Origin of the sequence: Streptomyces sp. NRRL S-340 (genome assembly GCF_000720185.1) — a bacterium.
Taxonomy (GTDB): Bacteria; Actinomycetota; Actinomycetes; order Streptomycetales; family Streptomycetaceae; genus Streptomyces.
This window is the reverse complement of the sequence record NZ_JOIY01000020.1, coordinates 1-56,909: the sequence shown is the minus strand read 5'-3', so window position 1 is coordinate 56,909 and position 56,909 is coordinate 1. Positions and strand designations below refer to the sequence as shown.

General features: G+C 74.1%; 48 protein-coding genes and 1 riboswitch (1 of these 49 running past the window's edge). Of the genes, 26 read left to right on the top strand and 22 right to left on the bottom strand.

Translation table 11 applies throughout. From position 1 onward, the window contains the following. Window positions 1-787: the 3' portion of a trehalose-phosphatase gene (gene otsB / locus IG64_RS17255; protein WP_037857008.1), read on the top strand. 83 nt of this gene lie to the left of the window's left edge; only the last 787 of its 870 coding nucleotides appear in the window; its start codon lies beyond the left edge, outside the window; the stop codon is at window positions 785-787. Window positions 788-830: 43 nt separating this feature from the next. On the opposite strand, the gene IG64_RS17250 is transcribed toward otsB, so the two are convergent. Further along, a complete protein-coding gene (locus IG64_RS17250; RefSeq protein WP_037857002.1) occupies window positions 831-2,264 on the bottom strand; it encodes an alpha,alpha-trehalose-phosphate synthase (UDP-forming) in 1,434 nt (477 codons plus the stop codon). Window positions 2,265-2,657: 393 nt separating this feature from the next. After that, window positions 2,658-3,602, bottom strand: a complete 945-nt coding sequence (locus IG64_RS17245) for a glucosyl-3-phosphoglycerate synthase (protein WP_037856998.1) — start codon at window positions 3,600-3,602, stop codon at window positions 2,658-2,660. Between the two features lie 217 nt (window positions 3,603-3,819). After that, window positions 3,820-3,993, top strand: a riboswitch (SAM riboswitch). Window positions 3,994-4,010: 17 nt separating this feature from the next. On the opposite strand from IG64_RS17245, the gene thrC reads away from it, so the two are divergent. The 6 genes from thrC (at window position 4,011) to IG64_RS17215 (ending at window position 11,144) form a co-directional block, all read left to right on the top strand. Further along, a complete protein-coding gene (thrC, locus tag IG64_RS17240) occupies window positions 4,011-5,303 on the top strand; it encodes a threonine synthase (protein ID WP_037856995.1) in 1,293 nt (430 codons plus the stop codon). Continuing rightward, window positions 5,300-5,575, top strand: coding sequence for a MoaD/ThiS family protein (locus tag IG64_RS17235; RefSeq protein WP_037856994.1), 276 nt, complete (start codon window positions 5,300-5,302; stop codon window positions 5,573-5,575). The genes thrC and IG64_RS17235 overlap by 4 nt, the downstream gene beginning before the upstream one ends. A 431-nt stretch (window positions 5,576-6,006) precedes the next feature. Next, the gene (locus IG64_RS17230) at window positions 6,007-6,210 is read left to right on the top strand and encodes a cold-shock protein (protein WP_004986573.1); all 204 of its coding nucleotides are present in this window, start codon (window positions 6,007-6,009) and stop codon (window positions 6,208-6,210) included. Window positions 6,211-6,531: 321 nt separating this feature from the next. Then, window positions 6,532-8,154, top strand: coding sequence for a chaperonin GroEL (groL, locus tag IG64_RS17225; RefSeq protein ID WP_037856993.1), 1,623 nt, complete (start codon window positions 6,532-6,534; stop codon window positions 8,152-8,154). A 192-nt stretch (window positions 8,155-8,346) separates the two neighbouring features. Further along, on the top strand, window positions 8,347-9,498 hold the full coding sequence (locus IG64_RS17220; protein ID WP_037856991.1) for an NADH:flavin oxidoreductase: 1,152 nt from the start codon (window positions 8,347-8,349) through the stop codon (window positions 9,496-9,498). A 173-nt stretch (window positions 9,499-9,671) separates the two neighbouring features. Continuing rightward, window positions 9,672-11,144 (top strand): MFS transporter, encoded by a 1,473-nt coding sequence (locus IG64_RS17215; protein WP_037856984.1) that lies wholly within the window; start codon window positions 9,672-9,674, stop codon window positions 11,142-11,144. 133 nt (window positions 11,145-11,277) lie between these two features. Here IG64_RS17215 and IG64_RS17210 read toward each other — a convergent pair whose 3' ends face one another. The 4 genes from IG64_RS17210 to IG64_RS17195 all read right to left on the bottom strand — a co-directional run bounded on the left by IG64_RS17210 (window position 11,278) and on the right by IG64_RS17195 (window position 14,542). Next, a complete protein-coding gene (locus IG64_RS17210) occupies window positions 11,278-11,856 on the bottom strand; it encodes a hypothetical protein (RefSeq protein WP_037856982.1) in 579 nt (192 codons plus the stop codon). 51 nt (window positions 11,857-11,907) lie between these two features. Beyond that, on the bottom strand, window positions 11,908-12,465 hold the full coding sequence (locus IG64_RS17205; RefSeq protein WP_051812995.1) for a DinB family protein: 558 nt from the start codon (window positions 12,463-12,465) through the stop codon (window positions 11,908-11,910). A gap of 90 nt (window positions 12,466-12,555) precedes the next feature. Beyond that, complete coding sequence (gene murQ / locus IG64_RS17200; RefSeq protein ID WP_051812993.1) at window positions 12,556-13,530, bottom strand: N-acetylmuramic acid 6-phosphate etherase; 975 nt, start codon at window positions 13,528-13,530, stop codon at window positions 12,556-12,558. A 64-nt stretch (window positions 13,531-13,594) separates the two neighbouring features. Then, window positions 13,595-14,542: a MurR/RpiR family transcriptional regulator gene (locus IG64_RS17195; RefSeq protein WP_037856979.1), complete on the bottom strand. Its 948-nt coding sequence runs from the start codon at window positions 14,540-14,542 to the stop codon at window positions 13,595-13,597. Between the two features lie 103 nt (window positions 14,543-14,645). Here IG64_RS17195 and IG64_RS17190 point away from each other — a divergent pair, with 103 nt between their 5' ends. Then, window positions 14,646-15,029, top strand: a complete 384-nt coding sequence (locus tag IG64_RS17190) for a hypothetical protein (protein ID WP_037856978.1) — start codon at window positions 14,646-14,648, stop codon at window positions 15,027-15,029. Between the two features lie 25 nt (window positions 15,030-15,054). Beyond that, window positions 15,055-15,333 (top strand): DUF4031 domain-containing protein, encoded by a 279-nt coding sequence (locus tag IG64_RS17185; RefSeq protein WP_037856975.1) that lies wholly within the window; start codon window positions 15,055-15,057, stop codon window positions 15,331-15,333. Here IG64_RS17185 and IG64_RS17180 read toward each other — a convergent pair. Both IG64_RS17180 and IG64_RS17175 read right to left on the bottom strand, forming a co-directional pair. Then, window positions 15,315-16,382 (bottom strand): GNAT family N-acetyltransferase, encoded by a 1,068-nt coding sequence (locus IG64_RS17180; protein ID WP_199811606.1) that lies wholly within the window; start codon window positions 16,380-16,382, stop codon window positions 15,315-15,317. The genes IG64_RS17185 and IG64_RS17180 overlap by 19 nt on opposite strands. Before the next feature lie 28 nt (window positions 16,383-16,410). Further along, window positions 16,411-17,064, bottom strand: coding sequence for a hypothetical protein (locus IG64_RS17175; RefSeq protein ID WP_037856973.1), 654 nt, complete (start codon window positions 17,062-17,064; stop codon window positions 16,411-16,413). 146 nt (window positions 17,065-17,210) lie between these two features. Here IG64_RS17175 and IG64_RS17170 point away from each other — a divergent pair, with 146 nt between their 5' ends. Continuing rightward, window positions 17,211-17,933 carry a copper homeostasis protein CutC gene (locus IG64_RS17170; protein WP_037856969.1) on the top strand — a complete coding sequence of 241 codons (723 nt, stop codon included), beginning with the start codon at window positions 17,211-17,213 and terminating at the stop codon, window positions 17,931-17,933. A gap of 308 nt (window positions 17,934-18,241) precedes the next feature. Here the strand turns inward: IG64_RS17170 and IG64_RS17165 are convergent, their stop codons facing one another. Continuing rightward, entirely contained in the window at window positions 18,242-20,350 is a 2,109-nt protein-coding gene (locus IG64_RS17165) for a UvrD-helicase domain-containing protein (RefSeq protein WP_037856966.1), read from the bottom strand. A 527-nt stretch (window positions 20,351-20,877) separates the two neighbouring features. Between IG64_RS17165 and IG64_RS17160 the strand changes: the two genes are divergently transcribed. Both IG64_RS17160 and IG64_RS17155 read left to right on the top strand, forming a co-directional pair. Beyond that, window positions 20,878-21,060: a hypothetical protein gene (locus tag IG64_RS17160; RefSeq protein ID WP_037856963.1), complete on the top strand. Its 183-nt coding sequence runs from the start codon at window positions 20,878-20,880 to the stop codon at window positions 21,058-21,060. 17 nt (window positions 21,061-21,077) lie between these two features. Continuing rightward, window positions 21,078-22,262, top strand: a complete 1,185-nt coding sequence (locus IG64_RS17155; RefSeq protein WP_037856962.1) for a glycosyltransferase 87 family protein — start codon at window positions 21,078-21,080, stop codon at window positions 22,260-22,262. On the opposite strand, the gene IG64_RS17150 is transcribed toward IG64_RS17155, so the two are convergent. Both IG64_RS17150 and IG64_RS17145 read right to left on the bottom strand, forming a co-directional pair. After that, window positions 22,225-23,871 (bottom strand): DNA repair helicase XPB, encoded by a 1,647-nt coding sequence (locus IG64_RS17150; protein WP_037856961.1) that lies wholly within the window; start codon window positions 23,869-23,871, stop codon window positions 22,225-22,227. The genes IG64_RS17155 and IG64_RS17150 overlap by 38 nt on opposite strands. Window positions 23,872-24,099: 228 nt before the next feature. After that, window positions 24,100-26,682: a helicase-associated domain-containing protein gene (locus IG64_RS17145; RefSeq protein WP_037856957.1), complete on the bottom strand. Its 2,583-nt coding sequence runs from the start codon at window positions 26,680-26,682 to the stop codon at window positions 24,100-24,102. Window positions 26,683-27,243: 561 nt separating this feature from the next. On the opposite strand from IG64_RS17145, the gene IG64_RS17140 reads away from it, so the two are divergent. Then, entirely contained in the window at window positions 27,244-28,362 is a 1,119-nt protein-coding gene (locus tag IG64_RS17140) for a hypothetical protein (RefSeq protein WP_037856953.1), read from the top strand. 71 nt (window positions 28,363-28,433) lie between these two features. Continuing rightward, window positions 28,434-29,138, top strand: coding sequence for an HAD family hydrolase (locus tag IG64_RS17135; RefSeq protein ID WP_051813005.1), 705 nt, complete (start codon window positions 28,434-28,436; stop codon window positions 29,136-29,138). Between the two features lie 31 nt (window positions 29,139-29,169). On the opposite strand, the gene IG64_RS17130 is transcribed toward IG64_RS17135, so the two are convergent. After that, on the bottom strand, window positions 29,170-29,418 hold the full coding sequence (locus IG64_RS17130; RefSeq protein ID WP_037856951.1) for a hypothetical protein: 249 nt from the start codon (window positions 29,416-29,418) through the stop codon (window positions 29,170-29,172). A gap of 286 nt (window positions 29,419-29,704) precedes the next feature. On the opposite strand from IG64_RS17130, the gene IG64_RS43090 reads away from it, so the two are divergent. Next, the gene (locus IG64_RS43090) at window positions 29,705-30,088 is read left to right on the top strand and encodes a cold-shock protein (RefSeq protein WP_037856949.1); all 384 of its coding nucleotides are present in this window, start codon (window positions 29,705-29,707) and stop codon (window positions 30,086-30,088) included. Between the two features lie 61 nt (window positions 30,089-30,149). On the opposite strand, the gene IG64_RS17120 is transcribed toward IG64_RS43090, so the two are convergent. The 4 genes from IG64_RS17120 to IG64_RS17105 all read right to left on the bottom strand — a co-directional run bounded on the left by IG64_RS17120 (window position 30,150) and on the right by IG64_RS17105 (window position 33,815). Continuing rightward, window positions 30,150-31,007 (bottom strand): 1,4-dihydroxy-6-naphthoate synthase, encoded by an 858-nt coding sequence (locus IG64_RS17120; RefSeq protein ID WP_037856944.1) that lies wholly within the window; start codon window positions 31,005-31,007, stop codon window positions 30,150-30,152. Beyond that, window positions 30,988-31,740, bottom strand: a complete 753-nt coding sequence (locus tag IG64_RS17115) for a futalosine hydrolase (RefSeq protein ID WP_037856941.1) — start codon at window positions 31,738-31,740, stop codon at window positions 30,988-30,990. The genes IG64_RS17120 and IG64_RS17115 overlap by 20 nt, the downstream gene beginning before the upstream one ends. A gap of 55 nt (window positions 31,741-31,795) precedes the next feature. Then, window positions 31,796-32,263, bottom strand: coding sequence for a hypothetical protein (locus tag IG64_RS17110; protein ID WP_037856939.1), 468 nt, complete (start codon window positions 32,261-32,263; stop codon window positions 31,796-31,798). A gap of 112 nt (window positions 32,264-32,375) precedes the next feature. After that, window positions 32,376-33,815: an MFS transporter gene (locus IG64_RS17105; protein WP_037856936.1), complete on the bottom strand. Its 1,440-nt coding sequence runs from the start codon at window positions 33,813-33,815 to the stop codon at window positions 32,376-32,378. A gap of 989 nt (window positions 33,816-34,804) precedes the next feature. Between IG64_RS17105 and IG64_RS17095 the strand changes: the two genes are divergently transcribed. After that, window positions 34,805-35,728, top strand: a complete 924-nt coding sequence (locus IG64_RS17095; RefSeq protein WP_037856914.1) for a DUF3027 domain-containing protein — start codon at window positions 34,805-34,807, stop codon at window positions 35,726-35,728. Between the two features lie 148 nt (window positions 35,729-35,876). Continuing rightward, window positions 35,877-39,014, top strand: a complete 3,138-nt coding sequence (locus IG64_RS17090) for a sacsin N-terminal ATP-binding-like domain-containing protein (RefSeq protein WP_037857256.1) — start codon at window positions 35,877-35,879, stop codon at window positions 39,012-39,014. A 16-nt stretch (window positions 39,015-39,030) separates the two neighbouring features. On the opposite strand, the gene IG64_RS17085 is transcribed toward IG64_RS17090, so the two are convergent. Both IG64_RS17085 and IG64_RS17080 read right to left on the bottom strand, forming a co-directional pair. Then, the gene (locus IG64_RS17085; RefSeq protein WP_037856912.1) at window positions 39,031-41,427 is read right to left on the bottom strand and encodes an HAD-IC family P-type ATPase; all 2,397 of its coding nucleotides are present in this window, start codon (window positions 41,425-41,427) and stop codon (window positions 39,031-39,033) included. Window positions 41,428-41,561: 134 nt separating this feature from the next. Next, window positions 41,562-41,852, bottom strand: a complete 291-nt coding sequence (locus IG64_RS17080) for a DUF2530 domain-containing protein (protein ID WP_037856911.1) — start codon at window positions 41,850-41,852, stop codon at window positions 41,562-41,564. Window positions 41,853-42,149: 297 nt separating this feature from the next. Between IG64_RS17080 and IG64_RS17075 the strand changes: the two genes are divergently transcribed. Further along, window positions 42,150-43,601, top strand: a complete 1,452-nt coding sequence (locus tag IG64_RS17075; RefSeq protein ID WP_037856909.1) for an NCS2 family permease — start codon at window positions 42,150-42,152, stop codon at window positions 43,599-43,601. A gap of 70 nt (window positions 43,602-43,671) precedes the next feature. Here the strand turns inward: IG64_RS17075 and IG64_RS17070 are convergent, their stop codons facing one another. Then, window positions 43,672-43,854: a ribbon-helix-helix protein, CopG family gene (locus IG64_RS17070; RefSeq protein WP_037856908.1), complete on the bottom strand. Its 183-nt coding sequence runs from the start codon at window positions 43,852-43,854 to the stop codon at window positions 43,672-43,674. A gap of 158 nt (window positions 43,855-44,012) precedes the next feature. Between IG64_RS17070 and IG64_RS17065 the strand changes: the two genes are divergently transcribed. Genes IG64_RS17065 through thpR form a run of 3 tightly spaced genes read left to right on the top strand, consistent with a single transcriptional unit; the run spans window position 44,013 to window position 46,482 of the window. After that, window positions 44,013-44,450 (top strand): MarR family winged helix-turn-helix transcriptional regulator, encoded by a 438-nt coding sequence (locus tag IG64_RS17065; protein WP_037856907.1) that lies wholly within the window; start codon window positions 44,013-44,015, stop codon window positions 44,448-44,450. A gap of 30 nt (window positions 44,451-44,480) precedes the next feature. Further along, window positions 44,481-45,842: an MFS transporter gene (locus tag IG64_RS17060; protein ID WP_107474277.1), complete on the top strand. Its 1,362-nt coding sequence runs from the start codon at window positions 44,481-44,483 to the stop codon at window positions 45,840-45,842. 46 nt (window positions 45,843-45,888) lie between these two features. Further along, window positions 45,889-46,482, top strand: a complete 594-nt coding sequence (thpR, locus tag IG64_RS17055) for an RNA 2',3'-cyclic phosphodiesterase (RefSeq protein WP_037856906.1) — start codon at window positions 45,889-45,891, stop codon at window positions 46,480-46,482. A 525-nt stretch (window positions 46,483-47,007) separates the two neighbouring features. Here thpR and IG64_RS17050 read toward each other — a convergent pair. Continuing rightward, a complete protein-coding gene (locus IG64_RS17050; protein WP_037856905.1) occupies window positions 47,008-47,997 on the bottom strand; it encodes an aldo/keto reductase in 990 nt (329 codons plus the stop codon). Between the two features lie 277 nt (window positions 47,998-48,274). Beyond that, window positions 48,275-48,958 carry a GDSL-type esterase/lipase family protein gene (locus IG64_RS17045; protein WP_037856903.1) on the bottom strand — a complete coding sequence of 228 codons (684 nt, stop codon included), beginning with the start codon at window positions 48,956-48,958 and terminating at the stop codon, window positions 48,275-48,277. A 109-nt stretch (window positions 48,959-49,067) separates the two neighbouring features. On the opposite strand from IG64_RS17045, the gene IG64_RS17040 reads away from it, so the two are divergent. The 4 genes from IG64_RS17040 to IG64_RS17025 all read left to right on the top strand — a co-directional run bounded on the left by IG64_RS17040 (window position 49,068) and on the right by IG64_RS17025 (window position 52,622). Beyond that, complete coding sequence (locus tag IG64_RS17040; protein WP_037856901.1) at window positions 49,068-50,060, top strand: hypothetical protein; 993 nt, start codon at window positions 49,068-49,070, stop codon at window positions 50,058-50,060. 100 nt (window positions 50,061-50,160) lie between these two features. Further along, entirely contained in the window at window positions 50,161-51,513 is a 1,353-nt protein-coding gene (locus IG64_RS17035; protein ID WP_037856899.1) for a M48 family metallopeptidase, read from the top strand. A 32-nt stretch (window positions 51,514-51,545) separates the two neighbouring features. Further along, the gene (locus tag IG64_RS38885) at window positions 51,546-52,199 is read left to right on the top strand and encodes a DUF5753 domain-containing protein (RefSeq protein ID WP_234438530.1); all 654 of its coding nucleotides are present in this window, start codon (window positions 51,546-51,548) and stop codon (window positions 52,197-52,199) included. A 282-nt stretch (window positions 52,200-52,481) separates the two neighbouring features. Further along, a complete protein-coding gene (locus tag IG64_RS17025; RefSeq protein WP_324609580.1) occupies window positions 52,482-52,622 on the top strand; it encodes a DUF397 domain-containing protein in 141 nt (46 codons plus the stop codon). 99 nt (window positions 52,623-52,721) lie between these two features. Here IG64_RS17025 and serC read toward each other — a convergent pair whose 3' ends face one another. Further along, a complete protein-coding gene (gene serC / locus IG64_RS17020) occupies window positions 52,722-53,840 on the bottom strand; it encodes a phosphoserine transaminase (protein WP_037856897.1) in 1,119 nt (372 codons plus the stop codon). 156 nt (window positions 53,841-53,996) lie between these two features. Between serC and IG64_RS17015 the strand changes: the two genes are divergently transcribed. Continuing rightward, the gene (locus IG64_RS17015; RefSeq protein WP_037856895.1) at window positions 53,997-56,885 is read left to right on the top strand and encodes an FAD-binding and (Fe-S)-binding domain-containing protein; all 2,889 of its coding nucleotides are present in this window, start codon (window positions 53,997-53,999) and stop codon (window positions 56,883-56,885) included. Window positions 56,886-56,909: the final 24 nt, after the last annotated feature.

Genomic DNA, 56,909 nt, shown 5'->3' with positions numbered 1-56,909 from the left:
GCTCGCCGCACTGCTCGCGCGGCCGGAGCGCGCGGTGATCGCGCTCGACTTCGACGGCACGCTCGCACCGATCGTGCCCGACCCGGACCAGGCCAGGGCGCACCCGGGCGCGGTGCCCGCCCTGGCCGCGCTCGCCCCGAAGGTGGCCGCCGTGGTGGTGGTCACCGGCCGCCCCGCCGGGGTGGCGGTGCGGCACGGCGGCTTCGCCGGCGTCCCCGGCCTGGACCACCTCGTCGTCCTCGGCCACTACGGCGCCGAACGCTGGGACGCGGCCACCGGCACCGTCACCGCCCCGGCCCCGCACCCCGGCGTCGCCGCCGTCCGCGCCGAGCTGCCCGGCTTCCTGGACCGGATCGGTGCCTGGCGGGGCACCTGGATCGAGGAGAAGGGCCGCTCCCTGGCCGTGCACACCCGGCGCGCCGAGGACCCCCAGGCCGCCTTCGACGCCCTGCGCGGGCCCCTCGCCGACCTGGCCGCCCGCCACGGGCTGATCGTCGAACCCGGCCGGATGGTCCTCGAACTGCGCCCGCCGGGCATGGACAAGGGCGTCGCCCTCCTGGACCTCGTCCGCGGCCTCGGCGCGGGCTCCGTCCTCTACGCCGGGGACGACCTCGGCGACCTGCCCGCCTTCACCGCCGTGGAGAAGCTCCGCTCCGACGGCCTGCCGGGCGTCCTGGTGTGCAGCGGCAGCGCGGAGGTGACCGAACTGTCCGAGCGGGCCGACCTGGTGGTCCCGGGCCCGGCGGGAGTGGTGGAACTCCTCGGTGCCCTGGCGGCGCACGCCTGAGCCCCGGGGCCGGCGCGGGCGCCCGGGGCGGTGGAGGACCGGGTCAGCCCGCGTTCAGCTCGTGCAGCTGGTCCAGGAACCACTGGGCCGGCGGGAGCGCGGTGGCCGCCGCGGCCAGGCGGCCCGTCCGCTCGGACCGCTCCGTGCCGGGCATGCTCAGCGCCTCGTGCAGCGCCGCCGCCGTGCCCGCCACGTCGTACGGGTTCACCACCAGCGCGTCCTCGCCCAGCTCGGCGTACGCGCCCGCCTCCCGCGACAGCACCAGCGCGCACCCCGAGTCGGAGATCACCGGTACCTCCTTGGCGACCAGGTTCATTCCGTCCCGGATGGGGTTGACCAGCGCCACGTCCGCGATCCGGTAGGCCGCCAGCGAGCGGGCGAAGTCGTCCTTGACGTGCAGGACGACCGGCGTCCACCCGGGCGTGCCGAACCGCTCGTTGATCTCCTCCGCCAGCCGCCGCACCTCGGCCGTGTACTCCCGGTAGACGGCGAGGTCCTGCCGTGAGGGGTAGGCGAAGGCGACGTGCACCACCCGTTCGCGCCACTCGGGGCGGTCCTGGAGCAGCTGCCGGTACGCCAGCAGCCCGCGCACGATGTTCTTCGACAGCTCGGTGCGGTCCACCCGGACGATCGTCCGGCGGGCCCCGCCGTCCGGGGCGGCGCCGATCTCCTCGCGCAGCGCCGCCATCCGCTCCTTGACGTCGGCCCGGTGCGAGCGCTCGCGCAGGAACTCCGCGTCCGCGCCCAGCCCGTGCACCCCGACGCGGGTGCCGCCGAGCCCGCCGGCCAGCGTCTCGCAGCACTGCGCGAAGGCGTCCGCCCACCGCTGGGTGAGGAAGCCGAGCCGGTCCGCGCCCAGCATGCCGCGCAGCACCTGCCCGGCGATGTCGTCGGGGAGCATCCGGAAGTAGTCCACGGGCGCCCACGGCGTGTGCGAGAAGTGCCCGATCCGCAGATCCGGCCGGAAATCGCGCAGCATGCCCGGGACCAGCGTGAGGTGGTAGTCCTGCACGAGCACGGCCGCGCCCTCGGCGGCCTCCTCGGCCAGCGCCTCGGCGAACGCCCGGTTGTAGGCCTCGTACGAGGCCCACTGGCGCCGGAACTCCGCGTCGAAGACGGGCTCCAGCGGGGTCTGGTAGAGCATGTGGTGGACGAACCACAGCACCGAGTTGGCGATGCCGTTGTAGGCGTCGGAGAAGACGTCCGGGGCGATGTCGAGCATCCGGACCCGCTGGCCGCCGGTGTCCTCGGCCGGCAGCCGCCGGCCGTCCTCGAAGCGCCGTACGGCCTCCCGGTCGGCGTCGCCGAGCGCGGCGCACACCCAGACCGCGCCCGCGTCCGGGCCGATCGCGGAGAGACCGGAGACCAGCCCGCCGCCGCCGCGTTTCGCGTGCAGGGAGCCGTCCTCGCGCAGCTCGTACGAAACCGGTCCGCGATTGGACGCGACCAGCACTTCGGCACCGTGCGTTGCAGCCATGGTCCTCAACCTAGCCCGGCTCTCGAACGCTCAAACGTACGCGGCGGCGGCCCGCCCCCGCCGCGGGTCCGGTCCCGGCCACCCGTCCGGCGGCGGCCCGCACCCGGGCCCGGTCACCCGCGCGGCGGCCCGCGCCAGGGCCCGGACACCGTCCCGCGGCCGCTTCCGGCCGGGCCACCCGTTCCGGGGCGCCGGTGCAGGTTGGGGCCGGCCGCCCGGCGGCGCGCGCCAGGTACCGGCCGCCGGCCCGGCGGCGCGCGCCAGGTACCGGTCATCGCCGCACGGCCGCGCGCACCGGGTCCCGGCCCCTCCGGCGGCCGGGTGCGGGTTCAGGTCACCCGGCCGGCGGACCGCACCGGGTGCTGGCGATGGACCCCGCGGCCCCGCCTCGGGTCAGGCCACCCGGCGGGCCGCGTACTCCGCGATCTCCGTCATCGGGGGGCGTTCCTCGGTGTCCACCGAGTACGTACGCGGCTCGAAGCCGTCCGCGCCCCGCTCGAACTGCGTGAGCGAGGGGCGGAGCAGGTGGCCGCGGGCCAGGCGGAGCTGGGCCGTGCGGTAGATCGCGGCGGACATCCGGCCGAGCGCCTGCCCGTCCTGGTGGCGGTGGATGCGCTCGCCCACGTCCACCTGGGCGAGCGCGTCCAGGCCGACCAGGTGCAGCGCGTCGACGAGCATGCCCAGCTCGACGCCGTAACCGACGGGGAACGGCAGTTGCTCCAGCAGCGAGCGGCGGGCCGCGTACTCACCGCCGAGCGGCTGCACGAATCCGGCCAGCTGCGGCCAGTGCATGTTGAGCAGCGGCCGGGCCATCAGCTCCGTGACCCGGCCGCCCTGCCCGGCGGCGGTGCCCAGGGGGCGGTCGTACATCGCCTTGACCAGCTGCACCTCCGGATCGGTGAGCAGCGGCCCGACGATGCCGGTGACGAAGCCGGCGGAGAACTCCCGCAGGTCGGCGTCGACGAAGCAGACGACGTCCCCGCGGGTCACCAGCAGCGAGCGCCACAGCACCTCGCCCTTGCCGGGCACCGCGGGGATGCGGGGGAGGATCGTGTCACGGTGCACCACCCGGGCGCCCGCCGCGGCGGCCACCGCCGAGGTCCGGTCGGTGGAGCCGGAGTCGACCACGACGAGTTCGTCGACCAGCGGGGCCCGCGCCATCAGATCGCGGCGGATCACGGAGACGATGTCGCCGACCGTCTCCTCCTCGTTCAGCGCGGGCAGCACGACGCTGACCGAGGAGCCGCTCGCGCGTTTGGCGGCCAGCACGCCGTCGAGCGGCCGATCGGCGGCGGACCAGGACCGTGTCCTCAGCCAGCGCTCGACTTCTTCCAGCACGGTCGGTGACTCCTCACTCGGATCGCTGCGGCCCGCTGCCCGGCCCGGATCACATCATCGTGTGACCTGTCTCGCGGTTCGGACGACCGTCTCGCCCTGTCCTGGCCGTCGGTTACAGTCTTGAACAACGCGGACGACGCTCGCATGCCGGGGTCGCCGCGACCTGCCGGCGCGTGATCGCGCAGCAGGACACAACAGCAGGACCACAACCGAATACCGCTCATCCAGAGGGGCAGAGGGACACGGCCCGATGAAGCCCCGGCAACCCTCCAGCCGGTCTCGTACCGACGGATCGCTGTACGTCAGCCGTCCGCTCGCCACCGCGGGGCTCCCGGCTAGGGAAGGTGCCAAATCCGTCTCACGGCGAGATGCGTCGTGAGGAAGATGAGGAGAAAGGGCCTCGCCTCCATGGCTGTGCAGACAGTTGCCACCAGCACCGACACCCCCTCCGTCGATCTCGGCCCCGCCGCCGCGCTCAGCTGCCGCGAGTGCGGTCACCGCGTGCCGCTGGGCCCGGTCTTCGCCTGCGAGGAGTGTTTCGGCCCGCTGGAGATCGCCTACGACTTCTCGGGCTACGACACCGAGGAACTGCGCAAGAGGATCGAGGCCGGTCCCGCGAACATCTGGCGCTACGCCCCGCTGCTGCCCGTCCCCGCCGACGTGGCCGGCAAGCCGAACCTCAACCCCGGCTGGACCAAGCTCGTCCAGGCGGACCACCTCGCCGCCGAACTCGGCGTCGACGCCGGCAGGCTCTTCGTCAAGGACGACTCCGGCAACCCGACGCACTCCTTCAAGGACCGCGTCGTCGCCCAGGCCCTGGAGGCCGCCCGCGCCTTCGGCTTCACCACCCTGTCCTGCTCCTCCACCGGCAACCTGGCCGGCGCCGTCGGCGCCGCCGCCGCCCGCGCCGGCCTGCGCTCGTGCGTGTTCATCCCGCACGACCTGGAGCAGGGCAAGGTCGTCATGGCCGCGATCTACGGCGGCGAGCTCGTCGGCATCGAGGGCAACTACGACGACGTGAACCGTTTCTGCTCCGAGCTGATCGGCGACCCGGCCGGCGAGGGCTGGGGCTTCGTCAACGTCAACCTGCGGCCGTACTACGCCGAGGGCTCCAAGACGCTGGCGTACGAGATCTGCGAGCAGCTCGGCTGGCGGCTGCCGGACCAGATCGTCGTCCCGATCGCCTCCGGCTCGCAGCTCACCAAGGTCGACAAGGGCCTGCGCGAGCTGATCGCGCTCGGGCTGGTCGAGGACAAGCCCTACAAGATCTTCGGTGCGCAGGCCGAGGGCTGCTCGCCGGTGTCCACCGCCTTCAAGGCCGGGCACGACGTCGTCCGGCCGCAGAAGCCGGACACCATCGCCAAGTCCCTCGCCATCGGCAACCCCGCCGACGGGCCGTACGTGCTGGACATCGCGCGCCGCACCGGCGGAGCGGTGGAGGATGTGACGGACGCGCAGATCGTCGACGCGATCAAGCTGCTCGCCCGCACCGAGGGGATCTTCGCGGAGACCGCGGGCGGTGTGACGGTCGGTGTCACGAAGAAGCTGATCGAGGCCGGCGTCCTCGACCCGGCGAAGACCACCGTCGTCCTGAACACGGGTGACGGCCTGAAGACCCTGGACGCGGTGGCCGGCACCGGTCTGACCGCCACCATCCGCCCGACCCTGGACTCCTTCCGAGAGGCTGGCCTCGCATCATGAGCGTGACCGTTCGCATCCCCACCATCCTGCGCACCTACACCGGCGGACAGGCCGAGGTGAGCGCCGAGGGCGCCACGCTCGCCGATGTCATCTCCGACCTGGAGAAGAACCACACGGGCATCGCCGCACGCGTCCTGGACGACCAGGGCAGGCTGCGCCGCTTCGTCAACGTCTACGTCAACGACGACGACGTGCGTTTCGAGCAGGGCCTGCAGACGGCGACCCCGGACGGCGCCGGCGTCTCGATCATCCCGGCGGTCGCCGGCGGCTGACCATTACCGTAGGTAATGGCGATCACCGAGCGTGCCGTGAATTGCCCCCTCCGCGAGAGAAGCGGAGGGGGCAATTCCATGTGATTGAGCGCGGTAGAGTTGGGGAACGCGCCCCTGATCTTCGGGATGAGCGCCTGTTGATTCCTGCCGCCCGCCGATGAGAAGCAGCCAAAATGCGCGGGTATTCTGCGGCATTTGTCTTACTTTGTGGGGCCCGACTTGCCCTGAGATCGACTGAATTCTCGGCACATTCCGGAACGCTCCCGCCCGGAATTCTCGTCCGATTGACCTGTTGCAGACGGCAGTTGGACAGATACATTCAGCCGCGGTCGACGCGTTCCGGCGCACGCCCCCGATCCACGGGGGGTGAGGTCTGACCCGGATCCGCGAAGTGCGGATCTGTGCAAGGGCCAGTAATAGGGGAGTTAGGCATGGCTCAGGGCACCGTCAAGTGGTTCAACGCGGAGAAGGGGTACGGCTTCATCGCGGTCGACGGTGGTGCGGACGTCTTCGTCCACTACAGCGCGATCCAGATGGACGGCTACCGCACGCTGGAAGAGGGCCAGCGGGTCGAGTTCGAGATCTCGCAGGGCCAGAAGGGCCCGCAGGCCGACATGGTTCGCGTCACCGCCTGAACGTACGTCACGCGAAGGGCCCGCACCTCCACGGGGGTGTGGGCCCTTCGCGCGTCCCCGCCCGCCCGGCGCCCGCCCGGCGCGGTCCCCGTTCGCCCCCGGCTGATCCGGTACAGGTACACCCCGCAGGCGCTTGCACTCGACCATGCCGAGTGCTAATCATTGCGTTAGCACTCTGAAGGTGAGAGTGACAACGAAGGACCGGGTCGGTGAGGCCCGCAGGCCGTGTGGGGCAAGGAACCACGAGGCCGGCGAGCCGTCCGTCGCGGGCGCGGGCGCGGTCCGAAGGAATCACCCCCAGTCCTGGAGGGACCACTTCACATGGCCAAGATCATCGCGTTCGACGAGGAGGCGCGGCGCGGCCTCGAGCGCGGCATGAACCAGCTCGCGGACGCCGTCAAGGTGACGCTCGGCCCCAAGGGTCGCAACGTCGTCCTCGAGAAGAAGTGGGGCGCGCCCACGATCACCAACGATGGTGTCTCCATCGCCAAGGAGATCGAGCTCGAGGACCCGTACGAGAAGATCGGCGCCGAGCTGGTCAAGGAAGTCGCCAAGAAGACGGACGACGTCGCCGGCGACGGTACGACCACCGCGACCGTGCTCGCCCAGGCCCTGGTCCGTGAGGGCCTGCGCAACGTGGCCGCCGGCGCCAACCCGATGGCCCTGAAGCGCGGTATCGAGAAGGCCGTCGAGGCCGTCTCCGCCGCCCTGCTCGACCAGGCCAAGGAGGTCGAGACCAAGGAGCAGATCGCCTCCACCGCCTCCATCTCCGCCGCCGACACCCAGATCGGCGAGCTGATCGCCGAGGCCATGGACAAGGTCGGCAAGGAAGGCGTCATCACCGTCGAGGAGTCGCAGACCTTCGGTCTGGAGCTCGAGCTCACCGAGGGCATGCGCTTCGACAAGGGCTACATCTCCGCCTACTTCGCGACCGACATGGAGCGCATGGAGGCGGTGCTCGAGGACCCGTACATCCTCATCGCCAACTCCAAGATCTCCTCGGTCAAGGACCTGCTCCCGCTCCTGGAGAAGGTCATGCAGTCGGGCAAGCCGCTGCTGATCATCGCCGAGGACGTCGAGGGCGAGGCCCTGTCGACCCTGGTCGTCAACAAGATCCGCGGCACCTTCAAGTCCGTCGCCGTCAAGGCCCCGGGCTTCGGCGACCGCCGCAAGGCCATGCTCGGCGACATCGCCATCCTCACGGGCGGCGAGGTCATCTCCGAGGAGGTCGGCCTCAAGCTGGAGAACGCCACCCTCGACCTGCTGGGCAAGGCCCGCAAGGTCGTCATCACCAAGGACGAGACCACCATCGTCGACGGTGCCGGCTCCTCGGAGCAGGTGGGCGGCCGCGTCAACCAGATCCGCGCCGAGATCGAGAACAGCGACTCCGACTACGACCGCGAGAAGCTCCAGGAGCGCCTGGCCAAGCTCGCGGGCGGCGTGGCCGTCATCAAGGCCGGTGCCGCCACCGAGGTGGAGCTGAAGGAGCGCAAGCACCGCATCGAGGACGCCGTGCGCAACGCCAAGGCGGCCGTCGAGGAGGGCATCGTCGCCGGTGGTGGCGTGGCCCTGCTGCAGGCCTCCCAGGTGTTCGAGAAGCTGGAGCTGGAGGGCGACGAGGCCACCGGTGCCGCCGCCGTCAAGCTGGCGCTCGAGGCCCCGCTGAAGCAGATCGCCGTCAACGCCGGCCTCGAGGGCGGTGTCGTGGTGGAGAAGGTGCGCAACCTGACCCCGGGCCACGGCCTGAACGCCGCGACCGGCGAGTACGTCGACCTGGTCGCCGAGGGCATCATCGACCCGGCCAAGGTGACGCGCTCCGCGCTGCAGAACGCCGCGTCGATCGCCGCGCTGTTCCTCACCACCGAGGCCGTCATCGCCGACAAGCCGGAGAAGGCCGCCGCGGCCGCTCCGGGCGGCATGCCGGGCGGTGACATGGACTTCTGATCCCGCGCGGATCAGGCTCGTCCTTGCCGAGGGCGGCACTCCCTGGAGACAGGGGGTGCCGCCCTCGGGCGTGTCCGGGGCGGCACCCCGCCCGGAAGACGGAGGCGGTGGCTCTTTCACATACCATTCGGTATGCATACCGCCCGGTATGCAGCCGGCAGGTCTTCACCGTCCTTCCGAGGAGCCCCCCGTATGACCGTCACCACCACCCCCGGCCCCGTCCCCGGACCGGAGTCCGCCTCCCGGGCGGCCCGCGTCCTCTCCCGTCCCGTCACCCTGAACGGCCTGACCGTCCCCAACCGGATAGTCATGGCCCCGATGACCCGCCGGTTCTCGCCGGGCGGTGTCCCGGGCGAGGACGTGCGCTCCTACTACGCCCGCCGGGCCGCCGCCGGGGTGGGCCTCATCGTCACCGAGGGCACGTACGTCGGGCACCCCTCGGCGGGGGAGAGCAGCAGGGTGCCGCGCTTCCACGGGGAGGAGCAGCTCGCGGCCTGGGAGAAGGTCGCCGGGGCCGTGCACGCGGAGGGCGGCGCGATCGTCCCCCAGCTGTGGCACATCGGCATGGTCCGCCGGGAGGGACGGCCGCCCTTCCCGGACGCGCCCCCGGTCGGCCCGTCCGGGCTGCGTCCGGACGGCACCGAGGGCGGCCGGGCGATGACGCGGACCGACCTGGACGACGTCATCGGGGCCTTCGCCGAGGCGGCGGGCGCGGCGCAGCGCCTCGGCTTCGACGGGGTGGAGATCCACGGCGCCCACGGCTACCTGCTGGACCAGTTCCTGTGGGCCGGCACCAACCGCCGTACGGACGCCTACGGCGGTGATCCGGTGGCCCGGACCAAGTTCGCGGCGGAGGTCGTCGAGGCGGTCCGCGCGGCCGTCTCGCCCTCCTTCCCGGTCCTCTTCCGCTACTCGCAGTGGAAGCAGGACGCCTACGACGCCCGGCTCGCCGGGACGCCGCAGGAACTGGAGGCGATCCTGGCCCCGCTGGCGGCGGCCGGGGTGGACGCCTTCCACGCCTCCACCCGCCGGTACTGGCTCCCCGAGTTCGAGGGCTCCGACCTCAACCTGGCGGGCTGGACGAAGAAACTCACCGGCAGGCCGGTCGTCACCGTCGGCTCGGTCGGCCTCCAGGGCGGCGACTTCCTCCGGGGCCTGCGGGGGGAGGGCGCCGCGGTCGGCGGCATCGACAACCTGCTGGACCGGATGGAGCGCGAAGAGTTCGACATGGTCGCCGTGGGCCGGGCGCTGCTCCAGGATCCCGAGTGGGCGGCGAAGGTGCTCACCGGCCGCACCGCGGACCTGAAGCCGTTCGACGCGGCGGCACTGACCACACTGAGCTGACCCGCGCGGGACCCGCCCCGCCACCGCGGCAGGCCCGGCGCGGGCCGTCGGGGAGGGGGGCGGGCTCCGGGCGCGTGCCGGACGAAGGGCCTGATTTTTCGCTTGCTTAAGTCAATCAAATCGAATTATGGTTGCTTGAGTCAAGTACCCAGCGCTCCCCGGAGACCTCTTCCATGTCCGACGGACCTGCCCGGCCCACCGCGGCCGGGGCCCTGCCCAGACCCAACGCCATCGTGGCCGTCCTGGCCTTCGGCGGCATCGTGGTCTCGCTGATGCAGACCCTGGTGATCCCGATCGTCTCTCAGCTGCCGAAGCTGCTGGACGCCTCCGCGTCGGACGCCGCCTGGGTCGTCACCGCCACACTGCTCGCCGCCGCCGTCGCCACCCCGGTGACGGGCCGCCTCGGCGACATGTACGGCAAGCGCCGCATGCTGCTGGTCAGCCTGGTCATGCTGGTGATCGGCTCGGTCACCGCCGCGCTCAGCGACTCCCTGGCCCCGATGGTCGTCGGGCGCGCCCTGCAGGGTCTGGCCTCCGGTGTGATCCCGCTCGGCATCAGCATCATGCGCGACGAACTGCCCGCCGAGCGGCTCGGTTCGGCGACCGCGATGATGAGCGCCTCGCTCGGTGTCGGCGGCGCCCTCGGTCTGCCCGCCGCCGCGGTCATCGCCGAGAACTTCGACTGGCACGTCCTGTTCTGGGCCTCGGCGGCCCTGGGCGCCGTCGCGGCCGTCCTCGTGCTGCTGCTCGTACCTCGGTCGCGGGTGCGCTCCGGCGGCCGTTTCGACGCCGTGGGCGCCGTCGGCATGGCGGCGGGGCTGATGTGTCTGCTCCTGGCGGTCTCCAAGGGAGCCGACTGGGGCTGGGGCAGCGGCCGGACGCTGGGCCTGTTCGCCGCGGCCGTCGTGGTCCTGCTCGCCTGGGGCGCCTTCGAGCTGCGCGTCCCGGCCCCGCTGGTGGACCTGCGCACCACCGCCCGCCGCCAGGTGCTGATGACCAACCTGGCCTCCATCGCGATCGGCTTCGCGATGTTCTCCATGTCCCTGGTCATCCCGCAGCTGCTCCAGCTGCCCGCGCAGACCGGTTACGGGCTCGGCAAGTCGCTGCTCACCACCGGCCTCGTCATGGCCCCGTCCGGGCTGGTGATGATGGCGGTGGCCCCGTTCTCGGCCTCCCTGTCCCGGGCCCGCGGGCCCAAGGTCACCCTGATGACCGGCGCCCTCGTCGTGGCCGCCGGGTACGGCCTGAACATCGTCCTCATGGACCAGGTGTGGCACTTCGTGCTGGCGCCCTGCGTCATCAGCGCGGGCATCGGCTTCACCTACGGGGCGATGCCCACGCTCATCATGAGCGCCGTGCCCGCCTCCGAGACGGGCGCGGCCAACAGCCTCAACACGCTGATGCGGTCCATCGGCACGTCGACCGCCAGTGCGGTCGCCGGTGTGGTCCTCGCCCACCTCACCACGCGTTTCGGCCCCTACGCGCTGCCCTCGGAGAACGGTTTCCGCACCGTCCTGGCGCTGGGCGCGGGCGCCGCCCTGCTCGGCTTCCTCATCGCCGCCTTCATCCCGGGCCGGGGCGCGGCCGCGGCGCCCGCGCCGGTGGCGGCGGCCGGAGAGGCCAAGGCGCCCGGGGTGAAAGCCTGACCCGGGAGTGAGGAGGTGGGCCGCGAGTGAAGTCCTGAACCGTCGGTGAAGATCCGGGCCGGCAGTGAAGGCCTGGGCCGGGAACGGGGCGCCGGCCCAGCGTCCCGGCCCGCCCCTCACCCGGCCCCGCGACCTACAGGTTGCCCATCGGTTCGATGTCCGTCCGTACCGGGGTGCCCCAGACGCGTACCACCTCGTAGTCGGTGAACTCGTGCACCAGCCGGTAGGCCGTCGCCGCGCGGGGGGAGCGCTGCTGGGCCGCGAGGAACAGCTCCGCCTCGCGCCGTTCCCGGCGCGGGGTGCCGCACAGCTGCCACTCCCGGCCGTTCCACAGCTCCGGCAGCCAGCGCTGCTGGGCCTGGGGACGGTCCTCGCGCACGCCGTAGCGGGTGGGGGCGCTCTCGCCGGACGCCGAGCCGGCCGGCCGGCGCGGGCCGCCGTCGTACTGGGCCCGGCGGGCGGCACGGCGCCGGGTCTCGCACAACAGGCACAGGTCGGGCGCGTCCTGGTCGACGGGCCCGCCGGGGTGCTCGGCGCACCGGGTGGCGGGCCTGTCCTGCGAGACGCTCTCCTCCAGCAGGTCGAGCGCCCGCCGCAGATCCGTCTTGATCTCGTGCAGCCGGGCGTCCGGGGTCTCGGCGTTCAGCTCCTCGCCGTGCTCCCCGACCACTCGCAGGGCCCGCCCGAGCGCCGTCAGCTGTGCGTGGTTCATACCGGCCAGCGTCGCACACGGCACCGCCCGGGCGGCGGCCCCCCGGGGTGGTCAGCCCATGCTCTTCGCGCCGTCCAGCGCCTCGCGGATGATGTCGGCGTGACCGGCGTGCTGCGCGGTCTCGGCGATGATGTGCAGCAGCACCCGGCGGGCCGACCAGCGCGTGTCGGCCTCGAACCAGGGGGCCTCGGGCAGCGGCTGCTCGGCGCCGAGGTCGGGCAGGGAGGCGACCAGCTCGTCGGTGCGGCGGGCCGCCTCCGCGTAGGCCGCCCGCACCCCCTCCAGGGTGTCACCGGGCAGCATGCGGAAATCGTCCGCGCGCCGGGCGAAGTCCTCCTCGGTCATGGCGGTGAAGTCGGGCATCGCGGAGGGGCCCTGCACGATGAACGCCGACCACATGCTCTCGACCGAGGTGACGTGCTTGATCAGGCCGCCCAGGCACAGCTCGCTGGTGGTGGTGCGCCGGCCGGCCTGCTCGTCGGTGAGGTCGCGGGTGGTGAAGGTCAGGAAGTGACGCTGCTTGGCCAGCGCCTGCAGCAGGTCCGCGCGCTCACCGGTGACGGCCGGCGCGGCGGGGGTGGTGCCGGCGTTCTGCGTCGTCTCGCTCATGGTCTCGGCCTTCCGCCAGAGTTCTGTTCCCTCGGTCGACGACCACGGTACGGACGATCTAGGTCGGGACATGTCCTACACGACCGTGTCCTACACGACGCCGGCGCTCCTGCCGTCCTCCGGCCGCGGCTCCGCCTCGACGGCCGCCAGCGCGGCCCGCAGATGACCGCCCGACCGGGTGAGCAGACGGGCCGCGGCCGGGCCGTCGACCCCGGAGAGCAGGACCAGGATGGCGTCCTTCACCTCGCCGTCCGTGGCCGTCAGCGCCCGCTCGATCTCCTCGTCCGGCGCGCCCGTGGCCAGGGCGACGATCCGCCGGGAGCGGGCGCGCAGTTTGTCGTTGGAGGCGCGCACGTCGACCATCAGGTTCCCGTACGTCTTGCCCAGGCGGATCATCGTGATCGTCGAGAGCATGTTCAGGACGAGCTTCTGGGCCGTGCCCGCCTTCAGCCGGGTGGAGCCGGTGAGGAGTTCGGGTCCGGCGACGATCTCGATGCCGTGCTCGGCGGCGGCGGCCAGCGGGCTGTGCGCGTTGCAGGCCAGACCGATGGTCAGCGCGCCCAGCGCGCGGGCGTGCTCGACCGCGCCGATCGCGTAGGGGGTGCGGCCGGAGGCCGAGATGCCGACCACCGTGTCGTCGGGGCCGAGGCCGAGGGCGTCGAGGGCCTCCACGGCCAGCTCCCGGGAGTCCTCCGCGCCCTCGACGGAGGTCACCATCGCCTCCGGACCGCCCGCGATGAGACCGACGACCTGCCCCGGGCCGGTGTTGAAGGTCGGCGGGCACTCGGAGGCGTCGAGCACCCCGAGCCGCCCGGCGGTGCCCGCGCCCGCGTAGACCAGCCGGCCGCCGCGCGCCATCCGCTCGGCGACCGCGTCGATCGCGGCGGCGATCTGCGGCAGCCGCTCGGCGACGGCGGCGGGCACGGCCGCGTCCTCGGCGTTCATGAGCCGCGCGATCTCCAGCGTGGGCAGCCGGTCGATCTCGGACAGTTCAGGACGGAACGCCTCGGTCGTCAGCGACTCCAGCTCGGCGCGCAACTGACGGTAGGGGGAGGGGGAGGTCATGAGGGGTGGCTCTCTCCGTGCGGTACGGGTGCGGTGGGGCGGGCGGTGCCGGGGCGGGCGGTGGTCACGAGCGCTGGGAGCCGCCCCGCGGACTGTGGCGGTGCGCCAGCGCCTCGTACGACGCCGCCAGCGCCGGTGCCGCCGTCTCGTACGTCCGCTGGGCCACCCCGACGAACAGGCAGTCCACGACGAGCAGTTGGCTGGTCCGGGAGGACATCGCGGCCGGGCGCAGCTCGCTCTCCCGGGACGTGGCGGTGGTCAGCACGTGGTCGGCGTACTGGGTGACGGGCGCGTCGGGGCGGCCGGTGATGGCGACGGTGGTCGCGCCGCGCTCGAAGGCCGCCCGCAGCGGTTCGATCACGTCCCCGGTCGAGCCCGAGTGGGTGATCGCGATGGCGACGTCGCCCGTGCGCAGTTGCACCGCGTTGGTGACGGCCAGATGCGGGTCGCTGTGCCCGTGCGCTATCAGCCCTATGCGCAGCAGCTTCTGGGTGAGGTCCTGGGCGACCAGGCCGGAGGCCCCGATGCCGTACACGTCGGTGCGGCGGGCGGCGGCCAGGGCGGCGACGGCCGCGCCGAGCTGGACCGTGTCCAGTCCGGCGGCCGTGTCGGCGAGGGTCTGCTGCTCCTCGTAGGCGAGTTTGGCGACGACGTCCGCGATGGGGTCGTCGACGGCGATGTCGGTGGTGATGGCGGGGGCGCGGCCGGACTGCTGCTGGGCGGCGAGGCCCGCGAGCGCGAGGCGCAGGTCGCGGTAGCCGGGGTAGCCGAGCAGCCGGGCGGTCCGTACGACCGTCGCCTCGCTGGTGCCGGTCAGTTCGGCGAGGCCGGTGACGGTCAGGGCCGCGCAGCCGGCCGGGTCGTGGGCCACGGCTTCGGCGACGCGCTGCATGGAGCGGGTCATGGACGGCGCGAGGGTGCGTACCTTGGCCGCGAGGGCGGCGGGCGCGGGAGGCGTGAGGCCTGCGGCGGCGCCCGAACCTGCGAAAATTTCCTTCACGTCCTGGGTCACGTATGAAAGATATTTTCTGTCCGGGTCCGCGGTCAAGGGCGCGCACATGCGCACCCGGGCGCGGGCGCGCGCACCCCGGCACGGGCGTGCGCACAATGGAGCCATGGAATCCCTCAGCCCGCTGGAGCAGGCCCTGCACGCCGCCCGTGCCCTCGTGCTCGCCGATCTCGTCGCCGGCCAGGTCGCCGAGGCGGACGTGGTCTCGCTCGTGGAGGACTCCGTGGCCCAGCGCCGCTGGTGGGTGGAGCAGTGGCCGGACGGGGCGCGGTACGTGGCCGGCCTGGTCGCCCAGGACGTCCAGGACGCCCTGCTGGAGCGCTACGGCCGCTGGCCCCTGTGCCCGGTGTGCGGCTACGGCGACCCGCACGCCCTCGACGTCGAACCCGAACTCGGCCCCGATCCGCACTGGGTGTGCGCGCAGGCGGGCGTGAAGGTCGCGCCGGTGGGCGCGCTGGCGCAGGCGATCGGCGGGAAGACGTCCTCGTGAGCCCCGTCCGTGGCACGGTGGCGCCGTGACCGTCTACATCGACCCGCCGTCCTGGCCAGGACACGGCCGCCTGTGGTCCCACCTCGTCAGCGACGACTCCTACGACGAACTGCACGGGTTCGCCGTCGCGTTGGGCGTGCCGGAGCGTGCCTTCGAACGCGACCACTACGACCTGCCCGCCCACCGCTACCCGGACGCGGTGGCGGCCGGCGCGGTCGAGGTCAGCAGCCGCGAGGTGGTGCGGCTGCTGCACGCGGCGGGGCTGCGCCGCCGCAAACGCCGCCTTCAGGAGCCGAGTTCGTAGGTGAACTGCTCGGCGTCCCCGCCCGCCCGGACGTACCCGGCGCGGGTGACCACCCCCTGGGAGGGCACGTTGGCCCGGTCCACCGTCGCGATCAGCCGCCGTACGTCGTCGCGGGCCAGCGCCCACGCCGACAGGGCGCGCAGCGCTTCGGTGGCGTAACCGTGGCCGCGGGCTGACGCGACGAGGCTGTACCCGACCTCGGCGCGTCCCTGCTCGTCGGGCGCGCCGTGGAAGCCCATGGCCCCGACCGCGCCCCCGTCCTCGCGCCGTACCAGCACGAACATCCCGAACTCGGGCCGGTGCGTCCCGCTCTCGTACGCCTTCACGATCATCCCGGCCGCGTCCTGCGTGCCCTCGTAGGGGCCGCTCTCGATCCACGGGAACCCGCCGTCCCCGCCCGCGTGCAGGTCACGTGCGGCGGCCGGGGTGACGCCCTCCAGGACGAGCCGCCCGGCGGGGAGCACGAGCGGGTTGCTCCACCGCCACCCGCCGACCGGCGCCCGGCCGGGCAGCTCGCCGCGCCCGGTGGCCCACAGCAGGGTCGGCCAGGGGGCCGGTCCCGGCCGGACGTGCGGGAAGAGCCGCGTCAGCAGGTCCTCGCACAGCCCGGCCGGCGGCTCGTAGGCCAGTCCCAGGCCCTCGGCGATGTCGTGCGTGTGCAGCAGCACCTCGGCGACGCCCATCGCGGCGAAGCCCTCGCGGTTCGCGCTGCGGAACGGGTACGGATGGAACGCGCGCACCTCGCGGGGCGTGGTCCGTACGGCCGCGGAGAGCAGCCTGCCGGTCGCCTCGATCACCTCCAGGGCGCCCGTGTTGTCCGTGCCCTCGTCGAGGGTGATCTCGAACGGCACGTACGCGTTCTGCGCCCGGCCCGCCAACTGCCCGGCGTAGGAGATGAGGTCGCCCGCGACATGCTCGGCCGTCCGCCGGCAGCTCCACTCCAGGCGCCCGGCCCGTACCCCCTCCCAGTCCCGGTCCGCCGCCGTCCGCAGCACCGCCACGGCGCCCGCGACGGCCTGCTCCACCTCGTCCCCGCCCCATGCCTTCATACGGCGCAGGGTAGGCGCCCCGGCCGCCTCACGACGACAGCATTTCCAGCTCGGAGGCGAGGTTGTAGCGGGCCGTGGCCTCCCAGTGGCGCTGGCCGTAGGGGGTGCGGAACAGCAGGGGCCGGCCGAGCAGCCGGCGCACGATCTCCGCGCGGCCCTCGCGGAAGGCGTCGCCGGGGACGAAGTGGTACTCGGCGCGGACCGCGGCCGTGTAGGCGGCGTACGCCGACGGGGGCGCGGCCAGGATCGCCAGGTCGGCGTCGCACAGGACCTGGCCGTCGCTGTCGTCGCCGGCCGGGTCGTGGCCGACGGTGAGGCGGACCAGCCGGGCCACCTCGGCCGTCTTGTGCGCCGGGACGCCGGCCTCGGCCAGCGCCCGCTCGGCCAGCCGCGCCGACCGCTCCTCGTTCTCGGAGCGTTCGGGCAGGTAGACGGCGTCGTGGAACCAGGCGGCCAGCCGGACGGTGTCCGGATCGTCGGCGTACTCCTCCAGTACGTCGACGTGGTCGAGGACCGCGGTGAGGTGGGTGAGCGTGTGGTAGTGCCGCTGCGGCTCCCGCCAGCGGCCGAGCAGGTTGTCGGCGTACGGCACCGGGTCCGGTCCGCCACCGGGGCCACGGGCGCCGTCGAGGGCGCGGGTCCATCGGATGCGCAGGGCTTCGATGTCGACGTGATCGGCCATGGCGCCATTGTCCTGCGCGATCCGCCCCGCCGAAGGGGGAGCCGGACATCTTCGCGCGAGGGGTTCTGCGCCGGGGGGCCCGTTCGGCGTACCCTGATATTGGACTAGACCTGTCAAGCCCCACGGCATCCGAGGAAAGGGGTCCTATGAGCATGCGTGCAGTCCTGGAGGTGATCGCCCTCGACGCCGAGGACGCGGTCGCCGCCCAGGCCGGAGGCGCGGACCGCCTCGAGCTGGTCACCGACATGGCGGCCGACGGGCTGACCCCGCCGGTGGCGACCGTCGCCGCGATCCGCGCCGCCGTCGACATCCCGCTGCGCGTGATGGTGCGGCTCGCGGACGGCTTCGCCGCGGGCGGTGCCCAGGGCGTGGACAGGCTGGCAGGGGTCGTGCGCGACATGCGGGCCGAGGGCGCCGAGGAGTTCGTGCTCGGGTTCCTCGGCGCGGACGGCCTGGTGGACATGACGGCCGTGGAAGCCGTGGTCGGTGCCCTGGACGGATGCCCGTGGACCTTCCACCGGGCGATCGACAACTCCGCGGACCGGGACGCCGTGCGCAAGCAGCTGGACGGGCTGCCGGGCCTGGACACGTACCTGACCGCGGGCGCGGCGGGCGGTGTGGACGCGGGGCTGCCCACCCTGGTCGCCGAGGCGGCCCGCGCCGGCCGGCCCGGCTACGAACAGCGGATCATGGTCGGCGGCGGCCTGCGCCTGGAGCACCTGCCGCCGCTGCGCGCCGCCGGGATCGACGCCTTCCACATCGGCGGCGCGGCCCGCTCCGGCGGGTGGGCCGGCGCGGTGTGCGCGGACGCGGTCGCGCAGTGGCGGTCGGTGCTGGACGGGCAGAACGCCGAGCAGCTCGCGGTGTAGGCCGCCGGACCGGCGGTGCCCCGGCCGGACGGCGGGTGCCGTGCCCGGGGCGGCGGGGCCGGGTGTTCGGTGCGCGCGGCGGTGTCCGGGGCCGGGGGAGCGGCGCGGGCGGTGATGGCTCGGCCGGGCGTCCGGTGCGGGCGGTGGCGGCTCGGCCCGGCGTTCTGGGTGACCGGTGGTGTCCGGGGCCGCCGTGCGGTCGGCGGCGCGGGGCGCCGGCCGCCGGCTCGCGGCGGCGCGCCGGCGGTGCCTGCCCGGCGGCCCGGACACGCCGGTGTCCGCCCGGCGGCCCGGACACCGCCGGCCGGTCAGGTCAGCTGGGGCGGGAGCGGGGCCGTGTGGGTCACGATCAGGCCCGACACCGCACGGGTGAGCGCCACGTACAGGCGGCGCAGACCGGTCCGTTCGTCCGGCTCGCCGTCGACCACCGCCTGCGGGTCGTCGAGGACCACGTAGTCGTACTCCAGGCCTTTGGCGAGGGAGGCCGGGACCAGGGTCAGCCGGGTCTCGGCCGTCGTCTCCTCGCCGGGGGAGAGGTGGGCCAGGCCCGCCGCGGCCAGGGCGTCGGCGAGGGCCGGGATCCGGGCGTCGGCGGCGATCAGGCCGGTCGAGCCCTCGTGCCGCAGCAGTTCCTCGCACGCGGCGACCACATCGGCGTTCCCCTCGGCGGCCCGGATCCGGAAGAAGCCCGGGTTCTCTCGGACCGAGGCGACCGGCGTCAGCCCCGGCGCGATGTGCGGCAGCAGCCGGGAGGCGTAGGCGATGACGTCCGTCGGCACGCGGAAACCGGCGGTCAGCTCCTCGATGACCCCCTCGGACTTGCCCAGGTGGGCCAGCGCCTCCTCCCAGGTGCGGGTCGCCCACGGCGTGGTGCCCTGCGCCAGGTCGCCGAGGACGGTCGCGGAACCGGTGGTGCAGCGCCGGCCGACCGCGCGGTACTGCATCGGTGACAGGTCCTGCGCCTCGTCCAGGACCACGTGTCCCAGGGAGTGGGTGCGCTCCACCAGGTCGGCGGCCTCGTCGATCAGCACCGTGTCGGCCGCCGACCACTTCGCGGACTTCACCGACCGCACCGGCTTCGCCCACAGGATCGCCTTCTGCTCCTCCTCGCCGAGGATCCCCTCGGCGTGCTCGGCGAGGAAGCCGGCGTCCGTGAGCAGCCGCAGCACCAGCTTGGCCGGGTCGACCGGCGGCCAGAGGGCCTTGACGGCGGCCTTCACCGCCGAGTTGCGGGCCACGGTGTCCTGCACGCGGTCGTCGGGGGCCTCGCCCGCCCGCTCCATCTGCACCAGCACGGCGTGCGCGATGCGCTGCGGCAGGGCCTCGCGGGCGGCTCCGTAACGGATCCCGCGCTCCAGCAACTCCCGGACCAGCCCCTCCAGTTCGTACGCGGGGACGCGCCAGCGGCGCGAACCGCGCACCACCACGACCGGCTCGGTGGGCATCGTGACGTGCGAGTACAGCGCCCTGCGCAGCACCTCGGCCATGCGCGCGTCGCCCTTGACCAGCGCCGCCGCCGCGTCGTCCGTGCCGCGCACCTCGGCGTGGGCGACCAGGTCGTCGACGGTCGCCTGCTGCACGGCCAGCTCGCCGAGGGCCGGGAGCACCTGTTCGATGTAGTGCAGGAAGGACCGGTTCGGGCCGATCACGAGGGTGCCGGTGCGGGCCAGGCGCTCGCGGTGGGCGTAGAGGAGGTAGGCGACCCGGTGCAGGCCGACGGCGGTCTTCCCGGTGCCGGGGCCGCCCTGGACGCAGACGGTGCCGCCCAGGCCGGAGCGGACGATCTCGTCCTGCTCGGGCTGGATGGTCGCCACGATGTCGCGCATCGGGCCGACGCGCGGGCGCTCGATCTCCTGCTGGAGCAGCTTGCTGGTGGTGGCGGCCTCGGCCGGGTCGGACAGGTGCTCGTCCTCGTACGCCGTCAGGTCGCCGCCCGTGTAGCCGAAGCGGCGGCGCAGTCCGACGTCCATCGGGTCCTTCTTCGACGCCCGGTAGAACGGCTGGGAGACCGGCGCGCGCCAGTCGATGACCATGGGGTCGCCGTCGGCGTCGTGCACGTGCCGCCGACCGATGTAGAAGCGCTCGCCGTCGGCGCCCTCCGCCCGGTCGGCGCCGGGGGCGTGCAGGTAGTCGAGGCGGCCGAAGAACAGCGGGGTGTCGCTCAGGTCGGCCAGCGCCTTGATGCGCTCGTCGATCTGCCGGGCGAGCACCTCGGCGTTGACCCAGTTCGCGCTGACGTCGCGGATGTCGAGCGACTGGACGTCCTCGCGCATGGCGCGCAGGGCGGCGCGGGAGGCGGCCAGGTGGGAGCGCTCACGGGCGAGCGGGTCGTCCGCGGGGGGCTCGGCGGCCGCTGCCGCGGCCGTCCGGGGTGCCGCGGGACGTGCTTCGGAGTCGGTGGGCGTGGACGACGACAAGGGAGTGCCTCCGGAAGACCTACGGGACAGTCGGCGCGGCGGTGCCGCGCGCGGCGGCGGGTGACGCGGTGCCGTGCGGCGCGGGCGCGCGGGAAACTGCCGGCCGGTTTCCGTCCGGTCGGCGGCACTCCGTGGGGAGGCGGGCAGGAGCGGAGATTGTAGAGGGCCGGGGGCGGTGAGGGCCAACCGTTTTCCGGCGGGCGGGCGGCCCGGTGACACCCGACGGCTGAGCGGCTGGGCGACTGGGCGGCCACGTGGCCCGGCGGTCCGGTGGCCCGGCGCGCCCGGTGGTCCGGTGGCCCGGCGCGCCCGGTGGCCTGCTGGTCCGGCGGCCGGGCGGGGCCGTGGGTCCCGGTGTGGCGGGTGGGCCGGCCGGTGCTGCCGGGGGAGCCGGCCGGGGCGTCCCCTAGGGGAAGCCGCCCGGTCGGTGTAGGGGACGGACTCCCTCCGGAGGGGTACGCGGAGGGCGGGAGGATTGGCTCCGCAGACCGATGCCGGCCAGGCGTCCCGAGAGCCACCCTTGAGTCATGAGTGCAGCGACCATCCATCCGGCACCCGCCGCTCGCCCGGCCGGTGCCACGGCTGTCAGGGGCAGCCACCACCACCGCCTGGGCGACGCCCTGCACGCCGTCAAGGTGTTCGCGGGTGCCGCGTTCGACGTGATCATCCTCGGGGAGTACGGCGAGGAAGCGGGCATACGCCACAAGTAACCCTTTAGGGTCGGCCCGTGACAGAACGGACGGTGGCCCTCCGGTCACGCGCGGCGGCCCACCCGGCCCTCCTGGCGGTCTCCCTCCTCGCCCTGGGGGCCGTGTTCGCCTCCCTGCGCCTGCCGATGCCCGACGCCCTGGTGTACCGGGCCGAGGGCGCCGCCGTCCTCCACGGCCGTGACCTGTACGGCTTCGAGGTCACGGAGGGCCACCTCCCGGCCACCTACCCGCCGTTCGCGGCAGTGCTGTTCGTGCCGACCGCGCTGCTGCCCGTACCACTGCTGAAGTCGGCCTTCCTCGCGGGCAACGCGCTCCTGCTCGCCTGGCTCGTCCACCTGTCCGCACGCCTGGCGGGCCGCCCCGCCGGCCTCGCCACGCTGTGCACCGCGACGGCCCTGGCCCTGTGGTGCGAACCGGTCTTCCAGACGTTCCGGTACGGGCAGATCAACCTCGCCCTGGCCTGCCTGGTGCTGTGGGACCTCACCCGGCCGCCCGGCGCGCGCGGCAGGGGCGCGGCGATCGGTCTCGCGGCCGGCGTCAAGCTCACCCCGGGACTCTTCGCCGTCTACCTGCTGCTGCGCGGGCGCGGACGCGAGGCGGCCACCGCGGCCGCCGCCTTCGCCGGGACCGTCGCCGTGGGCGTGCTCGCCGAGCCGGCGGCGAGCGTCGCGTACTGGACCCGTCATGTCTTCGAGACCGACCGCGTGGGGAAACTGTGGATCGTCGACAACCAGTCCCTCCAGGGCCTGATCGCCCGCGTGCTGCGCGACCCCGCTCCCGGGCTCGCCTGGCTGCTGCCGGACCTAGCGGTCGTCGCCGCCGGCCTCTGGCTGGCCCGCCGGGCACCCGGCGAGCGGTGGGGCGTCCTGCTGACCGCCTTCACCGCGCTGCTGGTCTCCCCGATCAGCTGGTCCCACCACTGGGTGTGGTGCGTGCCGCTGACCGCCGTGCTCCTGGCCGAGGGCCACCGGGCCTGGGCGGCGCTCACCGCGGTCGTCTTCACCGCCCGCACCCTGTGGCTGGTCCCGCACGCCGGCGAGCTGGACCTGCGCCTGCCGTGGTGGCAGGAACCGCTCGCCGCGCCCTACGCCCTGCTGGGCCTCGCCCTGCTGGCGGCGAGCGCCCTGGGGTGTGTGGGACGCGGCGGCGACGGCGCGGCCCCGGTCAGGCTTCCCCGGCCAGCAGTTCGTCCGCGTCCATGATCCGGTAGGCGTAGCCCTGTTCGGCCAGGAAGCGCTGGCGGTGCGCGGCGAAGTCCTGGTCGATCGTGTCGCGGGCGACCACCGAGTAGAAGTGGGCCTGGTGCCCGTCGGCCTTGGGGCGCAGTACGCGGCCCAGCCGCTGGGCCTCCTCCTGGCGGGAGCCGAAGGTGCCCGAGACCTGGATCGCGACCGTGGCCTCCGGCAGGTCGATGGAGAAGTTCGCCACCTTGGAGACCACGAGCACGTTGATCTCGCCCTCGCGGAAGGCGTCGAAGAGCTTCTCCCGCTGGGCGTTGGACGTCTCACCCTTGATGACCGGGGCGTTCAGGTGCTCGCCCAGTTCGTCGAGCTGGTCGATGTACTGGCCGATCACGAGGATCTGCTGCCCGGCGAAGCGGCGCACGATCGCCTCCGTGACCTTCCGCTTGGTCGCGGTGGTGGCGCAGAAGCGGTACTTCTCCTCGGTCTCGGCGGTGGCGTAGGCGAGCCGCTCGGAGTCGGTCAGGTTCACCCGGACCTCGACGCAGTCGGCGGGCGCGATGTAGCCCTGCGCCTCGATCTCCTTCCAGGGCGCGTCGAACCGCTTCGGGCCGATCAGGGAGAACACGTCGGACTCGCGGCCGTCCTCGCGCACCAGCGTCGCGGTCAGACCGAGCCGCCGCCGGGCCTGGAGATCGGCGGTGAACTTGAAGACCGGCGCGGGCAGCAGGTGCACCTCGTCGTAGACGATCAGCCCCCAGTCCCGGGAGTCGAACAGCTCCAGGTGCGGGTAGACGCCCTTCCGCCGGGTGGTGAGGACCTGGTAGGTGGCGATGGTGACCGGCCGGATCTCCTTGCGGGTCCCGCTGTACTCGCCGATCTCGTCCTCGGTCAGCGAGGTCCGCTTCACCAGCTCGTGCTTCCACTGCCGGGCGGAGACGGTGTTGGTGACGAGGATCAGCGTGGTGGACTTGGCCTGCGCCATCGAGCCCGCGCCGACCAGGGTCTTGCCGGCCCCGCAGGGCAGGACGACCACACCGCTGCCGCCGTGCCAGAAGTTCTCCACGGCCTGCTTCTGGTAGGGCCGCAGCGCCCAGCCGTCCTCGGCCAGCTCGATCGGGTGCGCCTCGCCGTCGACGTACCCGGCCAGGTCCTCGGCCGGCCAGCCCAGCTTCAGCAGCGTCTGCTTGATCTGTCCGCGCTCGGAGGGGTGCACGGCCACGGTGTCCGCGTCGATGCGGGTCCCGACCAGCGGGGCGATCCGCTTGGACTTCAGGACCTCCTCCAGCACCGGCCGGTCCGTCGTCGTCAGCACCAGGCCGTGCGCGGGGTGTTTGCTGAGGGTGAGCCGTCCGTACCGGTCCATCGTCTCGGCGATGTCGACGAGCAGCGCGTGCGGCACCGGGTAGCGGCTGTACTGCACGAGGGCGTCCACGACCTGCTCGGCGTCGTGGCCGGCCGCCCGCGCGTTCCACAGGCCCAGCGGTGTCACCCGGTAGGTGTGGATGTGCTCGGGCGCCCGCTCCAACTCGGCGAAGGGGGCGATGGCGCGGCGGCAGTCGTCGGCCTGCTCGTGGTCGACCTCCAGGAGCAGGGTCTTGTCGGACTGGACGATCAACGGACCATTCACGCGCGGCACCCTTTCGCTGACGCGGCCGGACGGCTCGGCCAAAACTCCAGTGTGCACCACCGGCCGCGCGGGCCGGGCCCCTCACGACGGGCGGGCGGCCGACGGCCGGAGAGGGACCGGACCCCGCCGGACCCCGCCGGACCGCAGGCGGAGCGGCCGGACCGCAACCGGAGCGCCGGGCGGCCCCCGGGCGGCCCGCGCCGGGGCCGCGGAAGGTCATGGCGTCCCTCAGCCGGCGTCCGGCTCCAGCTCGGCCACCCCGGTGATCCGGTGCAGGGGGTAGGTGCGCACCTCGTCCGCCGTGTGGTCGTACGCCGTCACGAAGCCGCCCTCGACCCGGATGGGGGCGATGACGTGCTGGCCGGCGGTGCCCTCGGCGTTGACGTAGCCGATCCACAGGGCCTCGCCGGTGAGGACGGCGGCCTGCATGGTGGCCAGCGTCTCGGCGGAGCTGGTGCGGGGCAGGTCGCCGTCTGCCGCGGCCGACGCGGTCGCCTTGCGCGGCGCGGTGGAGGCCAGGTCGCCCGCCCGGATCGCGCGCACGGCCGCCGACAGCAGCGTGGCGTCGGGGACGGGCGGGCCGTCCGGGACCGGTGCGGGGGCGGTGCGCGGCGGGGTGCGGTGGGAGTCGGCCCGTGCGATCAGGACGTCCCCCTCGGCGGACTCCGCCGCCGGGGCGTACCCCATCGCGCGCAGGCCCTCCAGGAGGGCGGCCGGGTCGGCGGGCGTGGCCAGCACGGTCGGGGCGAGACGGCGCAGGCGCAGGCCGGCCGAGCGCTTGTCGGCGAGGATCTCGTTCAGCAGCGCGTCGTCGTCGCAGCGCACGTAGGCCGACGCGGCGCCCACCCGCAGGTGCCCGTGGCGCCGGGCCACGTCGTCGATCAGGTACGCGAGCGGCTGCGGGACCGGCGTGCGGGAGTGCTGGGCGAGGAAGGCGTGCAGGTCGGCGGCGGTGCGGCCGGCGTCCAGGGCGCGCCGCACCGAGGCCGGGGTGAACCGGTAGACCGTCGCGCCGCCCTTGGACTCCACGTTCGCGAGCACGCCCAGCACATCGGCCAGCGGCCGTCGCAGCGGGCCGGGCGCCACCGCCGTCAGGTCCGCCTGGAGCAGGACGTGGTCCAGCGGCTCGGGCAGCAGCGGCGCGAGCAGGCGTGCGGCGGCGGCCGCGGAGTCCGCCTGCTCGGCGGCGGACGGAACGGCGGGGGCGGGGGAGACGGACGGGACGGCGCCCGGGGCGCCGGCGGCATCGGCCCGGTGGTGGACGGGCAGCTTGTCCCCCGGCCCGGTGGGCTCGGCCGCCGGTGCCGGGGCAGCCGCGGGCGGTGCCCCCAGCAGCGCCCTGCCGTGCGCGGACAGCGCGCCCCGCCCGGTGACGCCCAGCAGCTCGGCCTCGGACAGCGTCCACCGGGCGAGGCGCTCCCGCAGGTCGTGGTCCTGATCGCGCTGCGGCCCGCGCAGCGGACGCTCCCAGCGCAGCCGGGCGAGGACCGACTCGGGGTCCGGGGCGGTGCCCTCGGGCAGACCGGCCAGCAGGGACAGCACGCGGCGCCGTACCTCCGGGGCGGCCGAGCGGTCCAGCCCCGGGCCGAGCGCGGACAGCGTGCGGTCCTTCGCGTCCCGCCCGCCGACCACACCCGGCGTCCGCGTCGCCGACAGCCACGCCCCGGCCAGGTGCGCCCAGCGGTCGGCCGGGGGCCGCTCCAGCCACTCGTCGTGGGCGGGGGTCGCCGCGTACCGCTCCTCGACGTCCCCGTCCGAGGCCAGCAGCCCGGCCGCGTAGGCGAGTTCGAGCCAGAACGCGGCGACCGGCTCGGACACGTCCAGCGCGACGGCGGTGCGCTTGAGGTCGCGCACGCTCAGGCCGCCCGCGCGCAGCACGGTCGGACCGCCCTCGTCCCAGTCCTTCAGCAGTTCCTCGACGGTGGCCAGCGCCGTGTACGCCTGCCCGGCCGCCGTCGCGTCCACGATCTGCGGGCGGTGCGCGGCCGCCGCGGTCACGGCGGGCGGCACCGGCTCGGGGGCGCGGTGCGCCCGGCCCGCGCGCAGGTGCAGCGCCACCTCGCGGGGCAGCACGACCGTGCCGGGCGCCGTGGGCAGCAGCAGTCCGCGGTCCATCAGCAGCCGCAGCCGGGGCGCGGGATCGGCGGTGACCTGCCCGTACGGGGGTCCCCACACGAGGCGTTCGAGGACGTCCAGGGAGTCGTCCGGCACCGTCGCCAGCAGCGCGGCCATCCGCTTCCGGTCGGTGAACAGCGCGGTGAGCGCGGCGACCGCGGAGACGGAGTCGTGGGTGGAGGGCAGCCCGGCGGCGGTCACGATCTCCTGGATGCGGCCCGGCGACATGCCCGCCGTGGCCTCCTGCACCGTCGGCCCGAGTCCGGTGGGGGAGGGGTGCTGCGCGGAGGGGGCGAGCAGTTCCCGGGCGGTGCGCACCAGGCGCAGCCGGTCGTCGTCGCCCCAGACCAGGGCCTGCTCGCGCAGCGTGCCGAGCGCGCGGGGCAGCGCGGCGGCGACGGCGGCGTCCCCTTCGTCCCCGGCCATCAGGCCGAGCAGTTCGCCGTACGCCGCCGGGTCGCCCGCCACGGCCAGCGCCTCCGCCGTCTGGAGGGCGAACCGGTCCAGCCGCTCCAGGGCCCGCACCACCGAGGCGCGGGTGCCGGCGCGGGTGGCGAGCTGGGTGAGGTCGGCGGGGACCGGCGTGATGAGGTCCGGGCGGCTGCGCAGCAGCGCGGTCAGGGAGGCGTCGTCCCGCGCCCGGAGCGCCTCCGCGAGCGAGCGGGGGGCTGCCGCCGGTTTCTCATCGCTGCTCATCCGACCCACGGTAGCGGGTGCCCGCGACGGCCCGGCAGGCACGCGGCGGCGACGGGGCCGGCGGCGCAGCCCGGGCACGCGGGCGGCGGCACCGGCACGGGGGCCCGTGCGAGCGGGCGGCGGCAGGCCCTCCGGGGGTGCGGGCGGCGAGACCGGTGGCGGGCGGCCGGGCGTGCGGGCGGTGGCGGGCGGCCGGGCGGGTGGCCGGGTGTGGACGCGGTTCCGGGCGTGGGGCGGCCACGCGGTGGCGGGTTCCCGGCGGTGGCGGGCGGTGGCGGGCGGCGGGTGCGGACGCGGTGGCGGGTTCCGGACGGGCCGGCGTGCCCGCGGTGGCGGGTTCCGGCTGTCCGGCGGTGGCGGGCAGCCGGTGCGCGGGTGGCGACCGGCTCCCGGCTGTGCGGGCGGCGTCGGGTTCCCGGGTGTGCCGGCGGTGGCAGGGTCCCGGCCGTGCGGGCGGTGGTGCGGTCGCCGTCGGCCACGGTCGCCGGTGGCTACGGTGGGCGCCGCGCACGCGGTACCGTCGTGCCACGGGGTCATCGGCCAGCCGCCCCGGAGGGGTTCGTGGGGATCGAGAGCGACCAGGTCGTCTACGAGTATCTGAGCCGCGTCGGGGACGTCGCGCAGCAGCGCCAGCTGTCCTCGGCCACCCGGATGCGGCTCGTGTCGGAGCTGCGCAACGAGATCGACCGGTGCCGGGCGAAGGCGGCCGTCGACAGTCCCGCCGCCGTCCGCCGCATCCTGGACCGCCTGGGCAGCCCCGACGACGTCGTCGCGGCGGCGGGCGGCGGCACCGCCGGTCCGGGAGCCGCCCCGGGCACCCCCGGCGCCGGCGGCCCCGGAACCGCATGGCCCCAGGGCCCCGCCGTGCCCGTGCAGCGCGAGCCGGGCCCCGCCCCCGGCGGACCCGCCCGGAGAGGGCAGGAGACGGGAACCGGGCCCGCCGCGGATCCGGAACCGGAGCGGGAGAGGCCGAGGGGGCTGCGCCGGGTCGTGCCCAGGCCGCGTCCGGCCCGCCCGGAGGCGGCCCCCGCACCGCCGGCCGGCGGCGCCGTCCCGCCGCACCTGGCGACCGCGGACGACCTGGCCGCCGCGCTGCCCCGCGACGGCTGGTGGCGCACGCAGGGCAGCCCGTTCGGGCTCGGGGACGACGTCCCGGCCGGTTTCGTCGGCGGTGTGGAGATCCCCGACCTGCTCAAGGCCCCGCCGCCCAAGGAGCCCGCGGCGGCGGAGCCCGCGCCCGCGGCGGTCGCGGGGGAGGACGCGGCGGCCGCACCGGAAGCGGCCCCCCGGCGCCGCTTCCCCCTGCTGCCCCGGCGCGCGGGCGGGCAGGCGGGCCCCGCCGGGAGGTGGAGCAACCCGCTGCTCCTGCTCGCCGCCGCGCTGCTGGTGGGTGGTGCGGTGACCGGCAACCCGTTCGCGCTGCTGTTCGGCTGGGTCATCGCGTACGGATCCCGGCGGCTGACCCCCACGGAGTCCAAGTGGGCCGTCATGGGCATGCCCGCGCTGGCCCTGGCCGCGGGGCTCGTGTGGCTGTGGGGCCGCCAGGACGGCCGCTGGGGCACTCCCATCGCCCAGGGCCAGATGAACGACGCGGTCGCCCACACCTGGCCGTGGGTGGTCCGTGCGGCGGCCGTGCTGTCGGCCCTGTTCCTGCTCTGGCGCTCGCAGCGCCGGCGGTAGCGCCGCCCCGAGGGGGTCCGGGATCCGGTCCGGCCGTACGCCCGCCCGGCCCCCTGGGCACAATGGCCCCCATGGCCCACACCACCTCGCGTCCGCTGACCGTCGGGTTCGACCTCGACATGACCCTCATCGACTCGCGCCCCGGCATCCACGCCTGTTACGTGGAGCTGTCCGCGCGGACCGGGACGCCCGTCGACGCCGACCTGGTGGTCACGCGGCTCGGGCCGCCGCTGGAGGACGAGCTGGTCAACTGGTTCCCGGCCGAGCGGGTGGCGGCCGTGGCGGACCTGTACCGGGAGATCTACCCGGCGACCGCCGTCACGCCCACGCTCGCGATGCCGGGTGCGCGGGAGGCGGTCGCGGCCGTACGGCGGGCCGGGGGACGGGCGATCGTCGTGACCGCCAAGTACGAGCCGAACGCCAAGCTGCACCTGGAGCACCTGGGCATCGAGCCGGACGCGGTGATCGGCGGCCTGTGGGCCGAGCAGAAGGCGCAGGCACTGCGCGAGTACGGCGCCCGGGTGTACGTCGGCGACCACGTGGGCGACGTACGCGGCGCCCGCGCGGCCGGCGCCCTGTCGGTGGCGGTGGCCACCGGCCCGTGCGACGCGGAGGAACTGCGCTCGGCCGGCGCGGACGTCGTCCTCACCGGCCTGACCGCGTTCCCGGCCTGGCTCTCGGAGTACGCGCAGTCCGGTGAAGGGGCCGCCGAAGAGGCGGGCGCGGGGTCCGGCGAAGAGACCGGCGCGCGGCCCGGCCCGCGTTTTTCGGCCTAGACACGCGACCGGCGGCCCGGGTGCGCCCCGCCTACCCGGCGTCGCCGCGAGCCTGCCGGCGGCCCGCGGCGATCGACTGGAACACGCCGCCGGCGGCGATCAGGAAGCCGACGGCCATGAGCATGCTCAGCCCGAACATGTAGGCCGGGAAGGGCTTCGCGCCGAAGAACAAAGGCGCCACCGTCACCATGGTGCAGAGCGCGCCGAGGAAGAAGACGAGGGCACCGGCCCGGATCAGCCGGTCACCGGGGGCGGGATTCGCTGGGGTCTTGTCACGCACCCGCCCAGGGTAGTTCCCCGCGCCCCGTACCGGGCGGGGGCCGGGGCACGGGCGGCGTCCCGGCGACGCCCGCGGGCGGTCGCCGGCGTCACCGGGCAGGCAGGGCGGACGCGGTGCCGACGGGCGGTCCGCGCGGCCGTGCGCCTCTTTTGCGCCACCCGGGGCGCGCGGGCTCCCGGCCCCGTTACGGGGCGTGGTTAAGGGCGTGATCGGGTGGGGAGAGCCCCGGTAAGGTGGTTCGTCGGCAGTTCAACGGCGTCCGGGACCGATCGAGGGAGTGTGTGCTTTGCCGACTGGCAAGGTCAAGTGGTTCAACAGCGAGAAGGGCTTCGGCTTCCTCTCCCGCGACGACGGCGGCGACGTCTTCGTCCATTCCTCGGTCCTTCCCGCCGGAGTAGACACGCTCAAGCCGGGACAGCGGGTGGAGTTCGGAGTGGTCGCCGGTCAGCGCGGCGACCAGGCCCTGACCGTGACGCTTCTCGAACCGGCCCCCTCGGTCGCGGCGGCGCAGCGCAAGAAGCCGGACGAGCTGCTCTCGATCGTCCAGGATCTGACGACGCTCCTGGAGAGCGTCGGCCAGACCCTGGAGCGCGGGCGCTACCCCGAGAAGGCCTCCGGCAAGAAGGTCGCCGGACTGCTGCGCGCGGTCGCCGACCAGCTGGACGTGTGACCCGGCCGGCCGGTCCGGGTCACGGTCCCCGCCGCGGTGCCGGCGGCGCCGTCGGAGCCGGTCAGGGGAAGGACAGCGCGTCCGGGCCGAGGGGCGGTACGAGTCCCTCGGCCGCCGCCCGGGTGAGCAGCCCGCGGACCGCCGCGTAGCCGTCCTCGCCCAGGTCGGCGGTGAACTCGTTGACGTACAGCCCGATGTGCTGGTCGGCGACGGCCGGGTCCATCTCCTGGGCGTGCTCCATGACGTACGGCCGCGACGCCTCGGGGTCGTCCCAGGCGGCGCGCACCGAGGCGCGGACCGACTCGGCCAGCCGGTTCAGCGTGTCCGCGCCCAGCGACCGCTTGGCGATGATCGCGCCGAGCGGGATGGGCAGCCCGGTGGTGGCCTCCCAGTGCTCGCCCATGTCGGCGAGCTTGTGCAGACCGTAGTTCTGGTACGTGAAGCGCGCCTCGTGGATCACCAGACCGGCGTCGACCTTCCCGTCCCGCACGGCCGGCATGATCTCGTGGAACGGCATCACGACGATCTCGCCCACCCCGCCGGGCACGGTGTCCGCCGCCCACAGCCGGAACAGCAGGTACGCCGTCGACTTCTCGCTGGGCACCGCGACCGTGCGCCCCTGGAGGCCGGCTTCCGGCTCGCGGGTCAGCACCAGCGGCCCGCAGCCCCGGCCGAGCGCGCCGCCGCACGGCAGCAGCGCGTACTCGCCCAGCACGTACGGCAGCACCGCGTACGACACCTTCAGCACGTCCAGCTCGCCGCGCTCGGCCATGCCGTTGGTGACGTCGATGTCGGCGAAGGTGACGTCGAGGGCGGGCGCGTTCGGGACGCGGCCGTGGGCGAGGGCGTCGAAGACGAAGGTGTCGTTGGGGCAGGGCGAGTAGGCGATCTGCAACTGCTCAGGATTCTGCGGGCTCATGTGGCTTCCAACTCTCCAGTACGGGGACGAGCTTCCCGAAGCCCTCGGTCAGGGCCGCGAGCGCGTCGCCGATGCGCCAGGCGGCGCGGTCGCGCGGCCCGACCGGGTTGGAGACCGCGCGCAGCTCCAGGACGGGGACGCCGTGCGCACCGGCCGCCTCGGCGACGCCGAACCCCTCCATGGCCTCGGCGAGGGCGCGGGGGTGGCGGGCGCGCAGGGCACCGGCGCGGGCGGCGGTGCCGGTCACCGTCGAGACGGTCAGCACCGTGCCGGTGGCCGCGCCGGTCGCGGCGGCGGCTGCCCGTACGAGTGATTCGGGGGGACGGTGGGTGACGGTGCCGAAGCCGAGGTCGGTCACCGGCAGGAACCCGTCACCGGTCTCGGCACCCAGGTCGGCGGCGGTGATCTCGTCGGCGACGACGAGCGACCCGACGGGCGCCCCGGCAGCCGCGGCGGGCGGCGCGCCGCCGTCCGTCGCGGTGTGCGCGGCGGTGGTCGTCCGGGGGTCCGCGCCCGGCTCCCGGCCGGGCGGGAAGCCGCCCGCGATGCCCGCGGAGACGACCAGGCCGTACGGGGTGCCGCCGAGCGCGGCGGCCGTGAGGGCGGTCGCGGTGGAGGCGGCGGCGAGGGCCGGCCCGACCCCGGCGGCGATCAGGTCGTACCCGCCGAAGCGGTGCACGGTCGTCGCGGGCAGCGCCAGTTCACGCACCGGTTCCGTGAACGCCCGTGCCACCGCGTCCCGTTCGGCCGGGACGGCGGTGGCGACGAGTACGCGTACGGAGGACGTGTCAGGAGTCCTTCTGCAGCTTGAAGGACCACACGCCCGTCACGTCCTTGTCGCCCTCCTTGATGGCGATCCAGGTGGAGTTCCCGCTGGCGCCGTACTGGGGGTTGAAGAACACGCTGCCCGGAATGGTGGTGTACGTCTTCTTGCTGGTGTCGGTCAGCGGCTGACCGTTCATCAGGACGGCCCAGCCCTTGTCCGCGATGTCCGGGTCGACGCCCAGACGGACGGTCTCGTCGGGGTCGACCTTGATCGTCTTGTCCGACTTCAGGCACTTCGGCAGGTCGGCGGTCTTGATCGCCTTGCCGTCGTTGTAGCAGGTGGCCTCCGAGTGCACCGAGTCGTCGCCGACGGTGATCGTGGCCATCGGCGTCGGCTTGTCGCAGGCCGTCAGGAGAAGCAGTCCGGCGGAAACGGCGCCGGCGGCGGCGACGGCGCGGCGGCGTCGCACAGCGGATTGCAGCGAGGTCATGGCCGAAGGCTATCGGGCGCGTCCAGCCCTCCGGCCACGCGGGGGTACGGCGTGCCGCCCGACCGGCCCGGCGGGCAGGGCCCGGCGCCCCTGGGGCCGCCCCCCGAGGGGGTCAGGCCGCCCGGGGAGGGCCGGTGTCCGTGCCGCGGCGGGCGGAGGCGAGCAGCCCGCGCGCCGTGGGGAGCCAGCCGGCCGCGACGATCGCCGCGCCCACCGACAGGCCCAGTACGCCGTTGAGCGGCAGGACGATGCCGATCGCGCCGCCCAGCACCCAGGCCATCTGCAGCAGCGTCTCGGAGCGGGCGAACGCGGAGGTGCGCACCACTTCCGGCACGTCCCGCTGGATCAGCGCGTCCAGCGACAGCTTGCCCAGCGCCTGCCCGAACCCGGCGAACGCGGCCAGGCACGCCACCAGGAACGCGCCGAAGAACACGGCCGCGGTGACCGCCACCCCGAGCACGATCGCCACGACCGTCACGACGATCAGCTCCGGGGCGCGCGAGCGCAGCCACGCGCCGACCGCGGTGCCGAGCGCGTTGCCCGTGCCCGCGGCGACGCCCACTATCCCCAGCGACACCGCCGCGCTCTCGCCGGCCAGCGGGTGCTCGCGCAGCAGGAAGGCGAGAAAGAAGATCAGGAAGCCGGACAGGCAGCGCAGCGCCGCGTTCGCGGCCAGGGCGTGGGTGACGGCCGTGCCGACGCTGCGCAGGCCGGGGCGCTTGGGCGGCCTGCGGCGCGGCCCGTGCGGCCGTTCGGCGTCGGCCGCGAGCCGCGCCCGGTCCTCGCCCTTGGCCGAGTCGACCTTGCGGGGCAGCGAGAAGGAGAGGAACGTTCCCGCGACGAAGATCACAAAGGCGCCGTACAGCGGCCAGCGCGGCCCGACCAGGTGCAGTCCCGCCCCGATGGGCGCGGCCACGCCGGTGGCGAGCAGCCCGCCCAGCGTCACCCGCGAGTTCGCCTTGACCAGGGAGAACGACGGGGGCAGCAGCCGCGGCACCACGGCACTCCTGACCACGCCGTACGCCTTCGAGGCGACCAGCACGCCGAGGGCCGCGGGATACAGCTCCAGGCCGCCGCCGGCCGCGGCCCCCGCGATGATCAGCGCGAGCAGCGCGCGGGCCAGCATCGCGGCGGCCATCGCGGCGCGCCGCCCGTGCGGCAGCCGGTCCAGCAGGGGGCCGATGACCGGCGCGAGGACGGTGAACGGCGCCATGGTGATGGCCAGGTAGAGCGCGACCCGGCCGCGCGCCTCGTCGGTGGGGACCGAGAAGAAGACCGTGGAGGCGAGCGCCACGGTGATCATGATGTCGCCGGCACCGTTCACCGCGTGCAGCTCGATCAGCTTGCCGAGCCCGGACTCGCCGGCGCCGTGCGCGTGCGTGGCGCGGCGGATGCCGCGGACCGTGCCGGTGACCGGCAGGCGCAGGGCACGGCCCACCGCGCGGACGGACCCGCCGAACCGGCCCGAACCGCTGCCCCGGCTGCTGCCCTCCGCCAACCCCTCGGGCTCACCGAGCCCTGCGGTCTCCGGGGGCGTCCTCGCGGCTGCCACCCCGTCATAGTGCCCCGATACGACCGCGCCTAGCGCCATTACGGCCCGGATCGACGACGGACGGCCCCCAACAGCCCCACCCCGCCCGCGCCCCTACGAGCCCCCGCGCCCCTCCCGGCCGCCCCGCACCGCTCACGGTTCGGCCCCGCTCACGGTTCGGCACCGGTCCCGATTCCGGCCCCGATTCCGGCCCGGGCCCCGATTCCGGCGCCGGTCCCGATTCCGGCCCCGGTCCGGATCGCGGGTTTCGAGCCGGGCCCGACCTCGACGGGGCCGCCTCCGCCCCGGATCAGCCTCGCCCGGTGCGGCGCCGACCGGTCCGGCGGCGATGCCCGAGGGGCCCGGCGCGGGGCGCGGCCCCGTCCCCGACGGCCCCGAACCGGCCCTCGGGCGACCCCGGACCGTCCCGGCCCTCCCGCCCCTGGCCCACGGGACCGGGGCCCGGAGGCCCCCAGACGTTCCCAGGCGTCCCCGGCCGGCGGCAGTCCGGCTCCGGCCGTCCGGGGCGGCCCTGTGCCGTCCTCCGGCCCACCGGGCCGGTGCGCGGCGCGTCCCCCCGGCGGGTCCGGCCCGGTCCCAGGGCCACGCCGGCCTGCCCGGCCGCGGGTCCCCGTCCCCGCCCCGGCCTGTCACCGGCCTGCCCGGACCGGCCGCGGGCCCCCGGGTCCCGCCCCCGGCCTGTCCGGACCGGCCCCGGAGCCCTCCGGGTCCACCTCGGATCGTCCCCGGCCTCTCCCCCCGGACCCCGCCGCGCGGGGTTGAACCCACCGTCGGTGTAGGCCCAGCGGCGGCGAGAAGGTAGCGTGCGTAGCGCGCCGTGGCGAACGTTCTCGGCCGCGCGCCTTACGTGCATACCGCAGAATGGATGACGTAGGTGCGCCCGAGCGCGATCGGGCGCGGACGTCGACGCGGTCCAGGGTCCGCTCCGTCCGCCCCGCCGCCTTCAGGCCGGCGCACCCGAGAGACGGCGTAGGAGAGAAGCGATACCTGTGAGCGCAGCGACCACGCGAAGCCGCACCCCCGACCGCCTGTGCGCCGAGGCGGTCGACCTCGCCCGGACCGCAGCCGAGGAGGCGGCGGCCCCCGGCGTCGTCGGCGAGCACTCCGGCCTGGTGTCCGAGGGCGACCGCGTCGTCACGCACTTCTTCGAGTGCAAGGAGCCCGGCTACCGCGGCTGGCGCTGGGCGGTGACCGTGGTCCGCGCCTCGCGCGCCAAGATCGTCACCCTGGACGAGGCCGTCCTGCTGCCCGGCCCCGACGCCCTGCTCGCCCCCGAGTGGGTGCCCTGGAGCGAGCGGCTGCGCCCCGGCGACATGGGCCCCGGCGACCTGCTGCCCACCGACGCCGAGGACCTGCGTCTGGAGCCCGGTTTCTCCGGGGAGGACGAGCCCGCGCCGAATTCCGCGGTCTCCGAGGAGATGGCGGAGCTGGCGGAGGCCGAGGACGCCGACGTCACCGCGGGCCCCCCGCGCAACCTGCCCACGGCCCCCTCCCGCGGCTCGATCGCCGCGGTCGCCGAGGAACTGGGCATGCGCCGGGCCCGGGTCCTGTCCCGCTACGGCCTGCATGCCGCCGCCGACCGCTGGGAAGAGGCGTACGGCGCCAGGACCCCGATGGCCCAGGCGGCCCCGGCGTCCTGTGTGAGCTGCGGTTTCCTGACGCCGATCGGCGGCTCGCTGGGCCAGGCGTTCGGTGTCTGCGCCAACGAGTTCTCCCCGGCCGACGGGCGGGTCGTCTCCCTGGCGTACGGGTGCGGCGGCCACTCCGAGGCGGCCGTCATGCCCAAGCCCCCGCAGCCGGCTGCGCCGGTGGTCGACGAGACCCGCGTGGACCCGTTCCCGCTGCGCCCGGCGCGCGACTCGGGCTCGGTGCCCGTCGCCGACGACGAGACCGCCGAACTGGGGCACTCGTAGGCACCCTGGGGGACGCCGGACCTCTCGACGGGACCTGGCGGCTCTCGGATTTCCCGGCGTCCCCCGCCGCCCGGCGCGGTCTGCGCCGGGCCCGGTGGCGCCCTGCGCCGCGCGGTACCGTCGGGGCACCCTCATGAGGAGAATGAACGTGAGCATGTTGGTGCAGCCCTCCGCCGGGGGAGACCCGTTCGGGACCGCGCGTCTGCGGCGCGGCGTGCTGGACGCGTGGGCGACCAGCCCGGCCAGGTTCCGTGAGGACGCCAACGCCGAGGAGGACCTGGTCCTCGGCGGCTACCGGGACCGGCTCGTCGTCGAGCTGGCGCAGAACGCCGCCGACGCCGCCGCCCGCGCGGGCGTGCCCGGCCGGCTGCGGCTGACCCTGCGCGACGGCGTCCTCGTCGCCGCCAACACCGGCGCCCCGCTGGACGCGTCCGGCGTGGAGTCGCTGTCCACGCTGCGCGCCTCCGCCAAGCGGGACACCGCGGCCTCGGACCTGCCCTCCGTGGGCCGCTTCGGCGTCGGCTTCGCCGCCGTGCTCGCCGTCACCGACGAGCCCGCCGTCGTCGGCCGGCACGGCGGGGTGCGCTGGTCGCTGGCCGAGGCCCGCGGCCTGGCCGAGGAGACCGCCCGGCACAGCCCCGGCCTCGGCGACGAGATCCGCCGCCGCGACGGCCATGTGCCGCTGCTGCGGCTCCCGTTCGCCGCCGAGGGGACCGCGCCCGGCCCCTACGACACGGTCGTCATCCTGCCGCTGCGCGACACGGCCGCCGCCGGCCTCGCCGAACGGCTGCTGCACGCCGTCGACGACGCCCTGCTCCTCGCCCTGCCCGGCCTGGAGGAGGTCGTCGTCGAGATCGGTGACGCCGCCGCGCGCACCCTGCGCCGCCGCACCGAGGGCGCGCTGACCGTCGTCGAGGACAGCGCGCAGGGCACCACCCGGTGGCGTACGGCCGCCGCGCACGGGCCGCTGACCCCCGAACTCCTGGCCGACCGGCCGGTGGAGGAGCGGCTGCGGCCCCACTGGTCCCTCACCTGGGCCGTCCCCGTCGACGCCGACGGCCACCCGCTCGCCCCGCGCACCAGCCCGGTCGTGCACGCGCCCACGCCCAGCGACGAACCGCTCGGCGTGCCCGCCCTGCTCATCGCGTCGTTCCCGCTGGACACCACCCGCCGGCACACCGCGCCCGGACCGCTCACCGACTTCCTCGCGCAGCGCGCCGCCGACGCCTACGCCGGGCTCCTCGCCGACTGGCGGCCGGTGACCGAGGCCCTCATCGCCCTGGTGCCCGGCCCGCTCGGCAAGGGTGAACTGGACGGCACGCTGCGGCAGGCCGTGCTGGAACGCCTGCCGCGCACCTCCTTCCTGCCGCCCGCCGCCGGGCCGGTCCAGGAGCAGGACGCGGACGACCTGCCCGTCTCGCTGCGGCCCCGCGACGCCGAGGTGGTGGAGGGCGCGGGCGCCGAGACCGTGCGGGTGCTCGCCGAGGTGCTGCCCACCCTGCTGCCCGCCGGACTCGAACGGCGCACGGAGCTGCGCACCCTGGGCGTGGCCCGGGTGCCGCTGACCGAAGCCGTGGACCGGCTGGCCGGCCTGGAGAAGGAACCGCGGTGGTGGCGGCGGCTGTACGACAGCCTGGCCGGTGTCGACCCGGACCGGCTCTCCGGGCTGCCCGTGCCCCTGGCGGACGGCCGTACGACGATCGGGCCCCGGCAGGTGCTGCTGCCCGCCCCGGACGCCGGCGCCTCCGCCGACCCGGACGTGCTGGCCCGCCTCGGCCTGAAGGTCGCCCACCCGGACGCCGCCCACCCGATCCTCGAGAAGCTGGGCGCGCTGCCCGCCACGCCGCGCGCGGTGCTCACCACCCCGCAGGTGCGGGCCGCGGTCGCCGCCTCCCTCGACGAGGACGCCGGCGCGTGGGACGAGGACGCCCCGGACGCCGAGGAACTCGCCGACACCGTCCTCGCCCTGGTCCGCGACGCCCGGCTGGAACCCGGCGACGAGCCGTGGCTGGGCGCGCTCGCCCTGCCCGACGAGGACGGCGAACTCGCCCCGGCCGGCGAACTGGTCTTCCCCGGCGGCCCGTTCGCCGAGGTCATGCGCGAGGGCGAACTCCCCGCCGTGGACGCCGAACTGGCCGCCAGGTGGGGCGAGGAGCCGCTGGCCGCCTGCGGGGTGCTCGTGGACTTCGCGCTCGTCCGCGCCACCGACGTCGTCCTCGACCCGGACGAACTGGAGCCCCGCGAGGGGGACTTCCCCGAGCCCGACGACCCCGGACTGCTCGACGCGGTCGACGTGTGGTCCGAGGACGTCCTCGACCGCTTCCCCGACTCCCCGGTCCCGCCGGTCGCCACCGAACTCGTCGCCGTGCGCGACCTGGACCTCGTCGACGACGACCAGTGGCCGCGGGCCCTGTCCCTGCTCGCCCGGCCGCCGCTGCGCGACGCGCTCACCCAGCCGGTGCGGATCCTGCTGCCGGACGGCACCCACGAGGTCGTACGTCCTTACACCGCCTGGTGGCTGCGCGGACACCCGGTGCTCGGCGGACGCCGCCCGGCCGGTCTGCGCGCCGCCGGCTCCGACCCGCTGCTGCGCGGCCTGTACGACGAGGCCGACGCGACCGGCTTCGACGACGAGCAGGTGCTGCGCGCGCTGGGCGTGCGCACCTCCGTCGCCGCCCTGCTGGACGAGCCGGGCGGCGCCGCCGAACTCCTCGACCGCCTCGCCGACCCCGAACGCCCGGTGAGCGCCGCCCAGTTGCACGCCCTGTACGGCGCGCTGGCCGAGCTGGACCCGGAGCGGGTGACCCTGCCCGACGAGGTGCGGGCGGTCGTCGACGGCCGGGTCGAGGTCGTCGACGCGGCCGACGCGGTGGTCTGCGACTCCCCGGACCTGCTGCCCTTCACGGCGGGCGTCCCGCTGCTGCCGGTGCGGCCCGCGCTCGCCGCCGCACTGGCCGACCTGTTCCAGGTGCGGCGGCTGAGCGAGTCGGTGCCCGGCTCGGTGGACTCCGAGGGCACCGAGCACGGCGTACCGGAGCCGGTGGGCGTCCTGCTCGGTCCCCGTACGCCCGTCACCTACGTCGAGCACGAGGAACTCGTCGTCGACGGCACCGAACTGGACTGGCGCCTGACCGGCGACGGCGTCCTGCACGCGGCCACCCTTGAGGGTGTCGCCGCGGGCCTCGCCTGGGCCGCTGGCCAGTGGCCCCGCCGCTTCGAGGTCGCCGCCCTCCTGGAGGACCCGTCCCGCACGGAGGAACTGGCCCGCGACCGCTGGTTCGACTGACCCCCGGCCGCAGGGGCTACACCGGGAAGCGGCGCCCCACCCACTTCCACAGGAACTCCAGCACCGCCGCCGCCACGACGGCGATGCCCACCGCCAGCCAGGGCATCGCCGTCCCCACCAGTCTCAGGGCGAAGAACCGCTGGAGCGCGGGCACGGCCAGCACGACGAGGAACGCCGCGCCCATGGCGGCCACCAGGAGGACCCGCCACCAGGTGTAGGGGCGGGCGATGATCGCCAGCACCCACATGGAGATCAGGAACAGAGTGAGGGTGGCCGCGCTGGTCTCCGCGTCCAGGGCGCTCGGGCCGGTGTAGTGGTGGCGGGCGATCAGGTAGGTCACGAAGGTCGCGACGGCGGCCAGGATCCCGCCCGGGACGGCGTAGCGCATCACCCGGCGGACGAAGTGCGGGCGGGCCCGTTCCGTGTTGGGGGCGAGGGCGAGGAAGAAGGCGGGGACGCCGATGGTGAGCGTGGACAGCAGGGTCAGGTGCCGGGGCAGGAACGGGTACTCCACCTGCGAGCACACCACCAGCACGGCCAGCAGCACCGAGTAGACCGTCTTGACCAGGAACAGGGTCGCGACCCGCGTGATGTTCCCGATGACCCGCCTGCCCTCGGCGACCACCGAGGGCAGCACGGAGAAGCTGTTGTCCAGCAGGACGATCTGGGCGACCGCCCGGGTGGCCTCCGAGCCGGACCCCATGGCGACACCGATGTCGGCGTCCTTGAGGGCGAGGACGTCGTTGACGCCGTCCCCGGTCATGGCGACGGTGTGCCCGCGCGACTGGAGGGCGCCGACCATGTCCCGTTTCTGCTGCGGGGTGACCCGGCCGAACACGGCCGCCTCGTCCACCTCGCCGGCCAGGCCGTCGCGTTCGGCGGGCAGCCGGCGCGCGTCGACGGCGGCGCCGGTGAGCCCGGCCTTGGCGGCCACCGCGCCCACCGAGACCGCGTTGTCCCCGGAGATGACCTTGACGCGGACGTCCTGGTCGGCGAAGTAGCGCAGGGTGTCGGCGGCGTCGGGCCGCAGCCGCTGCTCCAGGACGACGAGCGCGGCGGGCGTGACGTCCCCGGCCACCTCCGGGTCGTCCAGCTCGCGCCCGGCGCGGGCCAGCAGCAGCACGCGCAGCCCCTGCTCGTTGAGCCGCCCGGTCTCGGCGAGGGCGGGCGAGCCGTCGGGCAGGAGCACGTCCGGGGCGCCCAGCAGCCACGTACTGGACTCGCCGTCGCCCTCGCTGAAGCTGGCGCCGCTGTACTTGCGGGCGGAGGAGAAGGGCAGCGACTCCACGCAGCGCCACTCCTCGCTGTCCGGACAGGCGTCGATGATCGCCTGGAGGGAGGCGTTGGGCCGCGGGTCGGACTCGCCGAGCGCGCCGAGCACCTGGCGGACGTACGGCTCGGCGTGCCCGTTCAGCATCCGCAGCCCGGTGACGTCCATGCCGCCCTCGGTGAGCGTGCCCGTCTTGTCCAGGCACACGGTGTCGACGCGGGCCAGGCCCTCGATGGCGGGCAGCTCCTGCACCAGGCACTGCTTGCGGCCCAGCCGGATGACGCCGATGGCGAAGGCGACGGAGGTGAGCAGCACCAGCCCCTCCGGGACCATCGGCACGATCCCGCCGATGGTCCGCGCGACGGAGTCCTTGAGGTCGTCGTTCTTCGCGACGAGCTGGCTGACGACCAGACCGACCGCGGTCGGCACCATCATCCACGTGACGTACTTGAGGATCGTGGAGATGCCGGTGCGCAGCTCGGAGTGGACGAGGGTGAAGCGGGAGGCCTCCTCGGCGAGCTGGGCGGCGTAGGCCTCGCGGCCGACCTTGACCGCCTGGAAGGCGCCGCCGCCCGCGACGACGAAACTGCCGGACATGACCTGGTCGCCGGGGTGTTTGACGACGGGGTCGGCCTCACCGGTGAGCAGGGACTCGTCGACCTCCAGCCCGTCGGCCTCCACGCAGGTGCCGTCGACGACGACCTTGTCCCCCGGTCCGATCTCGATCACGTCGCCGAGGACGATCTGCGAGGTGCTGATCTCGGTGGCGGTGCCGTCGCGCCGGACGGTGGGCCGGGACTCCCCGATCACGGCGAGCGAGTCCAGGGTCTGCTTGGCCCGCCACTCCTGGATGATGCCGATACCGGTGTTGGCGATGATCACGAAGCCGAACAGGCTGTCCTGGATCGGCGCGACGAACAGGGTGACCAGCCACAGCACGCCGATGATCGCGTTGAAGCGGGTGAAGACGTTCGCTCGGACGATCTCGGCGAGGGAGCGGCTGCTGCGCACCGGTACGTCGTTGACCTCGCCGCGGGCGACGCGTTCGGCGACCTCGGCGCCGGTCAGACCGCTCGCGGCGGCCCGCGGGACGGGTACGGGGTGCACCGGGTCCAGTTCCGCGCCGGCGTCGGTGTGACTCATGCTTCCGACGGTACGTGCGGATGTGCGGCTTCACTCGTCGAGCGGGGCGAAGATCCGGCCCGGGGACGAGGGGGCGTGCTGCGGGGGCTGCGGACGGGAGCCGCGGGGACCGCTGCGCCGTTCCGCCGCCGCGCCTACTCCGCCGATGCCGCCGGGCGGCCCGCGGGGGCGGCCTCGCGGTGCGCCGCCGCGCGCTTGATCGCCGCGTCCCGCTTGCGCACGTACCAGATGCCGATCAGGCCGAGGCCGCCGCCGGCCAGGCAGGTCCACAGCCACCAGGTGTGGCCGTGGTCGTCGAACCAGCCGTAGAAGGGGATCTGGACCAGGAAGAGGACGAACCAGACGATCGTGCCGCCGGTGATGGTGGCGACCACGGGGCCCTCCAGGGGCTCCGGCGCCTCGTGCTTGGGGGTCCACTTCGCCATGGGCTCAGCTTACGGCCCGCCGCCCGCGGTCCGGGGCGCCGGTCAGCAGCCGTCCGTCCGGGACCGGACGCCGGGCCCGCTCCTGGGCGGACCAGGGGTCTACGCGCGGAGATAGCCTTTTCCGCTTCATATGTTCATACTGAAACGGTCTGAGTCTGGCTACTTCTCTTCGTAGGAAACACCAACAGGGCGGCCGGGGGGAGCCTGCTGGTGAGGGAAGCGGCGGGGCTCGTCCATGTTTGGTCCCCTTCCCGGCCCGGTACTCACGTACTTCCCGCATCCCACGAGGTCATCCGCATGTCCACCCCGGCCACCGCCAAGGTCCCCGCCCCCCAGAAGCCGGGAACATCGCCCGCCTACGGCGCTCTCGACCGCTACTTCAAGATCTCCGAGCGGGGCAGTTCCCTGGCCCGTGAGGTGCGCGGCGGCTTCGCCACCTTCTTCGCGATGGCCTACATCATCGTGCTGAACCCGATCATCCTGGGCAGCGCGACGGACATGTACGGCCACCACCTGGACCACGGCCAGCTGGTCACGGCCACCGCCCTGACCGCGGCGTTCACCACGCTGCTCATGGGCGTCATCGGCAACGTCCCGATCGCGCTCGCCGCCGGTCTCGGCGTCAACACCGTCGTCGCCCTCCAGCTCGCCCCGCGCATGTCCTGGCCCGACGCCATGGGCATGGTCGTCCTGGCCGGCTTCGTCGTGATGCTGCTGGTCGCGAGCGGGCTGCGCGAGCGCGTGATGGCGGCCGTGCCGTTCGGGCTGCGCAAGGGCATCGCCATCGGCATCGGCCTGTTCATCATGCTGATCGGCCTCGTCGACTCCGGCTTCGTCTCCCGCATCCCGAACGAGGCGCACACCACCGTCCCGCTCCAGCTCGGCGCCGACGGCCACCTCAACGGCTGGCCGGTCCTGGTCTTCGTCCTCGGTGTGCTGCTCACCCTGGCCCTGCTGGTGCGCAAGGTGCCCGGCGCCATCCTGATCTCGATCATCGCGATGACCGTGCTGGCCGTGATCGTCGACCTGGTCGCGCACGTGCCGTCCTGGGGCCTGACCGTCCCGAAGTGGCCCGGCAACCCCGTCGCCACCCCCGACTTCGGCCTGGTCGGCCAGGTCAGCCTGTTCGGCGGGTTCCACAAGGTCGGCGTGCTGAACGGCGTCCTGTTCGTCTTCACCGTGCTGCTGTCGTCGTTCTTCGACGCGATGGGCACGATCATGGGCATCGGCGACGAGGCCAAGCTGACCAACGCCGAGGGCCAGATGCCCGGCATCAACAAGGTCCTCTTCGTCGACGGCATCGCCGTCGCGGCCGGCGGCGCGACCTCCTCCTCGGGCACCACCTGCTTCGTCGAGTCCACCGCGGGCGTCGGCGAGGGCGCGCGCACCGGGTTCGCGAACATCGTCACCGGCCTGCTGTTCGCCGCGGCGCTCTTCCTCACCCCGGTCGCCACCATGGTCCCGTCCCAGGCGGCCACCCCGGCGCTGCTCGCGGTCGGCTTCCTGATCCTCTCCGGCTCGATCCGGGAGATCGACTGGTCGGACTACACGATCGCCGTCCCGGCCTTCGTGACGATGCTGATGATGCCGTTCACGTACTCGATCACCAACGGCATCGGCATGGGCTTCATCACCTTCGTGGTGCTGCGCCTGGCCGTCGGCCGGGCCCGCGAGATCCCGGCGGCGATGTACGTGGTCTCGGCGGTCTTCGCCTTCTACTACCTGATGCCGGCCCTGGGCCTGACCTGATCCGCGGGGCCGCCGGCCCACGGCGGACGCCGGCGGCCGGGGCGGGCGGCCGGGATCCGGCGGCGGGGGCTCAGGTGACCCCGTAGAACCGTTCCGTCTCCTCGACGGCGGCCTGGAACCGTTCGTCGAAATCATTTCGGATGAGCGTCCGGACGACATAGTCCTGGACGCTCATTCCTCTTTTCGCGGCGTGGGACCGGAGCCGTTCGAGCAGCTCACGGTCCATGCGCAGGCTGAGCACGCTGGTCCCCATGCAGACGAGGGTCGCGGCCCGGTTCCGCGCGAGGGGTCACGTTCCCCGCCCGTATCACCCATATGAGTGAATGCGGGCGTACGGGAGTGGCCGGAGTCACGGGGGGTGTGCGTGTCCCGGGTGGTCTTTAGCGAGAGTAATGACCTATCCTAAAGAACATGCCGGACCTTACCCATGGCGACGACGCGGCCGCCGTGAACTCGCTGCGATCCGCCGTGATGCGCCTGTCCCGTCGGCTCAAGCACCAGCGGGTCGACGAGTCGCTCAGCCCCACCGAGATGTCGGTGCTGGGCACCCTGTCGCGCTGCGGCAGCGCCACCCCCGGCGAACTGGCCCGCAAGGAGCACGTGCAGCCCCCGTCGATGACCCGCATCGTCGCGCTGCTCGAAGCCAAGGGGCTGGTCCGCCTGGAGCCGCACCCCGAGGACCGGCGCCAGAAGGTCGTCACCCAGACCGAGCAGGCCGAGGCCATGCTCGAGGAGAGCCGCCGCAAGCGGAACGCCTTCCTGGCCCGTCTGGTCGACGGTCTCGACGAGGACGAGTGGGCGAAGCTGCGCGCTGCCGCCCCCGTGCTGGAGAAGCTCGCACATCTGTAACGCACGTCAGCCGCAAGGAGGCGAACCCTTTTGAGTACGGGATCCGGAGCAGCTTCCGCCCCCGCACCGACCGCCCACGACTCCCAGCCCGCCCCCGACACCCCCCGCAAGTCCTCGATGTTCAGCTCCCTGAAGGTCAGGAACTACCGCCTGTTCTTCCTGGGCCAGGTCGTCTCCAACACCGGCACCTGGATGCAGCGCATCGCCCAGGACTGGCTCGTGCTCAGCCTCACCGGCTCCTCCGCGGCCGTCGGCATCACCACGGCCCTGCAGTTCCTGCCGATGCTGCTCTTCGGCCTCTACGGCGGCGTCCTCGTCGACCGGCTGCCCAAGCGGCCCACGCTGCTGTGCACACAGACCGCGATGGGCCTCACCGGCCTCGCGCTCGCCGCGCTCACGCTCACCGGGCACGTCCAGGTCTGGCACGTCTACGTCGCCGCCTTCGCCATGGGCCTGGCCACGGTCGTCGACAACCCGGCCCGCCAGTCCTTCGTCTCGGAGATGGTCGGCCCCGGGCAGCTGCAGAACGCCGTCAGCCTGAACTCGGCGAACTTCCAGTCGGCCCGGCTGGTCGGCCCCGCGGTCGCGGGCGTCATGATCACCGGCGTCGGCACCGGCTGGGCCTTCCTCGCCAACGGCCTGTCCTTCGTCGCGCCCATCGCCGGACTCCTGCTGATGCGCGCCCGCGAGCTGCACGTCGTCGAGCGCGCCCCGCGCGGCAAGGGCCAGCTCCGCGAGGGCCTGCGCTACGTCGCGGGCCGCCCCGACCTGATCTGGCCGATCGTCCTGGTCGGCTTCATCGGCACCTTCGGGTTCAACTTCCCGGTGTGGCTGTCGGCCTTCGCCGACGACGTCTTCCACGCGGGCGCCGGCGCCTACAGCCTCTTCAACACCGTCATGGCGGTCGGCTCCCTGGTCGGCGCGCTGCTCGCGGCCCGCCGCGGCACCGCCCGGCTGCGCGTGCTGGTCGGCGCCGCCGCCGTCTTCGGCGTGCTGGAGGTCGTGGCCGCGCTCGCCCCGTCGTACTGGCTGTTCGCGCTGCTGATGGCGCCGATCGGTGTCTTCGGCCTGACCGTCAACGTCACGGCCAACACCGCGGTCCAGATGGCCACGGATCCGGCCATGCGCGGCCGGGTCATGGCGCTGTTCATGATGGTCTTCGTGGGCGGCACCCCGCTCGGCGCGCCCGTGGTCGGCTGGGTCACCGACGCCTACGGCGCCCGGGTCGGCTTCGCCCTCGGCGGCCTGGTCTCGGTCACCGCGGCCGTCACCATCGGCCTGGTCCTGGCCCGGATGGGTGACCTGCGCCTGTCGGTGGGCTGGCACCGGGGCCACCCCCGGGTGGACTTCGTGCCGCGCGAACGCGGGAAGGAACTGGCCCCGGCCGCGTGAGCCCGCCCCCGCCCCGCCCCCGGGCCGGGGCGGGGACACTGGCTCCATGAGACTCTTCGCCGCCGTACTGCCCCCGGACGACGTCGTGGACGCGCTGGCGGCCGAGGTGGAGGTGTTGCGGGGCCTGCCGGGGGCCGAGCGGCTGCGCTGGACCGGGCGGCCCGGCTGGCACCTGACCCTCGCCTTCTACGGCGAGGTGGGCGAGGAGACCGTACCGGAGCTGGAGGCGCGTCTCGGGAAGGCGGCGCGCCGGACGGAGCCCTTCGCGCTGGCGCTGCGCGGCGGCGGGCAGTTCGGGCACGGGAAGGCGCTGTGGACGGGCGCGCAGGGCGACCTGCAGACGCTGGGGCTGCTCGCCGGGCGCGCCGAGGCGGCCGGGCGCAAGGCGGGCCTGGAGACGGGGGAGCACCGCCGCTACCGGGCCCATCTGACGGTGGCGCGCGGCCGGCAGGCCGTGGACGTACGACCGCACGTCGACGCCCTGCGCGCCTTCGGCAGCCGTACCTGGACCGTGGACGGGATCGTCCTCGTCCGCAGCTTCCTGCCGGCGTCGGGCGTACCGGGGGAGCAGCCCCGCTACGAGCAGGTCGGCCGCTGGCCGCTCGGGTCCGCCGGACAGGCCTCGGACGCGGCCGGTTAGTCTCGAAGACGTGGACCCGAAAACCCGGAACCGGATCATGGCCGGTGCGCTAGTGCTGATGTTGGCTGTCGTCGCCGTCGCGGCCGCGCTCGGCCGGTGACGGCGGGCGCGGCGGTGAGGACCGCCGCGCCCGCGTTCCCGTACGGCGCCCGCACGCACTCGCTTCAGGCACCGGTACCCGGGCGGAGCCCCCGGTCAGGCACCGCGGCCCCGGTCAGGCACTCTGCGTGCGACCGGGCACCGGGCCCCACGGGCACTCCGCGTCCGGTCAGGCGCCGGGCCCTCGACCGGCACCGTGGCCCGGTCAGGTCCCCTGCGTCCGGTCAGGTGCCGGCCGTCGGTCGGGGAATCCGCGTCCGGTCAGGCACCGTGGCCCCGATCAGGCATTCCGCGTCCGGTCAGGCACCGGGCGGCCGGTCGATCACTCGGTGTCGGATCGGGCACCGTTCGGCCGAGCCGGGCACCGTGCGGCGGCCCGGTCCCGTTTGCCCGGTCGCCCGTGTGCCTGACCGGGCGCCCCGGCGCTCACCAGGCGAAGGCCTCCGGGGACGGGCCCGGGCCCGGGAAGATCCCGTCGAGTTCGGCGAGCAGTTCCGCGCCCAGCTCCAGCTCGACGGCGCGCACCGCGGACGCGAGCTGTTCGCCGGTGCGCGGGCCGACGATCGGGCCGGTCACACCGGGCCGGGTGAGCAGCCACGCCAGGGCGGTCTCGCCCGGTTCCAGGCCGTGCTTGTCGAGCAGGTCCTCGTACGCCTGGACCTTGCCGCGCAGCGCCGGGTCGGCGAGGGAGTCCACGGTCCGTCCGCCGGCGCGCCGGCCGCCCTCGGCCTGCTTCTTGAGCACGCCGCCCAGCAGCCCGCCGTGCAGCGGCGACCACGGGATCACGCCGAGCCCGTAGTCCTGCGCGGCCGGGATGACCTCCATCTCGGCGCGCCGCTCGACCAGGTTGTACAGGCACTGCTCGCTGACCAGACCGTACGAGCCCAGCCGGGCCGCCGTCTCGTTGGCCTGGGCGATCTTGTAGCCGGCGAAGTTGGACGAGCCGGCGTAGAGGATCTTGCCCTGCCGGACGAGGACGTCGATGGCCTGCCAGATCTCCTCGAAGGGAGTGCTGCGGTCGACGTGGTGGAACTGGTACAGGTCGATGTGGTCGGTCCGGAGCCGCTTGAGGGAGGCGTCGACGGCCCGCCGGATGTTGAGCGCGGAGAGCTTGTCGTGGTTGGGCCAGGCCTCGCCGTCGGCGCCCATGTTGCCGTAGACCTTGGTGGCGAGGACGACCTTGTCCCGGCGGCCGCCGTCCTGGGCGAACCAGTTGCCGATGATCGACTCGGTGCGGCCCTTGTTCTCGCCCCAGCCGTACACGTTCGCGGTGTCGAAGAAGTTGATCCCGGCGTCCAGTGCCGCGTCCATGATCGCGTGACTGTCCGCCTCGCCGGTCTGCGGACCGAAGTTCATCGTGCCGAGGACCAGCCTGCTGACCTTGAGTCCGGTGCGTCCGAGCTGTGTGTACTTCATGGTCTCCAAGCCAACGACGTGGAGTGCGCTCCAGGCAAGGGCGGCGCGGCTCGGTCGCGGGGGAAGGCGTCGGTCTCGGGGACGAGGCCGACCCCTGTGCCCGTGAGGTGATGTCGTCACCGAGGTTCACCACGGTCCTGTCCCCGTGGTGTCTTCCGGAACGGTCGTCGTGGCGCTCCCCCCGGTCGCCTCACGGAGAGGGCAACCGCGTGGAACGACGGCACTCACCGTGACGGGGAGACGCCGGATTCCGGTCAACCCGTTGGCCGGAATCCGGTCAACCCGTTCCAGCCGCGTACGGCTGTCCGATTCCCCACTCCTGGTACATCGCCCCGGCGAACGCCCCCGCGATGGCGTGTTCGCCGCGCGCGTTGGGATGGGTGCCGTCGTAGGTGTCGCGGTGGATGTCGTAGCCGTCCGGCGGGGCCGCCAGCAGCAGCGGCGAGCGCGGCTCGTCGAGGTCGGCGACGGTCTTGGCCAGCAGCTCGTTGAAGAGGCGGACCTGGGCGGCGAAAGGCGCGTCGGTGGCGGCGCGGACGTTGGGTATGACCGGGAGCAGGACCATCCGGACGCGGGGGTTCGCGGCGCGCGCGGCGGTCAGGAAGACGCGTACGTTCGCCGCCGTCTGCTCGGCGTCGGTGTAGAAGCCGAGGTCGATCAGGCCGAGGGAGACGAGCAGCACGTCCGCCCGGTGCTCGCGGACCGCCTCGCCGATCAGCGGGGCCATGTGAGTCCAGCCCTCGCCCCAGCCGGCCAGGTGGGAGCGTGGGAAGTCCGGGTCGGCGTACTCGTGGGAGACGGGGGCGTCGGCCGCCTTGTCGTACAGCGCCTCGCGCGGGCCGACGAGGGCGAACGGCCCCCCGTACGTGGCGCGCAGGTGCTGCCAGAGCCGGTAGCGCCACGTGTGTTCGCCCGCGCTCCCGATCGTCATGGAGTCACCGACGGGCATGAACCTGAGCATCCGCTCATGATGGACGACGGGGGCGGCGGACGGTGCACGAGGGGCGGTCGAGGGGCTGTGACGCCTGCCACCTGACGTGAACGGCCCCGGGGGATGGCAGGCTTGGGGCATGCGCCGACCGTCCGCCCTGCTCGCCGGGGCCCTGCTCGTGGGCGCGTTCGCCGTGCCCGCCGCCGCCCCGCCCGCCTCCGCCGCCGACGGGGACGGCGGGTTCACGATCAAGGACCCGAGGATCAAGGAGTCCAGCGGCCTGGCCGCCTCGCACCTGCACCCGGGCGTCTACTGGACGCACAACGACAGCGACGACGGCCCGTACATCTACGCGGTGGACAGCCGCACCGGCAGGACCGTCGCCACCGTCACCCTCAAGGGCATCGGCCGCCCCCGCGACGTCGAGGCGATCTCCATAGGCCCGGGCAACGAGATCTACGTCGGTGACATCGGCGACAACCTCGACGGCACCTGGCCGCACGTGTGGATCTACAAGCTGCCCGAGCCGAAGGTGCTCAAGGACCAGACGGTCCGGGCCACGCAGTACGTGGTGAAGTACGCGGACGGCGCCCGCAACGCCGAGTCGCTGGTCGTGCACCCGAAGACGGGGCGCGTGTACATCATCGACAAGAAGGAGGACGGCGGCCACCTCTTCGAGGGCCCGGCCCACCTGTCCGCCTCCGGCACCAACATCTTCAAGCCCGTCGCCCCCGTCGACCTGTGGGCCACCGACGCCGCGTTCTCCCCCGACGGCACCCGGCTCGCCGTCCGGGGCTACTTCGGCGGCATCTACTACGACTGGAACGGCGGCAGGATCAAGCGCCTCGGCCGCCTCGACGTACCGTTGCAGCGCCAGGGCGAGTCGGTCACGTACAGCGCCGACGGCACGAAGCTGCTGTACGGCAGCGAGGGCGCCGACAGCCCCGTACGGGCCGAGGACGCGCCCGACGCAGCGGGCTCCTCCGCCAAGTCCCCCTCGGACAAGGGCGGTTCCCCCGCATCGGGGGAGAGTGGCGGCACCTCGGGCAGACTGACGACGGGCGCGGTGGCGGTCCTCGCGGCGGCGTTGCTGGTGTTCGGTCTGGGGCGGCTGCGGCGGCGCAGGTCCTGACCCGCGCGGCTTTACCCGGGCGGGTCCGCGTGATCAGATTCCCCTGCCATGTTCGGGCGGCCCTCGGGGAGGGGCCGCGGGGAGGGGAGAGAAGGCCTTCATGCCTGCTGCCGTGGGGGAGACGACACAGCCGTGCCCGGAATGCGGGGCACAGATCCATGCGGACGGCCGGTTCACCGTCTGGTGCGCGGCCTGCGACTGGAACGTCGACCCGAGGGAGCGCCTGCAGGAGCGGGAGAAGGCGGAGGAGCGGGGGAGGCGGGGCGAGCGGGCCGGGCAGGACAGGCTGGAGGAGGCCCGGCGCGCGCTGGCCCGGCGGTACGGGGAGAGGCTCCACGCCGAGATGGCGCAAGACGGCGCCGGACCGCGCGTGCGGCGGGACGGCGCCACGGTGCTCGGGTACGCCCTCGCCCTCGCCGTGCACGGCGTCACCGCGGCGCTGCTGGCGGCAGGCGTCTTCTGCCTCGTGTGGGGCTGGGGCGGCGGCCTCGTGCTGGTGGGCGCGGTGCTGCTGGCGATGGCCGTCGCGCTGCGGCCGCGGCTGCCCGGAGCGTCCGACGACGGGACCGTGCTGCACCGTGCCGACGCGCCGGAGCTGTACGCGTTGGTCGACGAGGTCGCCGGGGTCGTCGGCACCCGCGGCGTGGACAGGATCACGGTCGGCAAGGAGATCAACGCGAGCGTCGTCTCCCAGGGGGTGCGCGGCCGCCGGGTCCTGTCCCTGGGCCTGCCCCTGTGGGAGGTGCTGTCCCCGCAGCAGCGCGTCGCCCTGCTGGGCCATGAGCTGGGCCACTACGGCAACGGCGACACGCGGCGCGGCGTGGTGGTGGCCACGGCCCTGCGGTCCCTGACCGTATGGCGCTACTACTTCACGCCGATCGCGCGGCCGACCGCCGGCGAGATGCTCGTGAACGCGGTCTACGCCGTGCCCCTCCTGCTCGTTCAGGGCGTGCTGTCCCTCCTCGACCACCTGACGCTGCGGGCGGCCCAGCGCGGCGAGTACCTGGCCGACCGGGAGGCCGCCCGGGCCGGCTCCACCGAGGCCGCGGCGGCCCTCACGGACCAACTCCTGATAGCGGAGTCCATCGACGTCTTCCTGCGGCGCGAGATCAGCAACGCGGCGCTGACGGGGGCGCGTTCGGCCCGCAGGGCCGCGGTGGCCTCCGCGGACGCCGAGGGCGCCGAGGGCGGCCTCTGGACGCGGCTGGCCGCGCACATCGCCTCCGTCCCCGAGTACGAGTACGAGCGCCAGCGGCGGGCGGGCGCCCGGCGCGGCCACAGCGTGGACTCCACCCACCCGCCGACCCATCTCAGACGCGCCTGCCTGCTCGCGGGCCCGCCGTCGCAGGCGGCCGTCCTCCTGGACGACGACCGCTCGGGCCGGATCACCGCCGAACTCGCCGGAGCGCGCGCGGAGGTGGCCCGCAGGATCGTCCGCGACGGCATGGGATGAGGACGCGGGCACTCCGTTCGGGGGCCGAGGCGGTGGGGCAGCCGGCCGTCTTCGATGAGCTGCGGGCTCGGCTGAAGGGCTTCGAGAGCCACATCCGGTCCTGGCGGCGCCTGCTCGCGGCAGGGCACGCTCCAGTGCAGGAGACGTGGAACGCCCTCGTCGACGAGTCGCGAACGCTGTATGTGTGGGACGACCATGTGGCGAACGGTCTCCTCCGGACCGCCGACTGCGTCAGAAGCCTCTTCACATCGCATGCAGGGCTCCGCCGTTCTCCGCAGGACACGGAGAACGCGGTGCGAGCCCGTATGAAGCGCCAGGAGTGGCTGTACCAGCCGGGTAAGCGGTTGAACCTGGTCATGTGGGAAGCGGCTCTTCGGTCCCGGGTCTTTGTGCCGGAAGTCCTGGCCGCTCAACTGGACGGGCTCCTCGGTGTCGTGGGTATGGACACCGTCCACCTGGGGATCGTTCCCCTGGACGCTCCACTGCGCGTGCCGGCCGGCAACGGGTTCTGGGTACTGGACGACCGACTGGTCACGGTCGAGGACTGGCACGCCGAACTCTGGCTCGATGATGCCGAAACGATCACTCTCTACCGCCGGGCCTGGGACGCGCTCGCGGAGTCGGCCGTCTACGGCCCCGACGCGCAGCATCTGATCGCCTGCGTTCGCCGGAGCATCAGACTCTGAGGACGTACGGCCGGACCACGTCGTCCTCGCACGGCCAGGTGACCGGCTGCGACGACTGCTTCGACGAGGAGCCGGCAGTCGAAGCGGTGGCGGTGGGCAACCTGAGCGGCACCTCGTCCTTGAGGGAGCGGCGGACTTGGCCGCTTACGCCGATGCATACGACCTACCACGATCGTCGGCACTGGCGCCGGACGCGAGCGCGAAGCTTATCCGGGGTGTACTGCGGACCTTGAAGGAAGACGCATCGTGACCCGAGGTTATGGGCCGCTTCCGGAAATCGTCGTGTTCCGGAGCGGAGAGCAACCGCGTGGAGGCGGCCCCACGGCCGGTCACGGCCGCGCCGTCCGCGACAGCAAGCAGCAGGACGGCCCCCTGCTCACCGTCTCCCGCGACAGCTGGCAGGCGTTCCTCCAGCAGTTCTGAGCGGCGAGCGACAAGCGGCGGCAGCACACGCGCGAAGGGCGCACCGCGGAGACGGTGACGTACTCCGCGGGGCGCCCTTCGCCTGCCCGGGCCGATCGGCTACAGCTTCTCGATCACGTGGTCGACGCACTTCGTCAGCGCCTCGACGTCCGCCGGGTCGACCGCCGGGAACATCGCGATGCGCAGCTGGTTGCGGCCGAGCTTGCGGTACGGCTCGGTGTCGACGATGCCGTTGGCGCGCAGCGCCTTGGCGACGGCGGCGGCGTCGATCTCGTCGGCGAAGTCGATCGTGCCGATGACCTGCGAGCGCTTGGCCGGGTCGGTGACGAACGGCGTGGCGTACTTGGACTCCTCCGCCCAGCTGTACAGCCGCGTCGAGGAGTCCTTCGTGCGGGCCGTCGACCAGGCCAGACCGCCCTGGCCGTTGATCCACTCCAGCTGCTCGTTCAGGAGGAAGAGGGTGGCCAGCGCCGGGGTGTTGTACGTCTGGTTCTTGCGGGAGTTGTCGATCGCCGTGGGGAGCGAGAAGAACTCCGGGACATGGCGGCCGGAGGCGTGGACACGCTCCGCGCGCTCGATCGCCGCCGGGGAGAACACGCCGATCCACAGGCCGCCGTCGGAGGCGAAGGACTTCTGCGGGGCGAAGTAGTAGACGTCGGTCTCGGAGACGTCGACCGGGAGGCCGCCGGCGCCGGACGTGGCGTCGACCAGGACGAGCGCACCCTCGTCGGCGCCCGCGACCCGCTTGATGGGCATGGCGACACCGGTGGAGGTCTCGTTGTGCGTGAAGGCGTACACGTCGACGCCGGCCTCGGCGCGCGCCTCGGGGTGCGTGCCCGGGTCGGCGGAGACGAGGGTCGGCTCGGCCAGCCACGGCGCGAGCTTGGCGGCCTTGGCGAACTTCGAGCTGAACTCGCCGAAGGTGAGGTGCTGCGACTTGTTCTCGATCAGACCGTGGGTCGCGATGTCCCAGAACGCGGTGGAGCCGCCGTTGCCGAGGACGACCTCGTACCCGTCGGGGAGCTGGAACAGCTCGCTGATGCCCTCGCGCACCTTGCCGACCAGGTTCTTGACGGGAGCCTGGCGGTGGGAGGTGCCCATGAGGGACGTACCGGTGGCGGCGAGGGCGTCCAGCGCCTCGGTGCGCACCTTGGAGGGGCCAGCGCCGAAACGTCCGTCGGCGGGCTTGATGTCAGCGGGGATCTGGATGTCGGCCACGAGTCGGAGGGTAGTCGCTGGGCGAAACCGGACGTAACCGTGTCCGTCCGATGAGACGAGATCGGCCAGTGGTGTGATGGTCGGTTCGTACGACGAGATCAGCGCCGCTGTGGACAACTCACCGTGACGACCGGTGGCCGGATGCATTCTGGACCCATGACGGATCTCACAGCCCTCGAGGCGGAACTGCGGGGTGCCGTCCGGGGCGAGGTCGGCTTCGACGTCACCTCCCGGGCGCTGGTCACCATGGACGCCTCCAACTACCGCCGGGTCCCGCTGGGCGTGGTGGCCCCCCGGGACGCCGACGACGTGGAGGCGGTGCTCCAGGTGTGCCGGGACAGAGGCGTTCCGGTCGTGGCGCGCGGCGGCGGCACGTCCATCGCGGGGCAGGCGACCGGGACGGGAGTGGTCCTGGACTTCACCCGGCACATGAACCGGCTGCTGTCCCTCGACCCGCAGGCCCGCACCGCAGTGGTCCAGCCCGGCCTGGTGCTCGACCGGCTCCAGGAAGCCGCCGCCCCGCACGGACTGCGCTTCGGACCGGACCCCTCCACCCACAGCAGGTGCACGCTCGGCGGAATGATCGGCAACAACGCGTGCGGCTCCCACTCGGTGGCGTGGGGCACCACCGCGGACAACGTGCGGGAGCTGTCCGTCCTCACCGCACGCGGGCAGCGGCTGCGGCCCGGACCGCGGTGGGCCGGCGCACCGGAAGGCCTGCGGGAACTGGCCGGGACCGAACTGGCCCGGCTGCGCACCGGCTTCCCCGACCTGCCCCGCCGCATCTCCGGGTACGCGCTGGACGCACTGCTGCCCGAACGCGGCGCCGACGTCGCCCGGTCCTTCTGCGGCTCCGAAGGCACCCTCGGCGTCCTCACCGAGGCGGTCGTGCGACTGGTCGAGGCGCCCCGCGCCCGAGCGCTCGCCGTGCTCGGATACAGCGACGAGAGCGCCGCCGCCGAGGCGGCCGCCGGCCTGCTGCCGCACCGGCCGCTCACGGTGGAGGGCATGGCGCGCGACCTCGTGCCCGCCGCGACCACCACCCACCTCCCCCGGGGCGACGCCTGGCTGTTCGTGGAGACCGGCGGCGACACCCAGACACAGGCACAGGCGCGCGCGGAGACGATCGCGGGCGCGGCCGACGCCGTGGACACGCTGGTCCTCACCGACCCGGCCGCGCAGCGCGCGCTGTGGCGCGTCCGGGAGGACGCCGCCGGCACGGCCACCCGGATGCCGGACGGCACCGAGGCCTGGCCGGGCTGGGAGGACTGCGCCGTGCCGCCGGCCCGCCTCGGCGCCTACCTCCGGGACTTCCGCACCCTGCTGGCCGCCCACGGGCTGCGCGGCACCCCCTACGGGCACTTCGGGGACGGCTGCATCCACGCCCGCATCGACTTCGACCTGCTGAGCACGGCCGGTGTCAGCCGCTTCCGCCGCTTCTCCGAGGAACTGGCCCACCTGGTCGTGGACCACGGAGGCTCCCTGTCCGGGGAACACGGCGACGGACAGGCCCGCGCCGAACTGCTGCCGAAGATGTACGGCCCGCAGACCGTCGCCCTGTTCGAACGGGCCAAAGCCGTCTGGGACCCGGACGGCCTGCTCAACCCGGGGATGCTCGTCCGTCCGGCCCCGCTCGACACGAACCTCCGGTTCGCCGTGCTGCCGCGTGAACCCGTGGACGTGGCCTTCGGCTACCCCGCCGACGGCGGCGACTTCACCGCCGCGGTCCGCAGATGCGTCGGCGTCGCCGCATGCCGTACGACCCACGTCTCCGGCCCCGCCGTGATGTGCCCCTCGTTCCGGGCCACCGGCGCGGAGGAGCATTCCACCCGCGGCCGCGCCCGGCTGCTGCACGAGATGCTCGCCGGCGAGCTGGTCACCGACGGCTGGCGGTCGACCGAGGTACGGGACGCGCTCGACCTGTGCCTGTCCTGCAAGGGCTGCCGCTCCGACTGCCCCGTCGGCGTCGACATGGCCACCTACAAGGCGGAGTTCCTGCACCACCACTACGCCGGCCGGCGCCGTCCCGCCGCCCACTACTCCCTGGGCATGCTCCCGCTCTGGCTGCGCTGGACGGCGGCCACCCGCACGGCACCCGCCCTCAACGCCCTCGCCGCCGTGGGCCCCCTCGCCGCCGTGGCGAAACGGCTCGCCGGGATCACACCCCGCCGACCGATCCCGCGCCTGGCCGCGGAGCCGTTCACCCGCTGGTGGCGCAGACGCCGGCGGCCGACCCGGGAGGGCGGCGGCGAACTGGCCGTCCTGTGGCCCGACACCTTCACCGAACACCTCTCGCCCACCGTGGGCAAGGCAGCCGTACGGGTGCTGGAGGCGGCCGGACTGCGGGTGGCACTGCCGCCGACCCTCCGGCTGCGCAGACCCCCGGTCGGCGACGGAAGGTCGGTGACGGTGAACCCCCTCGCCGTCCTCCGCGGCCGGGGCCGGGTCTGCTGCGGCCTGACCTACGTCTCCACGGGCCAACTGGAGCGCGCCCGCGCCGTACTGCGCCGCACCCTCGACCTGATGGATCCGGTCCTGGAGACGGACGCCCCGGTCGTCGTCCTCGAACCGAGCTGCGCCGCCGCCCTCCGCACCGACCTGCCCGAACTGCTCCCCGACGACCCGCGCGCCCACCGCCTGGCCGGACGCGTCCTGACCTTCGCCGAGGCACTGGAGCGCCACGCCCCCGGCTGGCGGCCGCCCCGACTGGACCGTCCGGTGGCCGGACAGACCCACTGCCACCAGCACGCCGTCCTCGGCGACGCCGCCGACCGCCGGCTGCGCACGGCGGCCGGCCTGACCGGCGACCTGGCGGGCGGCTGCTGCGGCCTGGCCGGCAACTTCGGCTTCGAAAAGGGCCACTTCGAGGTGTCCGCGGCCTGCGCCGAGGAACAGCTCCTGCCCTCGGTGCGCACCGCCCCGGCCGGCACGGTGGTCCTGGCGGACGGCTACTCCTGCCGCACCCAGCTGGACCAACTGGCGGGGACCCGGGCCCGCCACCTGGCAGAAGTCCTGGCGGAGGCGTTGGAGGAGGGGACGGGATAAGGGATGGGTGGAGGGGGTGGGAGG

Excerpts from the sequence above, each read along its gene's own strand:
- IG64_RS17250 (WP_037857002.1), bottom strand. The coding sequence starts at position 2,264 with ATGGCTGCAACGCACGGTGCCGAAGTGCTGGTCGCGTCCAATCGCGGA.
- thrC (WP_037856995.1), top strand. The coding sequence starts at position 4,011 with ATGGCTGTGCAGACAGTTGCCACCAGCACCGACACCCCCTCCGTCGAT.
- IG64_RS17235 (WP_037856994.1), top strand. The coding sequence starts at position 5,300 with ATGAGCGTGACCGTTCGCATCCCCACCATCCTGCGCACCTACACCGGC.
- IG64_RS17230 (WP_004986573.1), top strand. The coding sequence starts at position 6,007 with ATGGCTCAGGGCACCGTCAAGTGGTTCAACGCGGAGAAGGGGTACGGC.
- groL (WP_037856993.1), top strand. The coding sequence starts at position 6,532 with ATGGCCAAGATCATCGCGTTCGACGAGGAGGCGCGGCGCGGCCTCGAG.
- IG64_RS17220 (WP_037856991.1), top strand. The coding sequence starts at position 8,347 with ATGACCGTCACCACCACCCCCGGCCCCGTCCCCGGACCGGAGTCCGCC.
- IG64_RS17215 (WP_037856984.1), top strand. The coding sequence starts at position 9,672 with ATGTCCGACGGACCTGCCCGGCCCACCGCGGCCGGGGCCCTGCCCAGA.
- IG64_RS17210 (WP_037856982.1), bottom strand. The coding sequence starts at position 11,856 with ATGAACCACGCACAGCTGACGGCGCTCGGGCGGGCCCTGCGAGTGGTC.
- IG64_RS17205 (WP_051812995.1), bottom strand. The coding sequence starts at position 12,465 with ATGAGCGAGACGACGCAGAACGCCGGCACCACCCCCGCCGCGCCGGCC.
- murQ (WP_051812993.1), bottom strand. The coding sequence starts at position 13,530 with ATGACCTCCCCCTCCCCCTACCGTCAGTTGCGCGCCGAGCTGGAGTCG.
- IG64_RS17190 (WP_037856978.1), top strand. The coding sequence starts at position 14,646 with ATGGAATCCCTCAGCCCGCTGGAGCAGGCCCTGCACGCCGCCCGTGCC.
- IG64_RS17180 (WP_199811606.1), bottom strand. The coding sequence starts at position 16,382 with ATGAAGGCATGGGGCGGGGACGAGGTGGAGCAGGCCGTCGCGGGCGCC.
- IG64_RS17175 (WP_037856973.1), bottom strand. The coding sequence starts at position 17,064 with ATGGCCGATCACGTCGACATCGAAGCCCTGCGCATCCGATGGACCCGC.
- IG64_RS17170 (WP_037856969.1), top strand. The coding sequence starts at position 17,211 with ATGAGCATGCGTGCAGTCCTGGAGGTGATCGCCCTCGACGCCGAGGAC.
- IG64_RS17160 (WP_037856963.1), top strand. The coding sequence starts at position 20,878 with ATGAGTGCAGCGACCATCCATCCGGCACCCGCCGCTCGCCCGGCCGGT.
- IG64_RS17145 (WP_037856957.1), bottom strand. The coding sequence starts at position 26,682 with ATGAGCAGCGATGAGAAACCGGCGGCAGCCCCCCGCTCGCTCGCGGAG.
- IG64_RS17135 (WP_051813005.1), top strand. The coding sequence starts at position 28,434 with ATGGCCCACACCACCTCGCGTCCGCTGACCGTCGGGTTCGACCTCGAC.
- IG64_RS17120 (WP_037856944.1), bottom strand. The coding sequence starts at position 31,007 with ATGAGCCCGCAGAATCCTGAGCAGTTGCAGATCGCCTACTCGCCCTGC.
- IG64_RS17110 (WP_037856939.1), bottom strand. The coding sequence starts at position 32,263 with ATGACCTCGCTGCAATCCGCTGTGCGACGCCGCCGCGCCGTCGCCGCC.
- IG64_RS17085 (WP_037856912.1), bottom strand. The coding sequence starts at position 41,427 with ATGAGTCACACCGACGCCGGCGCGGAACTGGACCCGGTGCACCCCGTA.
- IG64_RS17080 (WP_037856911.1), bottom strand. The coding sequence starts at position 41,852 with ATGGCGAAGTGGACCCCCAAGCACGAGGCGCCGGAGCCCCTGGAGGGC.
- IG64_RS17075 (WP_037856909.1), top strand. The coding sequence starts at position 42,150 with ATGTCCACCCCGGCCACCGCCAAGGTCCCCGCCCCCCAGAAGCCGGGA.
- IG64_RS17070 (WP_037856908.1), bottom strand. The coding sequence starts at position 43,854 with ATGGGGACCAGCGTGCTCAGCCTGCGCATGGACCGTGAGCTGCTCGAA.
- IG64_RS17065 (WP_037856907.1), top strand. The coding sequence starts at position 44,013 with ATGCCGGACCTTACCCATGGCGACGACGCGGCCGCCGTGAACTCGCTG.
- thpR (WP_037856906.1), top strand. The coding sequence starts at position 45,889 with ATGAGACTCTTCGCCGCCGTACTGCCCCCGGACGACGTCGTGGACGCG.
- IG64_RS17050 (WP_037856905.1), bottom strand. The coding sequence starts at position 47,997 with ATGAAGTACACACAGCTCGGACGCACCGGACTCAAGGTCAGCAGGCTG.
- IG64_RS17045 (WP_037856903.1), bottom strand. The coding sequence starts at position 48,958 with ATGCTCAGGTTCATGCCCGTCGGTGACTCCATGACGATCGGGAGCGCG.
- IG64_RS17040 (WP_037856901.1), top strand. The coding sequence starts at position 49,068 with ATGCGCCGACCGTCCGCCCTGCTCGCCGGGGCCCTGCTCGTGGGCGCG.
- IG64_RS17035 (WP_037856899.1), top strand. The coding sequence starts at position 50,161 with ATGCCTGCTGCCGTGGGGGAGACGACACAGCCGTGCCCGGAATGCGGG.
- IG64_RS17015 (WP_037856895.1), top strand. The coding sequence starts at position 53,997 with ATGACGGATCTCACAGCCCTCGAGGCGGAACTGCGGGGTGCCGTCCGG.